66 protein-coding genes (2 of these 66 only partly in view) are annotated in these 56,833 nt (G+C 33.8%); 37 read left to right on the top strand and 29 right to left on the bottom strand.

Going from position 1 to position 56,833, the window contains the following annotated elements; genetic code table 11:
- The 16 genes from FLY87_RS02110 to uvrC all read left to right on the top strand — a co-directional run.
- Positions 1–82, top strand: partial view of a caspase family protein gene (locus tag FLY87_RS02110; protein ID WP_012545144.1) — the 3' end only. 893 nt of this gene lie to the left of the window's left edge; the window shows 82 of its 975 coding nt (coding positions 894–975); its start codon lies beyond the left edge, outside the window; the stop codon is at positions 80–82.
- Between the two features lie 117 nt (positions 83–199).
- Entirely contained in the window at positions 200–1,165 is a 966-nt protein-coding gene (locus FLY87_RS02100; RefSeq protein ID WP_181405957.1) for a hypothetical protein, read from the top strand.
- 18 nt (positions 1,166–1,183) lie between these two features.
- Positions 1,184–1,645 carry a hypothetical protein gene (locus tag FLY87_RS02095; RefSeq protein WP_012546827.1) on the top strand — a complete coding sequence of 154 codons (462 nt, stop codon included), beginning with the start codon at positions 1,184–1,186 and terminating at the stop codon, positions 1,643–1,645.
- 162 nt (positions 1,646–1,807) lie between these two features.
- Positions 1,808–4,084, top strand: coding sequence for a GNA1162 family protein (locus FLY87_RS02090; protein ID WP_141266189.1), 2,277 nt, complete (start codon positions 1,808–1,810; stop codon positions 4,082–4,084).
- A 13-nt stretch (positions 4,085–4,097) separates the two neighbouring features.
- Positions 4,098–4,424 carry a DUF4282 domain-containing protein gene (locus FLY87_RS02085; protein ID WP_012546872.1) on the top strand — a complete coding sequence of 109 codons (327 nt, stop codon included), beginning with the start codon at positions 4,098–4,100 and terminating at the stop codon, positions 4,422–4,424.
- Position 4,425: 1 nt separating this feature from the next.
- On the top strand, positions 4,426–4,704 hold the full coding sequence (locus FLY87_RS02080; RefSeq protein ID WP_012545522.1) for a hypothetical protein: 279 nt from the start codon (positions 4,426–4,428) through the stop codon (positions 4,702–4,704).
- Positions 4,705–4,712: 8 nt separating this feature from the next.
- Positions 4,713–5,555 carry a DUF4384 domain-containing protein gene (locus FLY87_RS02075; RefSeq protein WP_012546601.1) on the top strand — a complete coding sequence of 281 codons (843 nt, stop codon included), beginning with the start codon at positions 4,713–4,715 and terminating at the stop codon, positions 5,553–5,555.
- Between the two features lie 90 nt (positions 5,556–5,645).
- Positions 5,646–5,888, top strand: a complete 243-nt coding sequence (locus FLY87_RS02070) for a conotoxin (RefSeq protein WP_012545183.1) — start codon at positions 5,646–5,648, stop codon at positions 5,886–5,888.
- Positions 5,889–5,932: 44 nt separating this feature from the next.
- Positions 5,933–7,576, top strand: coding sequence for a transglutaminase family protein (locus FLY87_RS02065; RefSeq protein WP_141266188.1), 1,644 nt, complete (start codon positions 5,933–5,935; stop codon positions 7,574–7,576).
- A complete protein-coding gene (locus FLY87_RS02060; protein ID WP_012545061.1) occupies positions 7,576–8,247 on the top strand; it encodes an ABC transporter permease in 672 nt (223 codons plus the stop codon). Before FLY87_RS02065 ends, FLY87_RS02060 begins: the two co-directional genes overlap by 1 nt.
- Positions 8,244–8,873 (top strand): ATP-binding cassette domain-containing protein, encoded by a 630-nt coding sequence (locus FLY87_RS02055; protein ID WP_012546346.1) that lies wholly within the window; start codon positions 8,244–8,246, stop codon positions 8,871–8,873. Before FLY87_RS02060 ends, FLY87_RS02055 begins: the two co-directional genes overlap by 4 nt.
- Positions 8,860–9,750: an MlaD family protein gene (locus FLY87_RS02050; protein WP_012546869.1), complete on the top strand. Its 891-nt coding sequence runs from the start codon at positions 8,860–8,862 to the stop codon at positions 9,748–9,750. Before FLY87_RS02055 ends, FLY87_RS02050 begins: the two co-directional genes overlap by 14 nt.
- Positions 9,740–10,603: a lipopolysaccharide assembly protein LapB gene (locus FLY87_RS02045; protein ID WP_141266187.1), complete on the top strand. Its 864-nt coding sequence runs from the start codon at positions 9,740–9,742 to the stop codon at positions 10,601–10,603. Before FLY87_RS02050 ends, FLY87_RS02045 begins: the two co-directional genes overlap by 11 nt.
- Positions 10,604–10,618: 15 nt before the next feature.
- Complete coding sequence (locus tag FLY87_RS02040) at positions 10,619–11,662, top strand: FecR domain-containing protein (RefSeq protein ID WP_141266186.1); 1,044 nt, start codon at positions 10,619–10,621, stop codon at positions 11,660–11,662.
- Positions 11,652–13,733: a CHASE2 domain-containing protein gene (locus FLY87_RS02035; RefSeq protein ID WP_028842356.1), complete on the top strand. Its 2,082-nt coding sequence runs from the start codon at positions 11,652–11,654 to the stop codon at positions 13,731–13,733. Before FLY87_RS02040 ends, FLY87_RS02035 begins: the two co-directional genes overlap by 11 nt.
- A 17-nt stretch (positions 13,734–13,750) precedes the next feature.
- Complete coding sequence (gene uvrC / locus FLY87_RS02030; RefSeq protein WP_028842355.1) at positions 13,751–15,520, top strand: excinuclease ABC subunit UvrC; 1,770 nt, start codon at positions 13,751–13,753, stop codon at positions 15,518–15,520.
- On the opposite strand, the gene FLY87_RS02025 is transcribed toward uvrC, so the two are convergent.
- From FLY87_RS02025 to infB, 5 genes are all read right to left on the bottom strand, one after another.
- Positions 15,504–16,163 (bottom strand): ATP-binding protein, encoded by a 660-nt coding sequence (locus FLY87_RS02025; RefSeq protein ID WP_012546635.1) that lies wholly within the window; start codon positions 16,161–16,163, stop codon positions 15,504–15,506. The genes uvrC and FLY87_RS02025 overlap by 17 nt on opposite strands.
- 85 nt (positions 16,164–16,248) lie before the next feature.
- Positions 16,249–17,019: a ParA family protein gene (locus tag FLY87_RS02020; RefSeq protein ID WP_012546470.1), complete on the bottom strand. Its 771-nt coding sequence runs from the start codon at positions 17,017–17,019 to the stop codon at positions 16,249–16,251.
- Positions 17,020–18,045 (bottom strand): bifunctional oligoribonuclease/PAP phosphatase NrnA, encoded by a 1,026-nt coding sequence (locus FLY87_RS02015; protein WP_012546380.1) that lies wholly within the window; start codon positions 18,043–18,045, stop codon positions 17,020–17,022.
- Positions 18,042–18,398, bottom strand: coding sequence for a 30S ribosome-binding factor RbfA (gene rbfA, locus FLY87_RS02010; RefSeq protein WP_012545236.1), 357 nt, complete (start codon positions 18,396–18,398; stop codon positions 18,042–18,044). The genes FLY87_RS02015 and rbfA overlap by 4 nt, the downstream gene beginning before the upstream one ends.
- A 1-nt stretch (position 18,399) precedes the next feature.
- Complete coding sequence (gene infB, locus FLY87_RS02005) at positions 18,400–20,658, bottom strand: translation initiation factor IF-2 (protein ID WP_141266185.1); 2,259 nt, start codon at positions 20,656–20,658, stop codon at positions 18,400–18,402.
- A gap of 83 nt (positions 20,659–20,741) precedes the next feature.
- Here infB and rpmB point away from each other — a divergent pair, with 83 nt between their 5' ends.
- Genes rpmB through FLY87_RS01975 form a run of 6 tightly spaced genes read left to right on the top strand, consistent with a single transcriptional unit; the run spans position 20,742 to position 22,704 of the window.
- Entirely contained in the window at positions 20,742–20,930 is a 189-nt protein-coding gene (gene rpmB, locus FLY87_RS02000; protein ID WP_012546135.1) for a 50S ribosomal protein L28, read from the top strand.
- 2 nt (positions 20,931–20,932) lie between these two features.
- Entirely contained in the window at positions 20,933–21,379 is a 447-nt protein-coding gene (locus tag FLY87_RS01995) for a DUF721 domain-containing protein (protein ID WP_141266184.1), read from the top strand.
- Positions 21,380–21,400: 21 nt separating this feature from the next.
- Positions 21,401–21,748: a hypothetical protein gene (locus FLY87_RS01990; protein ID WP_141266183.1), complete on the top strand. Its 348-nt coding sequence runs from the start codon at positions 21,401–21,403 to the stop codon at positions 21,746–21,748.
- A complete protein-coding gene (locus FLY87_RS01985; RefSeq protein WP_141266182.1) occupies positions 21,741–21,995 on the top strand; it encodes a glutaredoxin family protein in 255 nt (84 codons plus the stop codon). The genes FLY87_RS01990 and FLY87_RS01985 overlap by 8 nt, the downstream gene beginning before the upstream one ends.
- A 2-nt stretch (positions 21,996–21,997) precedes the next feature.
- A complete protein-coding gene (locus tag FLY87_RS01980) occupies positions 21,998–22,333 on the top strand; it encodes a ferredoxin-thioredoxin reductase catalytic domain-containing protein (protein WP_141266181.1) in 336 nt (111 codons plus the stop codon).
- Positions 22,333–22,704, top strand: coding sequence for a DVU0772 family protein (locus FLY87_RS01975; RefSeq protein WP_141266180.1), 372 nt, complete (start codon positions 22,333–22,335; stop codon positions 22,702–22,704). Before FLY87_RS01980 ends, FLY87_RS01975 begins: the two co-directional genes overlap by 1 nt.
- On the opposite strand, the gene FLY87_RS01970 is transcribed toward FLY87_RS01975, so the two are convergent.
- Both FLY87_RS01970 and FLY87_RS01965 read right to left on the bottom strand, forming a co-directional pair.
- A complete protein-coding gene (locus tag FLY87_RS01970; RefSeq protein ID WP_028842351.1) occupies positions 22,699–23,352 on the bottom strand; it encodes an HAD-IA family hydrolase in 654 nt (217 codons plus the stop codon). The genes FLY87_RS01975 and FLY87_RS01970 overlap by 6 nt on opposite strands.
- Positions 23,339–23,917, bottom strand: coding sequence for a hypothetical protein (locus tag FLY87_RS01965; protein ID WP_012546784.1), 579 nt, complete (start codon positions 23,915–23,917; stop codon positions 23,339–23,341). Before FLY87_RS01965 ends, FLY87_RS01970 begins: the two co-directional genes overlap by 14 nt.
- Positions 23,918–23,999: 82 nt before the next feature.
- Here FLY87_RS01965 and bioD point away from each other — a divergent pair, with 82 nt between their 5' ends.
- Positions 24,000–24,722 (top strand): dethiobiotin synthase, encoded by a 723-nt coding sequence (gene bioD, locus FLY87_RS01960; RefSeq protein WP_028842350.1) that lies wholly within the window; start codon positions 24,000–24,002, stop codon positions 24,720–24,722.
- 2 nt (positions 24,723–24,724) lie between these two features.
- On the opposite strand, the gene panD is transcribed toward bioD, so the two are convergent.
- Genes panD through FLY87_RS01925 form a run of 7 tightly spaced genes read right to left on the bottom strand, consistent with a single transcriptional unit; the run spans position 24,725 to position 32,096 of the window.
- Complete coding sequence (gene panD, locus FLY87_RS01955; protein WP_028842349.1) at positions 24,725–25,108, bottom strand: aspartate 1-decarboxylase; 384 nt, start codon at positions 25,106–25,108, stop codon at positions 24,725–24,727.
- Between the two features lie 3 nt (positions 25,109–25,111).
- Positions 25,112–25,399 carry an Asp-tRNA(Asn)/Glu-tRNA(Gln) amidotransferase subunit GatC gene (gene gatC, locus FLY87_RS01950; RefSeq protein ID WP_012544984.1) on the bottom strand — a complete coding sequence of 96 codons (288 nt, stop codon included), beginning with the start codon at positions 25,397–25,399 and terminating at the stop codon, positions 25,112–25,114.
- Between the two features lie 2 nt (positions 25,400–25,401).
- Positions 25,402–27,504, bottom strand: a complete 2,103-nt coding sequence (locus FLY87_RS01945) for an ATP-dependent helicase (protein WP_141266179.1) — start codon at positions 27,502–27,504, stop codon at positions 25,402–25,404.
- A gap of 36 nt (positions 27,505–27,540) precedes the next feature.
- Positions 27,541–29,370 carry a glutamine--fructose-6-phosphate transaminase (isomerizing) gene (glmS, locus tag FLY87_RS01940; protein WP_141266178.1) on the bottom strand — a complete coding sequence of 610 codons (1,830 nt, stop codon included), beginning with the start codon at positions 29,368–29,370 and terminating at the stop codon, positions 27,541–27,543.
- Positions 29,370–30,728, bottom strand: coding sequence for a bifunctional UDP-N-acetylglucosamine diphosphorylase/glucosamine-1-phosphate N-acetyltransferase GlmU (gene glmU, locus FLY87_RS01935; protein ID WP_141266177.1), 1,359 nt, complete (start codon positions 30,726–30,728; stop codon positions 29,370–29,372). The genes glmS and glmU overlap by 1 nt, the downstream gene beginning before the upstream one ends.
- Positions 30,728–31,339, bottom strand: a complete 612-nt coding sequence (locus FLY87_RS01930; RefSeq protein ID WP_141266176.1) for a DUF502 domain-containing protein — start codon at positions 31,337–31,339, stop codon at positions 30,728–30,730. The genes glmU and FLY87_RS01930 overlap by 1 nt, the downstream gene beginning before the upstream one ends.
- Position 31,340: 1 nt before the next feature.
- Positions 31,341–32,096: a YebC/PmpR family DNA-binding transcriptional regulator gene (locus FLY87_RS01925; protein ID WP_012545318.1), complete on the bottom strand. Its 756-nt coding sequence runs from the start codon at positions 32,094–32,096 to the stop codon at positions 31,341–31,343.
- 591 nt (positions 32,097–32,687) lie between these two features.
- Here FLY87_RS01925 and FLY87_RS01920 point away from each other — a divergent pair.
- Together FLY87_RS01920 and FLY87_RS01915 are read left to right on the top strand one after the other, a co-directional pair.
- Complete coding sequence (locus tag FLY87_RS01920; RefSeq protein ID WP_012545946.1) at positions 32,688–33,329, top strand: FmdE family protein; 642 nt, start codon at positions 32,688–32,690, stop codon at positions 33,327–33,329.
- Positions 33,326–34,069, top strand: a complete 744-nt coding sequence (locus tag FLY87_RS01915) for a sulfite exporter TauE/SafE family protein (protein ID WP_012545035.1) — start codon at positions 33,326–33,328, stop codon at positions 34,067–34,069. The genes FLY87_RS01920 and FLY87_RS01915 overlap by 4 nt, the downstream gene beginning before the upstream one ends.
- A gap of 18 nt (positions 34,070–34,087) precedes the next feature.
- Here the strand turns inward: FLY87_RS01915 and FLY87_RS01910 are convergent, their stop codons facing one another.
- Positions 34,088–34,561: a Fur family transcriptional regulator gene (locus FLY87_RS01910; protein WP_012545679.1), complete on the bottom strand. Its 474-nt coding sequence runs from the start codon at positions 34,559–34,561 to the stop codon at positions 34,088–34,090.
- A gap of 660 nt (positions 34,562–35,221) precedes the next feature.
- On the opposite strand from FLY87_RS01910, the gene FLY87_RS01900 reads away from it, so the two are divergent.
- From FLY87_RS01900 to FLY87_RS01850, 11 genes are all read left to right on the top strand, one after another.
- Positions 35,222–35,530, top strand: coding sequence for a DUF5320 domain-containing protein (locus FLY87_RS01900; RefSeq protein WP_141266175.1), 309 nt, complete (start codon positions 35,222–35,224; stop codon positions 35,528–35,530).
- A 43-nt stretch (positions 35,531–35,573) separates the two neighbouring features.
- Positions 35,574–35,951, top strand: a complete 378-nt coding sequence (locus FLY87_RS01895; RefSeq protein ID WP_141266174.1) for a CGGC domain-containing protein — start codon at positions 35,574–35,576, stop codon at positions 35,949–35,951.
- A 10-nt stretch (positions 35,952–35,961) separates the two neighbouring features.
- Positions 35,962–36,330 carry a NifB/NifX family molybdenum-iron cluster-binding protein gene (locus FLY87_RS01890; RefSeq protein WP_141266173.1) on the top strand — a complete coding sequence of 123 codons (369 nt, stop codon included), beginning with the start codon at positions 35,962–35,964 and terminating at the stop codon, positions 36,328–36,330.
- A gap of 23 nt (positions 36,331–36,353) precedes the next feature.
- Positions 36,354–36,656: a NifB/NifX family molybdenum-iron cluster-binding protein gene (locus FLY87_RS01885; RefSeq protein WP_141266172.1), complete on the top strand. Its 303-nt coding sequence runs from the start codon at positions 36,354–36,356 to the stop codon at positions 36,654–36,656.
- Between the two features lie 293 nt (positions 36,657–36,949).
- Positions 36,950–37,792, top strand: a complete 843-nt coding sequence (locus tag FLY87_RS01880; RefSeq protein WP_141266171.1) for an Mrp/NBP35 family ATP-binding protein — start codon at positions 36,950–36,952, stop codon at positions 37,790–37,792.
- A gap of 1 nt (position 37,793) precedes the next feature.
- Entirely contained in the window at positions 37,794–38,525 is a 732-nt protein-coding gene (locus FLY87_RS01875; protein ID WP_141266170.1) for an MBL fold metallo-hydrolase, read from the top strand.
- Positions 38,515–39,165 (top strand): class I SAM-dependent methyltransferase, encoded by a 651-nt coding sequence (locus tag FLY87_RS01870; RefSeq protein ID WP_141266203.1) that lies wholly within the window; start codon positions 38,515–38,517, stop codon positions 39,163–39,165. The genes FLY87_RS01875 and FLY87_RS01870 overlap by 11 nt, the downstream gene beginning before the upstream one ends.
- The gene (locus tag FLY87_RS01865) at positions 39,162–39,992 is read left to right on the top strand and encodes an ATP-binding protein (protein ID WP_028842339.1); all 831 of its coding nucleotides are present in this window, start codon (positions 39,162–39,164) and stop codon (positions 39,990–39,992) included. The genes FLY87_RS01870 and FLY87_RS01865 overlap by 4 nt, the downstream gene beginning before the upstream one ends.
- Positions 39,989–40,840, top strand: coding sequence for an ATP-binding protein (locus tag FLY87_RS01860; RefSeq protein WP_028842338.1), 852 nt, complete (start codon positions 39,989–39,991; stop codon positions 40,838–40,840). The genes FLY87_RS01865 and FLY87_RS01860 overlap by 4 nt, the downstream gene beginning before the upstream one ends.
- A gap of 167 nt (positions 40,841–41,007) precedes the next feature.
- Positions 41,008–41,322: a type II toxin-antitoxin system RelE/ParE family toxin gene (locus FLY87_RS01855; RefSeq protein WP_012545451.1), complete on the top strand. Its 315-nt coding sequence runs from the start codon at positions 41,008–41,010 to the stop codon at positions 41,320–41,322.
- The gene (locus tag FLY87_RS01850; protein ID WP_012546378.1) at positions 41,319–41,711 is read left to right on the top strand and encodes a helix-turn-helix domain-containing protein; all 393 of its coding nucleotides are present in this window, start codon (positions 41,319–41,321) and stop codon (positions 41,709–41,711) included. The genes FLY87_RS01855 and FLY87_RS01850 overlap by 4 nt, the downstream gene beginning before the upstream one ends.
- Here the strand turns inward: FLY87_RS01850 and FLY87_RS01845 are convergent.
- From FLY87_RS01845 to FLY87_RS01780, 14 genes are all read right to left on the bottom strand, one after another.
- A complete protein-coding gene (locus FLY87_RS01845) occupies positions 41,694–43,022 on the bottom strand; it encodes a Ni/Fe hydrogenase subunit alpha (RefSeq protein ID WP_028842337.1) in 1,329 nt (442 codons plus the stop codon). The two genes, FLY87_RS01850 and FLY87_RS01845, sit on opposite strands and share 18 nt — an antisense overlap.
- Before the next feature lie 2 nt (positions 43,023–43,024).
- A complete protein-coding gene (locus FLY87_RS01840) occupies positions 43,025–43,765 on the bottom strand; it encodes a cytochrome b (protein WP_028842336.1) in 741 nt (246 codons plus the stop codon).
- Positions 43,765–44,601: an FAD/NAD(P)-binding protein gene (locus FLY87_RS01835; RefSeq protein WP_012546652.1), complete on the bottom strand. Its 837-nt coding sequence runs from the start codon at positions 44,599–44,601 to the stop codon at positions 43,765–43,767. Before FLY87_RS01835 ends, FLY87_RS01840 begins: the two co-directional genes overlap by 1 nt.
- Positions 44,583–45,650 (bottom strand): 4Fe-4S dicluster domain-containing protein, encoded by a 1,068-nt coding sequence (locus tag FLY87_RS01830; protein WP_028842334.1) that lies wholly within the window; start codon positions 45,648–45,650, stop codon positions 44,583–44,585. The genes FLY87_RS01835 and FLY87_RS01830 overlap by 19 nt, the downstream gene beginning before the upstream one ends.
- A gap of 133 nt (positions 45,651–45,783) precedes the next feature.
- On the bottom strand, positions 45,784–47,367 hold the full coding sequence (locus FLY87_RS01825) for an FMN-binding glutamate synthase family protein (protein ID WP_141266169.1): 1,584 nt from the start codon (positions 47,365–47,367) through the stop codon (positions 45,784–45,786).
- Positions 47,368–47,488: 121 nt separating this feature from the next.
- Positions 47,489–48,748, bottom strand: coding sequence for a helix-turn-helix domain-containing protein (locus FLY87_RS01820; RefSeq protein ID WP_012545483.1), 1,260 nt, complete (start codon positions 48,746–48,748; stop codon positions 47,489–47,491).
- A gap of 364 nt (positions 48,749–49,112) precedes the next feature.
- A complete protein-coding gene (gene nusB / locus FLY87_RS01815; protein ID WP_012546543.1) occupies positions 49,113–49,568 on the bottom strand; it encodes a transcription antitermination factor NusB in 456 nt (151 codons plus the stop codon).
- A gap of 30 nt (positions 49,569–49,598) precedes the next feature.
- Positions 49,599–50,063, bottom strand: coding sequence for a 6,7-dimethyl-8-ribityllumazine synthase (ribE, locus tag FLY87_RS01810; protein WP_012545200.1), 465 nt, complete (start codon positions 50,061–50,063; stop codon positions 49,599–49,601).
- Positions 50,064–50,076: 13 nt separating this feature from the next.
- Positions 50,077–51,204, bottom strand: a complete 1,128-nt coding sequence (gene rodA, locus FLY87_RS01805) for a rod shape-determining protein RodA (RefSeq protein ID WP_012546334.1) — start codon at positions 51,202–51,204, stop codon at positions 50,077–50,079.
- A complete protein-coding gene (gene mrdA / locus FLY87_RS01800; protein WP_012545126.1) occupies positions 51,191–52,942 on the bottom strand; it encodes a penicillin-binding protein 2 in 1,752 nt (583 codons plus the stop codon). Before mrdA ends, rodA begins: the two co-directional genes overlap by 14 nt.
- On the bottom strand, positions 52,939–53,427 hold the full coding sequence (locus FLY87_RS01795; protein WP_028842331.1) for a hypothetical protein: 489 nt from the start codon (positions 53,425–53,427) through the stop codon (positions 52,939–52,941). The genes mrdA and FLY87_RS01795 overlap by 4 nt, the downstream gene beginning before the upstream one ends.
- On the bottom strand, positions 53,424–54,188 hold the full coding sequence (gene mreC, locus FLY87_RS01790; RefSeq protein ID WP_012546337.1) for a rod shape-determining protein MreC: 765 nt from the start codon (positions 54,186–54,188) through the stop codon (positions 53,424–53,426). The genes FLY87_RS01795 and mreC overlap by 4 nt, the downstream gene beginning before the upstream one ends.
- The gene (locus tag FLY87_RS01785) at positions 54,188–55,219 is read right to left on the bottom strand and encodes a rod shape-determining protein (protein WP_012545439.1); all 1,032 of its coding nucleotides are present in this window, start codon (positions 55,217–55,219) and stop codon (positions 54,188–54,190) included. Before FLY87_RS01785 ends, mreC begins: the two co-directional genes overlap by 1 nt.
- Before the next feature lie 48 nt (positions 55,220–55,267).
- Positions 55,268–55,675 carry an RDD family protein gene (locus FLY87_RS01780; RefSeq protein ID WP_012545996.1) on the bottom strand — a complete coding sequence of 136 codons (408 nt, stop codon included), beginning with the start codon at positions 55,673–55,675 and terminating at the stop codon, positions 55,268–55,270.
- A 139-nt stretch (positions 55,676–55,814) separates the two neighbouring features.
- Here FLY87_RS01780 and FLY87_RS01775 point away from each other — a divergent pair, with 139 nt between their 5' ends.
- On the top strand, positions 55,815–56,833 hold the 5' portion of the coding sequence (locus FLY87_RS01775) for a hypothetical protein (protein WP_012545003.1). It continues 730 nt past the right edge of the window; only the first 1,019 of its 1,749 coding nucleotides appear in the window; it begins with the start codon at positions 55,815–55,817; the stop codon falls past the right edge of the window.

Raw genomic sequence — 56,833 nt, 5'->3', positions numbered from 1 at the left:
AGCTAAACGTTTAAATATAAATCAAAGTCCGAATATTACTCCAGATATTGAAAAGTTAAAAGGCAAATTTTACTTAAGATGATTGATTAAAGAGTTAAAACATAGATGATTTTAAGGATAGGGAATTTTAATTTTCTTACAATTATCAGTGATTCACTATATTGTAAGAAGCCTCAAAAATTTATAAAAGGAGAAAGAAATGGAAATCTTCCTAAGTTTGAAGAGAATCTGCATCAAAAGTTATTTCTTTATGTTATTTTTACTGTTACTTTATCCTCAAAACAGTATGGCAGTTAAACCTCTTAGTGGTGGAGAACTTGAAAGTGCTTGTAGAGCATATGCAGCAAAAGCAGCTCAAAATACTCAGCAATGGATTGCCAACAATTGCAGACAAAAGTTAAATATGACTTCCCAGTTACTTGAGTATGATTATAACAGGCATTATAACCGCTGTAAAGAAACTCTTGGAACTTCTATTAATAATGATCTTCAACATCAGGAAAATTTGCTAAAAAAATGTATGGGAGTTTCACCACCTCCTCAAAAGCCTCCACAAGATTCAACTGGAACTCCAACTGATAAGAAACCTGAGATAACAAAAAAGGAATTAATAAATAACACTCAACTAAAGGCTCTTTCAGGATGGACTATACATGAATGGTATAAACCTTCTAATGGTAAAGGTGAGGTTATATCAGAACCAGATGGTATAAGATTTAGAAGCACATCAGGAAATCACAGGATAGGAATCATGCAGAAATTAAATGTCAGTGTCTCCACATGTAAATCTCTTATTCTCACCGCTACTGTAAAGGCAGACTATCAGACGCTTACAGGAACAGGATGGCAAGGAAGAGAAGCACCTGTTGCAGTTTTTATGGCGTACACAGATGCCAATGGAGTTGTGCACAATTTTTTAAGTGAAAATCCGAATGATACAGCAAGAAGAATGTTCTGGCATGGGTTTTATTATGCTGATCCTGTATCTCCAAGCATCACTGCATACGGAACAAAAGTTCCAAAAGGACAGTGGTATACCTATACATTTGATTTGATGACTCTTTATCCGAAACCTGTTTATATAGACTTTGTAGGAGCTGAAGGTGCTGGGTGGGCAACAAGAGATGGGAAAATCAGGTTTCTTAGCATTCAGTGTATGCAATAATAAAAAAAGGAGAAAAAAATGAAACACAAAGGCTTAATTTTAATCTTGATTGGATTTTTTATCTTAACAGGAAGTTTTTCATTAATGGCACAGGATTCCTCAGATGTTGGTTTGCCAGCTTTCAAGCCAATATCAAGCAAAACCATGACTCTAAAATACGGATTCAAAGGAGCATCAGTATATGATAATGCATTAAAAAAATGGCAATTTTACAAAATGACCACCATAACCCGTCACAAAGTTGAAGGATATGTTAACCAGATTAATGACAATTTTGCCCTTGCAGCTGGGCTTCATGAGGTTGCTGTATACGATTTTTCAAAACATCAATGGTTTGTTTATAAAAAGGGTGGAGCAGATGACAGCACAGGTATGTTGAACAAAAACTTTGAAATGACCAAAGATTACGTAAAAGTTAAAGTGCTCAACGGTCCATTTATAAAGTATACAACCGTAACAGGATGGGTTGAGACAAAATAATTCCATTCACAAAAGTTTTGCGAGAAGGTGACGATACATTACCATTCATGTAAATTTCAATCGGGCTGAACAAATCAGCCCGATTTTTTAAAAAATGTGAAAATTACCTTGAAATCATTTAAGTAAAACATTATAATTTGAAAAAAGCCTAAGGAGTAAATTATGAAGAAGTCTTTCTTCCTTTTGGCAATTCTCCTGTTTATTGCTTCCTGTGCCACCTTGCCCGAAATTAAAAAAGAAACCCCTGAGTCAAAAATCTCTGATGAAGAGCTTCCAAAGACTGTTGCAATTCTTCCCTTTGAAAACAAAACAGAAGAGATGGGGATTGCAAATCAGGTAAGAAAAGCTTTTTACAATCACTTTAGCTCAAAACCTTACAGAGACATTGAACTCGCTGTGGTTGATGAAAAAATAATTCAGCTTGAAAAAAGCTCAGGTAAAAGCATTCTTGAAATTCCACCAAAAGATATATGCGAAGCCTTAGGATGTGATGGATTGATTTATGGAAAAGTTATAGATTATAAAAAAATCTATGCAGTTGCTTACTCTCAGCTTGGAATTGAAGCTGAAGTGTGGATGATAAACACAAAAACAGGGAAAGAAGTCTTCAGGCTAAAGGATTCAGTAAGATATCATGAAGGTGGAGTGCCTCTTTCTCCTTTGAGTGCAGTCATGACAGCAATATCTACTGTAATGAACATACGAGACATTCAGCAGGTAAGAATGCTCAATGAACTCTGTTACAAATTCAATGAAAAAATCCCATCTCCTGAAGGACTTATTGAACAAAGACCCGTAATTAAAGAGGTTCTCACAAATGCGAAAGATTCACCTTTTGGTAAAGGCAAGGTAATACAGGTCGGAGCAGAAGGTGACAGAGGAATGGTTGCCACCTTTGATATTGGTAATTTTAAGAAAGGCGTCCCAATGAAAGAAACACAGCCCGGAATCTATATTGGTGAGTATATAGTCATGCCCGGAGATAATGTAAAAGAAGCACCGATAATTGTATCTTTAAGAAAACTTGGAGGTTATGACACTCAATGGATTGATGTAAGCGGATTTGTAACGATTGATACTACTCCGCCGCCTCAGGTAACAGGATTAAGAACAAAGGGTTTTCATGACAGGATTGAGATAAGCTGGCAGGCTCTGAAAAATGTTTCTGATCTTAAAGGATACAGAGTTTTAAGAAGTGAACAGCCTTTAAGTGGATTTAAAGAGATTACAACAACAGAGTTTAATTTCGTTGAAGATAAAACCGTAGAGTATGGAAAGGTTTATTACTACAGAGTTGTTGCCTATGATACTGCTGGTAATGAGTCAGAGATACAGGATGCAAAAAAAGCATTTCTTACTGCAAAAGAGCCTCAGATAATTTCAGGAAGTATTGAAAAAGATACAGTTCTTTCAGGCAACTATATTGTAAAAAATAGCCTGTGGATTCCTAAGGGATTAACTCTTACAATTGAGCCTGAGACAAGATTAATGTTTGATGAAAATGCTCAACTTAAAGTGGAAGGGAAAATTGTCATAAATGCAAAGGATTTTCCTGTTGAATTTGTCCCCGTTGGTAATAAAAAGTGGAAGGGAATCGTGTTAGAAGGCGGATATATAGAAATGAACGGATTTAGAATTAAAAATGCTGAAACAGGGATAAGTTTGAATTCTTCAGGAGGCGTTATTGAAAATGGAATAATTTCTGATAATGACAAAGGAATTTCAGTATTAGGAATACCGTCACCTTCCATTAAAAATTTAACAATTTCAGGAAATAAAACAGGGATTGAACTTGTCAAAACAAATTCAATAATTTATCTTAACAGTCTGTTCCAGAATGAAACAGGCATTAAAATTATTGGATTTTCAGGTGAGATAAGAGATAATAACATCTACGATAATAGTCTTAATATTTATTCAGAAACATTTTTAAAGATTGCTCCAAATTACTTTGGTTCAATAAATAGCGATGAAATGAGGCTTAGGAACATTCAAATAAGCAGTGTTTATGATGCCAAACTACCTGAAGGAAAACTTGTAAATCCGATTACAAATCCCTATGCAAAACTTTCTCAGGAAGAAAGGCAGAGAAAAGCAACAGAGTTTGTAATTGAGGCAGGAGAATACTTTAGGCAGAGAAACTATGGTAAGGCAGTAACACTTTTTGAGGAAGCTCTGAAAGCTCAACCTACTCCAGAGATTTATTATTATCTTGCCATCTGCTATCAGGAAATGAAGGAAGAAGAAAAAACATTGAAATATCTTAGAGAGGGGGTGGAAAAATTTCCAAAAGATTCAACTTTGCAGAAGTCATTGGGTTTGATTTACTATCAAGCTGGCAGGGAAGAGGAAGCAAAAAAAGTTTTTGAAGAAGTTTTAAGGCTAAACCCTGAGGACAGGCAGGTTAGGTTTTTAATGGAAAGATTGATAAATAAATAAAAAAGGAGGATTTATGGAGACAGAAAAAGGCTTTTTTGCACAGCTTTTTGATTTATCATTTAAAAGTTTTATCACTGTAAAAATAATCAAACTTCTCTATATTCTTGCAATCATCGGTTCAGGACTTATTGGTTTAATGCTTTTAATAGGTGGTGTAAGCACTATGAAATATTCACCTGGTGCAGGGTTTCTGCAGATAGTTTTAGCGCCATTGATTGCTCTTCTGGGTATAATATGGTCAAGAGTTTTTCTTGAATTAACAGTTGTTTTATTTAAGATAGAGGAGAATACTGCTAAAATTAGTGAAATTAAAGAAAAAGAAACAAAAATAGGAGATTAAGATGAAAAGGTTAGTATTATCAATTTTTTTAATCGGGCTTGTATTTGCTTTTGCTTCTTCAAGCTTATCATTAACTAAACCCACTGAGTCATCAGGTTCATGCAATATTAGTTCAGAAAATATTCTACTTGCAGCTTCAGCAAACTGCGCACCTTGGAATCTTCAGCCAAATGGATGTTATGAGAGAGTTTGCTGTTGTGACAAAAATGGACAGCACTGGTGTGAAAGATGCTGCCCTGACAAAAGTGGTAAATGTGTAGCATACAAAGTTAAGTGTTAAAGATGTTCATGAAAAAAATTTTTTATATTGCATTATTAATTTTAATTTTAGCTTCTACTGTCTATGCATCCCAGTCTGCAATCACAGAATCAGAAGGTTATGCTTGCATGGGTGAAGACAGGACAAAAAGGCAGACTGAAGAGACAGCACTTCAGGATGCTAAAAGAAAGGCAATTGAGCAGGTATCAACTTATATTCAGGCAGAAACTCAGGTTAAAGATTTTGAACTTCAAAAAGACATAGTAAATGCCTATGCAAATGCAAAGGTAAGAATTATTGAGCAGAAAGGTATATGGGACAGTGAACCCCCAAAGGTTGGTGATTGTTATAAAGTAAAGATTAAGGCAGAGGTAATTCCTGATGAGACTGCTATGAAAAAGATATCAGGGGCAGTTTCTCTTGATGACCCTTCAGCACCCCTTAAGGTTCAAATATGGACAGAAAAAAGGGAGTATAAGGCGGGAGAGAAGATAAAGGTTTTTCTAAGAGGAAATAAGCCCTTTTATGCAAGGATTGTTTACAGGCAGGCAGATGGAAGTCTTGTCCAGATTCTTCCCAATCCTTACAGAAAAGATAACTACTTTCAGGGAGGAGTCATCTATGAAATACCTTCAGGTCCTGACAGATTTGAGCTTGAAGTAACACCACCATTTGGTGAAGAGAATGTTATTGTTTATGCAAGCACAGGTGAGCTTGGCAGTGTTGAGCTTGAGGAAGCAGGAGGGGTTTACAAGATAAAGACGAGGCTTGAAGAAGTAGAGAATAAAACAAGAGGTGTTCAGATTGTTCAGAAAGGACAGAGTAAGGCATCAGAGTTTTATGAGACAATGCTTAAAGTGGAAACAAAATAATGTGAAAATTACCTTGAAAACTTTTCTCACTATATATACAATTTAGTGGAGCTCCTTGAGGAGCTTATATAACTCTAAGGAGGTTTTAAAATGAGAAAAAAACTATATCTCATTATTGTCCTGCTTTTTGCATTTTTGGTTGTTGGTTTTGCAGTGGCTCAGAATAAGGATAATTCTACCGCTTTTCAAAAAGTTGACTACTGCCTTGCAATGAATGTTGATGGAAAAATGGAGAACATGATTTCTGCAAAACCCTGCACACCCTCTGGATGGTGGTGCACATCCAGCGGCCAGTGCTGTAGCGGAAGATGCACAAATAATGTATGTGATTAACTAAAAAAGGGCAGGCTCAGTCCTGCCCTTAAAATTGAAATTCAATGAAAAAACTAAAGATTTTGATATATTTAATAATAATTTTTTGCTCTCTTTTAACCGCCTATACTGCTTTTCCCAAAACTCTTATTCTGGAAGGCAGTCTTTACAGTAAGATAAAAGTGACCCAGCAAATGGATTTTGCTGTGCCTCAGTCCCTTGAAACTTTAAGTTTTAGATTCGCTCTTCCGAAGGATTTTTCAAATAAGTTCGTCTCACAGAAAATCTATAATCTTGATATAAAAATTGAACCAAAACCAGAGCAATTTCAAAAAGTAACTGATATTTATGGAAATCATTGGGCAGTTGCAAGCTGGAAAAATCTCACAAAATCGGTAAAAGTGACTGTTACCTTTGAAGCCTCTGTTGGTTCAGAATTAAGAGCAGAAACTTCTACTTCAGAGTTCCCATTAAAAAACATTCCTGAATCTGAAAAATTTTTTCTTAAATCAACAGAACTTGTTCAATCAGAGCATCCTGATATTATAAAGCTTGCCAGAGAACTTACAAAAAATTCTCAGACAGAGTATGAAGCGGTTACGAGAATTCTTAACTGGGTTGTTGACAATGTAAAATACACATACAATCCACCACAGTTTGATGCTTTGTGGACACTTAAAACAGGGAAAGGCAACTGTCAGAACTTTGCTCACATTGCAATCGCACTTCTTAGAGCTTCTGGAATTCCTGCAAGAGTTGTGGGGGGGATAACCCTTAAAGAACAATGGAAGATTCCTCTTGGTAAAAGTTTCCTTGTGCAGAGCATGGGACAAGGAGGACATGCCTGGATAGAGATTTATTTTCCCGATCTTGGATGGTTGAGCTATGATCCTCAGCAGTCAAAGCAGTTTACCTCAACAAGACATATAAAGCAAACCCATGCTCTTGAGTCAGATGAAGTTAATGACACATGGAGGGCTTATCCATATCTGCCTCCATTCAGTGAAACAATTAATGCAAAGTTTATTTCTGACAGTATTCATATATCACCAAAAGCATCTGAAGCCGCACCGAAATCATATCTTTTAAGTAATAAATTAGTTATTAAAAAGGAGATGGTTGAAAAACCTCCTATGCCTGAAAAACCTCTTCCACCACCTGCTCCTTCTTTGCCAAAAGAGAAAGTTTTTGAGTTTGGTAATATGGATTTCCCTAATCTTGTTGAACTTTATCAGGTCTCTGGTGATAGAGCGACAAAAATTCTGGATAAAGAAACCGCAGAGTATGTTACTTCAAGATATATCTATGCTCAAGCATTCAGAATTGATGAATTCTTGGAGATTGAGAAAATATCTCTTGCAATGAGAAAATTTGGTGGGGATGGCACTATTTATATTGATTTGATTTATGATGAAGAAGGGAAACCAGGATTTAAAGGATTCAGATCAAATCCTGTATTTCTTGAAAATATTCAGAGAAAACCAGGTTATTACTGGGTTGACTTTACATTTCCTGATAAAATAAAGATAAACAAAGGAAGATACTGGATTGTTCTCAGATATTCAGGAGATGTAATAATGAACTGGTTTTATATCCCGGGTAATCCTTATGGAGATGTTGACGATACTCGCTCAACTCTTAAAGGTTATAAATGGGAAGATATACTTAATTATGATTTTGTATTCAAAATAAAAGCAAAAAGAAACTAATGTCACCTGTTACAGAAGTTTTTTTAAGACAAATTTACTTTACAGGAATTCAGGCAGTTCCTGCAGTAACAATTTCAGGATTACTTATAGGTTTAATAATAGTTCTTCAGACGGCTTCAATAGCTGGAACAGGCTCAAGTAATATGATTGGTAAAATACTTTTATGGCTGGTTTTAAAAGAAATCGGGCCATTTTTTACAGGACTCATAATTCTTACAAGGAGTGGTTCAGCAATTGCAACAGAACTTGCAACAATGAAACTGGGCAGAGAGATTGAGTATCTTGAGGCGATGGGAATAAAACCTGAAGTTTATTTAATAAAACCACGGCTTTATGGAGTTGTTTGTTCTGCTGTTATTCTGTCTATATATTTTCAGCTTACAGCCATGTTTGGAGGTGTTTTTTTGGCAACCTTAATGAGCGGAATACCTTTTTCAGATTATGCGAACGCAATTGTTTTTCATCTTTCTATTAAAGAAATTGTAATATCTTTTTTAAAATCACTGATTTTTGGCTTTTTAATCTCTTTAATCTGTATATGGCAGGGTCTTTCTGTTATGAAAAGTCCTACGGAGATACCTCAGAGAGCAACAAAAGCTGTCACAGGAAGTCTTTTTTCATTGTTTCTAATTGATGTTATAATTGATGTTATTGCGAAAATTATTGAATGATAAAAGTTATCGGCTTAACTGGTGAATTTATTAATAAACAGATGAACTTTGAAGTTGAAAAAGGTTCAAAAACTGTTTTTATCTTTGAAAAAGATGAACAGGGAAGTGAATTTTTAAAAATAGTTACAGGCATAAAAAGCCCTAATAGAGGAGAAGTAATTTTAATGGGACGAAGACTTAATGAGCTTACAAGAGACGAGCTTTTTGAACTAAGAAAAAAAATCAGTATAGTTTTTAAAACAGGAGGTCTTATAAGTAATTTAAAGACATGGGAAAATCTTATGCTTCCTGCTCTTTATCATAAAATTGCTGATGAGGAAAGTATTACTAAAAGGGGAGTTGAAATTCTAAAAGAACTTGCATTTAAAAGAGAACCAATGTGCAGTATATCCCAACTTACAAAGTTTGAAAAAAGGCTTATCGGGATTGCAAGAGCTTTTTTAATGATGCCTGAGATTATTATTTTTGAGTATCCATTTGATGGGCTTGAAGAATCAGAAAAAAAATGGCTTACTGAAAAGATAGAAAAGTTAAGAGATAAAGCTACTATTCTATATATTCTTGGTTCAGAAAAAGAAGGCTTATTAATTGAGAAAGCAAATATAATTAAAAATGCAGAAAATTAAAGAAACAGATCCGAGATTTGTTTTCCTTAAAGGAAAAATTTTTCTATTTATTGCAATAGCTCTTATTGGAATCATCATTCTTCTTTTTTTTATTGGGAAACAGAGAGGAATGTTTATAAAAACAGAAGATTTTTATTTCATAACAACAAAAGCTACAGGACTTTACAATGGAATGCCTGTTAAGGTTTCAGGTTTTAAGATAGGGAGGCTTAAAAATATGAACTTACAGGATGACGGCACTGTGAAAATTATTCTTTCCATAGAGCAGTCTCATGCAAAATGGTTTAGAGAAGGTTCTGTAGCAGTGCTTACAAAGGAAGGTTTTATAGGTGAGTCTTATATTGAGATATTACCTGGCAAAGGACAACCTCTTAAATCTGGAGAAGCAATAAAGTTTTTTAGACAAGCAGGAATTGAGGAAATAGCAGCAGAGCTGAAAGGAGAGATTTCAGAAATTCTCAAAGGAATAAAAGAGACAATAAATTACGTCAATGAACCACAAGGCAGTGTTAAGAAAAGTCTTGAAAATATTGAAAAAATCTCCAAAAATTTAATAAATACAACTGAAGAACTTAATGCACTTCTTAAAGAGCTTAACAGCAAAACTCCGCAGATAACTCAAAAAACAGAAAAAACTATTGAAGAACTCACAGAACTTATCAAATCTTTACAAAAACTCTCAAAAGAGCTAAATGAAACAGCAACTACAATTAAATCAGCGACAAAAAAGGACATACCAGTTATTATTGAGCAAACAAAAAAAAGTATGCAGGATGCTGATGAGATACTTCAGAGTATAAAAGGACTTTGGCCCATAAGAGAAGGGATTAAAAAACAAGAAATCAAGCCTTTAGAGTCCGATAGTTATGAACCATAAAAAAAGATTACACAAACCAAGACCTGTATCAATTTTGATTAGTCTTATTGCAATCGTCTGTTTAACTCTGATGCATGGATGTTACAAACCTCCTCTGGAACAGCCATATAGAATAAATGAACTTAACAATTTGATTTTACAGGCAAATAAAGCCTTTGAAAAAGGACAATCTGAAAGAGCAGAAAGTTTATATCATGAAGCTCTTAAAAAATCTCGTATAATTCAGGATGATAATGCGACTGTGATAGTTTTAATAAGTCTCTCAAGGCTTTATACCTCAACTGGGCAGATAGAAGAAGCCAAAAAACTTATTGATTCAGCAACTGAGCTTTCTAATAGAGCATTTTTACCTGAAGATACTCTTGAAGAGCTAAATTTTGAGAAAGCAAGAATAGGTTTTCTGCTGAATGAAAATGTTGAACAACTATTGAGAAAACTAAGCTTTTCTAATTTCACCAATATTAGAATAAAATCATTAAATCTTATTGCAAGACTTAAAATCAAACAGCATGAATATGAGGAGGCAGAAAAATTACTCAATCAAGCTCTGATAATAAATCAGAAAACAAATAGAATTGAAGAAGCTAATTCATTAAGACTTCTTGGGCATGTTTATTTAGATAAAAATAACGCATTGGCAGGGCAATATTTCCTGAAAGCACTTGAAATTGATAAAGAACTGGCAATACCAGAAAAAATAGCTCTTGATATGGAGACTCTTGGCATATTCTATAAAAATATGGGTGAAAAACAAAAAGCAAAAGAGTATTTTATAAGAGCACTTGAAATATGGAAAGGGCTTGGCAAAAAAGAGTTTGAAATAAAAGCTGTAAAAGAGATTGAAAGCCTTTAAACATCGGAGGTATTTATGAAAATAGTAGTTCTTATTGGTCTATTCATATTATATTTATCATCACTTGCCTATGGAGCAATTGGAGAGATTGAAAAAATTGATGGAACGGTTCTTTACAGAGAGCAAGCAGGTATCCCCTATAAAAAAGCTAAGGCAGGACTTACAATAAACACTGGCTACTGGATAAAAACAGAGCCAAAAAGCTGGACAATTATTAAACTAATTGATGGAAGCAAATTTACTCTTTCTGATAACACAGAACTTGAAATTTCAGAATATTTGCTTGATAAAGGGAAGAAAAATGGAGTTTTTTATGTAGCGCAGGGGAAAATCAGAGCAACTGTGGTAAAAATTACAGGACAGACTACTAACTATAAAGTTAAAACTCCTACAGCAGTAGCAGGTATAAAAGGAACTGAATTTTTAATGCTTGCTAAGGGACAGGCAAATGTATTTTTTGGTAATGAAAATACAGTTTACATAACTGGACATGATACGCCAGAAAAAATCCTTATTCCTGATACCATGATTCAGAATACAAGAGGATTAACACCTGCAGAACCTGTTAAAGTAGAGCATGGTAGTCTTCTTGAGGACGCAAAAAAAGGACTCTCCATGCTTACAGCAGCAGTTCCACCTAAGGAATGGGAAATATCAGGTGCTCTGCCAAATATAATAGCAAGGTGGGATATAAATTACGGGCATTATCTTGCTGACAGCGGCAAATATGAAGAAGCTCTTTATATATTTCAGATAGCTCTTGACCTTAGTGATAAACCAGAGATAAGAGCTGATGCAAGGCTTGAAAGAGGCACTGTATATTCAAGATTTCTTAGAAATCCTGAGGCTGCATTAGCTGAGTATTTGCTTATTCTTGAAGAATATCCTGAGATTCCGCAGAAAGAAACATCGCTTTATCTTACAGGAATGACACTTTATGAACTTGGATTAAAAAAACAGGCAAAACAAAGACTTTATCAATACAAAAAAACTTATCCCGAAGGAAAGTATATAACGAATGTTGAAACAATTATCAGACTTTTAGAGAATGAAAAGTAAGTTATTTATATTTTTCTGTATAGGATTTTGTTCTATACTGGTTGTTATTATTAGTTATTTTTGTAAAATAGACTTTTTAAACTCCATAGATTTGAAACTTAAGGATGTAAAATTTAGATTACGAGGAGATATTGAGCCTGATAAAAGAATAGTAATTGTTGCAATAGATTCAAAAAGTATAGACAGACTTGGAAGATGGCCCTGGGATAGAAAAATTATAGCTAAGCTTATTGAAAATCTTAAAGAAGTCAGAGTCATTGCTCTTGATATTGTTTTTTCAGAACCTTCAAATGCTTATTCTGATAAGCTTCTTTCATATGCTGTAAATAAAAACAATGTAGTTGCAGGTTACTATTTTAGAGATGAGGAAACTAAAATTCATCCTCAATCCTACTTAAATCTCATGCACTCAAAAATAAAAATAGTTAAGATATTAGAAGATGTAAAAATTTTACCAGTAAAAGAATTCCCTTATGCTGAACTTAATATCCCATTAATAAAAGCTCAAGCAGGATTTTTCAATATATTTCCTGATGATGATGGAGTTTACAGAAAAATAAATCTGCTTGTTCTTTATAATGGAGAACTCTATCCACATTTATCACTTAAAACATTAGAAAAATTCAAAAATAGTCCTTTGATTGTCGGAATTACTAATTATGGAATAAAAGGTTTGTGGGTAGGTAATGAACTTATACCTGTTGATGAATCAGGGAGACTGACAATCAATTACTATGGTAAAGGTGGTTCATTTCAAACTGTATCAGCTGTTGATATCATAAATGGTAATCTAAAATTGTCATCGGATAATATTGTTTTTATAGGTGCAACCGAGATGGGAATATCTGATATTCGCAATACACCATTTGATCCAGTGATGCCGGGAGTTGAAATATCAGCTACGGTATTATCTAATATTCTCAAACAACAATATTTGATTCACAATGCATGGGTAACACTGCTTGATATTGCATTTATAGCTATCCCTGTTTTATTGCTTTGTTTGTTTCTTACAAAGGCTTCCAAAACTTTAATTTCCTTGTTTATTTTTTCTGGAATTACTTTCTTAACCTATCTAAGTAATTTCTTTATTTTTAAAGCCTATTTTCTTGATCTTTCAATTATTTATCCCTTCATATCCCTTTCTATATGCTATTTAGCATCAGAGGCATACAGGAATTTAATTATTGAGAAAAAAAGCAAATTTATAAAAAAAGCCTTTTCAAGCTACATTGCACCAGAACTTGTAGAAATCATAATTAAAAATCCTGATAAATTAAGGCTTGGAGGCGAAAAAAGAATAATTACAGTAATTTTTTCTGATATAAGAAATTTCACAACCATTTCTGAATCCCTTAATCCTGAGCAGCTTGTTACATTACTTAATAATTATCTTGACCCTATGACAAAAATAGTGCTTAAACATAAAGGAATGCTTGACAAGTACATTGGAGATGCCATAATGGCAGTTTATAATGCACCTGTTGATTTAAAAGAACATGCCAGAGAAGCTGTATTAACAGCCCTTGAAATGCTTAAGGAGCTTAAATCATTGAATGAAAAGTTTGCAATGATGAAATTTCCTCAAATAGGCATTGGTATAGGAATAAATACAGGTGAGGCAATTACAGGAAACATGGGGACAGAAAAAAGATTTGACTATACTGCAATTGGAGACACAGTAAATTTAGCATCAAGACTTGAAGGATTGAATAAGTTTTATGGGACAAAAATAATAATAAGCGAAAGCACCTTTAATGGTATTGTTAATAAAGAACAAATCTTTATAAGAGAGCTTGATTTAATAAGAGTTAAAGGGAAAAAAGAACCTGTAAAAATCTATGAAGTTATGGAAGAAGATTCTCCTTTAATTTCTGTTGTAAAAGATTTTGAGAAAGCATTACATCTGTATAGAAACTGCATGTTCAAAGAAGCCTTAAAAATATTTACCTATATTCATGAAGAATTCAGTGATCAAGTCTCTTCAATTTATGAAGAAAGATGTAAAGATTATATTTTAAATCCTCCGCCTTCAGATTGGGACAGAGTCTATACTGCCCGAGAGAAGTAATCTGATACAATATTATTATGATTGATTTAAATACTGTTCCTTCTTTACCGGGAGTATATCTATTTAAAGACAGTAAAGGAAAGGTTTTGTATGTTGGGAAAGCTAAAAATCTAAGAAACAGGCTTAAAAGTTACTTTCAATCAGATGACCTTGACCCAAGAAAATCAAAAATGGTTAAACTTATTAAAGATTTTTCATATATTGTTACATCAAATGAGTTTGAAGCTCTTGTTCTTGAAGCAAATCTGATAAAGCAACACAAACCTTCATTTAATGTTTTGCTTAGAGATGACAAGAGCTATCCATATCTTAGAATAACAGTTGTAGAGGAATGGCCTAAAATAGATGTTGTTAGAAAACCTAAAAAAGACGGCAATTTATATTTTGGTCCTTATGTTCCTGCTCAGTCTATGTGGGAGGCTTTATCTTTTATCAGAAGAAATTTTCCAATAAGAACATGTAAATACAGACTAAATAAGCCTATACGTCCTTGTGTTCAATATCAAATGAAAAGATGTCCTGCTCCATGTGCTGGATTTATTAGCAGAGAGGATTATATGAAGGGAGTTAATGAGGTTGTATTATTTTTAAAAGGACAAAAAACTGAATTATTGAATATTCTTTATGAAAAAATGCAAAAGCTTTCTCATGAGCTTAAATTTGAAGCAGCAGCAAAGATTAGAGATCAGATTAGAAGACTTGAAAAAATATTCACACAGCAAAGAGTAGTTTCTCAAACGCTTGATGATATGGATGTAATAGGAGTATATATTGAAGATTCTAAAATATCTGTAAATACTTTATTTGTAAGGAATGGATTACTTGTTGGTTCAAATGATTGGACAGTCAAAAAGGCTTTTTATGAAAGTGAAGGAGAGCTTATTCATGCAGTAATTGAAGCTCTTTATTCAAAAGAAGCCCTGATTCCTCCTCCAATCATTATTTTAGAAAACTTGCCAGAAAGTTTAACAGAAATAAAAGAGTGGTTAAAGGAGAAAAGAGGAGATTTTGTTGAACTCAAAACTCCTTCCTTAGAAGAAGAAAAAGCCCTTCTTGACATGGCATTAAATAATGCAAAAATTCATTTACAATCAAAGATTTCACCTTTGGAAACATCACTTAAAGAATTAAAACAAAGACTAAATCTTTCCGAAATTCCTTCTAAAATCGGAGCTTTTGATGTATCAACCCTTTTTGGTTCTTATTCAGTTGGAAGTTTTGTCTATTGGCAGGATGGCTTCTTTGATAAAAACTTATACAGACACTTGAGAATAAAGGAAATTCAAGGTATTGATGACTACTCAGCAATGAAAGAAATTGTCCACCGAGTAGTTAAGAAATTTAATGCAGAGTTACCAGAACCTGATTTAATATTAATTGATGGAGGCTTGGGACATTTAAATGCTGCAATCAAAGTTATTAATGAATTAAAAGAAAAACTCAATGTTTTCGCAATTGCAAAAGACCCTGATAGACTTATTTTCCCTGATGGAAGAGAGCTTGTTCTTGAAGATAAAAAACCTTCTTCACTTCTGTTAAAAAAAATACGAAACGAAGCCCATAGATTTGCTATATCATATCATAAAAAACTCAGAAAAAAAGCTACCTTTGAATCATTACTTGAAAAAATTCAAGGAATTGGTAAAAAAAGAAGACTTACACTGCTAAAACACTTTGGAAGCATATCAAAGATAAAGGCTGCTACAGTTGAAGAAATAGCATCTCTTCAGGGATTTAATCTTCGGCTTGCAGGAAAAGTGATAGAGGAACTCAATAAGATTTCATAGTGCCATCAATATCAATAATATTTTCTTCAAATGAAATACTTTTACCTGACTTATTTAAAGCCTCTTTAATAATCCACGTAAGTCCAGCACAACAGGGAACTGTCATTCTTAAAACAGTAATTGCTTTAATATTGTTTAGATTAAAAATCTCTGTAAGTTTTTCAATATAAAATTTTGCATCATCAAGTTTTGGGCAGGCAATTATTAATTTTTTATCTTTTAAAATCTCTTTGTGAAAGTTAGGGTATGAAAAAGCAGTGCAATCAGCAGCAATTAGCAAATGAGCATCCTTCAAAAATGATGCATTTACAGAGATGAGCTTAAGTTGAATAGGCCAGTTATTAAGCTTGTGATTCTTCGCGAAAGAAAGGCATTCACAAGACGGAACTTCCTTGATTTTTATTAATTCAAGATGCTTTTTATTAGCCTCTTCATCAAAGGGTTGTGCTTCTTTTTCAACTATTGTAATTGCTCCTTTTGGACAACTTCCAAGACATGCACCGAGTCCATCGCAATAAATTTCATTAATAAGTTGTGCCTTACCATTAACAATTTGAATTGCTCCTTCTGCACAGGCATTTACACATGCTCCACAGCCATCACATCTGTCTTGATCAATTTGAACTATTGACCTTTTTGTCATCTTTCCTCCTTTAGTATTGATTAGCTTAGTTTTATTTTATCTTGCAAAAACAGAGGAAAACTATGATGGCAATCATATTTTATATCTATGAAGGACTGTGGCGAGAAATTATTTCTTGAGCAAGTTCACTATATGCAATTGTTCCGTAAGCATCTGGTGCATAAAAAATAGCAGGGATTCCATTCATTGAAGCTTCAGATAAAGCTATATTTCTTGGGATATAAGTCTCAAAAATTTTTGAGCGAAAAACTCTTTTTATATCTTCTGCGATAGTCCTGCTTAAGTTAATATGTTTACTAAACATTGTAAGAAGAATTCCCTCAAGTTCCAGAGCTTCATTAAAACTTCCTTTTATTCTCCATAAGAGCTTGATAAATATTCTTAAAGCCTCTAATGCAAACTGTTCACATTGAACAGGAATTATTACAGACTCTGAAGCTACAAGGGCGCAAAGTGTAAGAAAAGAAAATGAAGGAGGACAATCAATAAAAATATAATCAAATTCATCTTTAAAGCTTTCAAGTAAAAATTTTAACCTTTTTTCCCTTTGTTCAGTTTCAAATATTTCAAGTTCTGCCATAAATAAATCTATTCTTGAAGGAATTACATAAAGATTTTCTATTGGCTGGCTCAAAACTTCCTGTAGTGTTGCCTTGCCCGCATAAAGTTCATATAATCCTTTGATTTTTTCTCCATTTTTTCTAATCCCCAAGCCGAATGTAAGGCTTGCTTGAGGGTCTGAATCTATTACAAGAATTTTTCTGCCCTTTACTGCCAAACAGGCTGAGAGATTTATAGCTGTTGTTGTTTTACCTACACCACCTTTTTGACTTGCTATTGCTATAATTTTTCCCATTTATTTCAACATGTTATAAACCTTCATTTTTTCAATAAGTTTATTTCGTGCCTCTTCAAAGGATGCTGAAATTCTATATCCAGCGGCATTCTTATGCCCTCCTCCACCAAATTCTTCTGCAATTTTGCTTACATCCAAATCACCCTTTGAACGAAGACTGACTTTTAGAAAACCTTCTTGAATTTCTCTAAAAAGAGCTGTGATATTAACTTCTTTTAAAATTCTCAAAAACTCTACAAATCTTTCAGTGTCAGACTCCTGGGTGAGAGTTTCATCAAAATCCTTTTTACTTATAAACGATATTGCAATAGGAGGAAATAACTCAATATTGTTCAACATTTTTATAAAAAGTCTGAATCTGTTTTGACTCCATGACTCAAAACTATGTTGATAAATATAGGAAGGTTTTGCTCCGTAGCTTACCAGTTCTGATGCAATTGATAAAACTTCCTTTGTTGTATTTTCAAATTGGAAGTTACCTGTATCAACGATTATTGCTGTATAAAGATTTGTTGCAATCTGTGGTGTGATTTCGCCATTGAATGCTTTAATGAGATAAAAAACCATTATACCTGTTGCTGCCTTTTGTGGGTCAATCCATTTCAAAGAGTTATGGTCTGGAAGGTTAGATTCAACATGATGGTCAATAATCAGCTTTGTACCCGAAAAAGTTTTAATTTTTTCAATAATTTCCTTCTTATAGCTAATTCTTGACAAATTATTACAATCCACCAAAATTAAAATATCAAAAGGCAAACTATTCTCTTTAGCACAATTGCATGAAAAAACTAAATCTTCAACTTTTAGAAGCTCAATATTTTTAATAGAGTCACTTCCTGGAAGAAATTGATACTGCACAGGGATTGGATACTCTGCATAAATTTCTGCTTTTTTATTGAATTGTTCAAGCAGAAACTTTAAAGCGATAGAGGAACCAAAAGCATCTCCATCAGGCGTTGTATGTGTAAGTATTAAAAAAGAATTATTTTTTTTAATAGCATCAATTAAATATTCAGGTGGTCTCAAACCTCCTCCGAAGTCTTCTTTATCTCTTTTAAAAGTTGGTCAATTCTGAATCCACGGTCTATAGATTCATCAAATAAAAACTCAAATGTAGGTATTATTTTAATTCTGAGTCTTTTTGCAATTTCACTTCGCACAAAACCCTTTGCGTCATTTAAAATTTGAAGCGTAAGCTGTCTGTCTTCTGTTTTAAGCACTGAAATAAAAACTTTTGCTATTCGCAAATCATCTGAAAGTTCAACATCAGTTACTGTAATAAAACCGAGTCTTGGGTCTTTTATTTTATGCAAGATTATCTCAGCTACTTCTTCCTTTAAAAGAACTTTGAGCCTTTGTGCCCTTTTATAGGGTTGCATTTTACAGACCTTTCACAGGAACTTTTTCAAGAACATAGTTTTCAAGTATATCGCCTTCTTTTATGTCATTGAAGTTCTCTATGGTTACTCCACATTCATAACCAGCCTGAACTTCTCTTACATCTTCTTTAAATCTTTTCAAAGAGCTGATCTTACCTTCATAAACTACAATGTTATCTCTTATTACCCTTATGCCGTCGCTTGCTCTTGAGATTGTTCCATTTAAAACATAACAGCCTGCAACTGTACCGATTTTGGATATTTTAAATACTGCTCTTACTTCTGCTCTACCTATAACTCTTTCTTTAATTTCTGGTTCAAGCATTCCCTGTAGGGCTTTCTTTACATCATCAATTACTTCATAAATAACGCTATAAAGCTTTATATCAACTCCAAGTTGTTCTGCCAGGTCCTGAGCCTTTGTTTCTGGACGGACATTAAATCCTATTATTATTGCATTAGCAGTAGCTGCAAGATTTACATCAGACTCTGTTATACCTCCAACACCTGTATGTATAACCTTAACTTTAATTTCAGGATGTGTAATATCCTCTACTGCTTTCTTAAGTGCTTCAACAGAACCTTGAACATCACCTTTTATAACTAAATTAAGTTCTTTGACTTCTCCCTCTTTAATTTTTTCATATAAATCCTGAAGTGTCAGCCTTTGCGCCTTTTGCATCTCTGCAAGTCTTTTCTTTTGTGCTCTTGTGTTTGCTATCTGACGGGCTATCCTTTCATCTTCAACAACTGTGAAACTATCTCCTGCTTGAGGAACTTCTTCAAATCCTACAACTTCAACAGGAGTAGACGGAGGAGCTTCATTAATTCTTTTCCCTGTATCATCAATAATTGCTCTTACTTTGCCATATGTTACTCCTGCAACAAAAGCATCTCCAACCTTTAAAGTTCCATTCTGAACAATTACTGTTGCTACAGGTCCACGTCCTTTATCAAGACGAGATTCAATTATTGTTCCTCTTGCAGGCTTATTAGGATTTGCCTTAAGCTCCATTATTTCTGCTTGAAGAGCTATCATTTCAAGTAAATTTTCTATTCCTATTCTTTTTTTGGCTGAAATATCAACAAATATGTTCTGCCCGCCCCATTCTTCTGGAATAACTCCATAGTCACTGAGTTGAGTCCTTACTCTTTGAGGATTTGCTTCTGGTTTGTCTATCTTGTTTACAGCAACAACTATTGGAACATTAGCTGCTTTCGCATGGTTTATTGCTTCAATGGTTTGTGGCATAACTCCATCATCTGCAGCAACAACCAGAACAACAATATCAGTTACTTTCGCACCTCTCGCCCTTAATGCTGTAAATGCTTCGTGTCCCGGTGTATCAAGAAAAGTAATATCTTTACCTTGAAGTGTCACCTTATATGCACCAATATGTTGTGTAATACCTCCTGCTTCCTGTTCTGTCACTTTTGTTTTTCTTATTGCATCAAGTAGTGATGTTTTGCCATGATCAACATGTCCCATAACAGTTACAATTGGAGGTCTTGGTTGAAGTAATTCTGGAGAATCTTCCACTTCTTCAATAATATCAAGTTCCTGTGCCTGAGAAAATTCTACTTTTATTCCAAAGCTTTCTGCGACAAGCTGAGCTGCATCTATATCAACAGGTTGATTAATTGTTGGCATATAACCAAGTTCCATAAATTTTTTTATTACATCTGGTACTTTCTGCCCAATAAGTTCGGCAAATTCTTTTACTGTTGTTCCTTCTTCTATCTTAATAGATTTCTTTCTTGGAGCTGTAGATGGTGTTACAGCAGGTTCTTCTTTCTTATTTTTATCCTTAACTTTTTTCTGTTCCTTTATATCAAGCCATTTTTTAGGTTCAAACTTCTTGGGAGGGATTTTTGTAGGAACAGGTTTGGGTTTTATTTTCTCAATTTTTTCAAAAGATATTTCTCTTCTAAATCTGCCAGGCAGCTGAAGCTCTTCTTCCTCCTTTATCTCTTCTTCAATAATTTTAGGTGTTACTGGTTTTTTTTCTTCTAATTCTTTTGTGTCTTCAGTCTTTTTTAATTCAACAGGCTTTTCTTCCTTCTCTTTTATTTTTTCTAACTTGGCTTCTTTCTTAAAGTGTTGGATTATCTTGTCAATTTCATCTGGCTCTACCTTAATGTTTGTAGTTCCCTTTTTAAATTGAATATTCCTTATTTTTTCAATAAATTTTACAATCTCTAAAGGTTTTACTCCAAGCTCTCTTGCTAACTCTATACTTCTAACTGCTTTAGTTGACATAAATTGATTCTTCCCTCCTTGTCTCCAAATCAATAAAATGTTATCATAAATAATTAAGTATATGCAAACTGAAGGAGGTTAAAATGGCAAGCTGCTATGTATGTGGTAAGAAAAAAGTGATAGGTAATAATGTAAGTCATGCAAACAACAAAACAAAAAGATATTTTTTCCCAAATCTTCAGAGAATGAAGATTATTACTGAAAGAGGTCCCCAAAGAGTTCATGTTTGCACCAGATGTCTTCGTTCAGGCTTTGTCAAAAAAGCAGTTTAAATATGCAAAGAGTTGGGAAAATTTTACCTTCTTTATTTGGTAATTATGGTATAGAAGATGCTGTAGTGCTAAAATTTTTAAGAAAAAGCTGGAATGATATTTTCACTCCTCCTGTATCAGAACATTCTTTTCCTAAGGAGTTGAAAAATGGAATTCTTTTTGTGACTGTTAATTCACATCTATGGCTGACTCAGTTAAAACTGCTAAAGGATGAATTTTTAAAACAACTTTGTTCCTATGGAGTAAAAGATATAGAGTTTCGTTTTGGACGAATTTACAAAAACCAGAAGGAAAAGATAGAAAAAGAAAATGTTCTGAGTTTATCCTCAGAGCAACAAGAGTGGTTGAAAGACATAATGAAAAATATAAAAGACAGCGAAATGAGAACAATAACTGAAAGTTTAATAAAAAAATATCTTCTGTTCACCATGCATATTGGAAGAAGGTAAATAAAGATTAAGGAGCTTATTATGACAGATTTTAATTTTGTTTTTAAGGACTACTCAGAAGAAGAAAGTAAAATTTATGAAAAAGCCATGAAAGAAATTATTCAGAATATTAAAGACGGGATGTCCTTTAGAGATGCGGTTGATAGTGTTGATGTAAAGGATAATGAATTAAAATCTTTGATAGAAGATGATGCCTTAAAGATTCTTATCGCCGAACTCTGCTATGTATCTAAAATACCATTTGAAGAATTGGCAAATATGTTAAAACTTCCACTGGATACAATAAGAACAGCAAATCTTGAAATGCTTGAGGATGTAGAGTTAACCCTTAATAATACTTTCAACAAAAAAAGGAGTGGGAATGCTTAAAAGAGTTAGGCTATACTCATTAAGCACTTGCCCCGTATGTAAAAAAGTTAAAGAGTTTTTGAAAAATAATTCTATTGAGACTGAAATAATTGAAGTTGATACTCTTGACAGCGGAGAGCAATGGCTTGCTATGAAAGAGCTAAAAAAAATTAATCCTGATGAGACATTCCCAACATTGGTAGTTGAAACAGCTGTAGTAGGCTTAAATGAAGAGGAGCTTAAAAAAGTTCTTGAAGTAAAAGATTGATCATGACTCCTGAAAAACTTTATGAAGTTTTAGATAGATATGCTAAGTCAAAAGGTTTGGAATTGAACAAAGATAAAAATTTTGTTTTTGAACTTTTAAAGGGATTACTAAAAAATGAAGAACGTTATGGCTATAGGTCATGTCCGTGCAGATTGGCTTCAGGAGATAAACAAAAAGATGCTGATATAATCTGTCCTTGTGTTTACAGTATAGATGATATAAAAGAGTATGGGAGATGTTATTGTGGACTTTATGTAACAGAGGAATACAATCAGGGAAAAATAGAAGAAAGAATTGTTCCTGAAAGAAGAAAAAAATTAAAGATGGAGGTGATTTAATGATTTTTAGTGAATTAATAACACTTAAAGAGCTTAAAGAAGACCCATTTTTCAGAGAACATATGTTATGGGATATGCAACCACAGGAACTTATGTCGCCGAGATGTTTAAAAGAAGGAGATAAGCTTGTTTATAAAGGTTCAATTAAAGGCTATATTCCATATATTGACACCACTGGTAAAAAACCTTTGCTTTTTATAATGAGACATACTGAGATGGATTATGGAGAAACTATAGCAAAAATAGATGAAATTCCAGAGGAAATGCTTATTGAAGCAGTAAATGAAAACAAGGACAAAATATGCTTTGGAATGTGCCCTATTAATGAAAAAATCAAACAGTGGCTTAAGAAAGAGTTGGGAATTTTATAAATCAATAATCTCTTGAAAATTCATTATTGTTAAAAATTCCTCAGATTTCTTAGGGATAGACCGAGAGCTTGAAACCGCTCTTAAAATAGGTAGTTTTATACCTGAAAGTTTAGCTGTATGAAGAATTTCCTCTGTATCATCTACAAAAATTGAATATTCGGGCTCAAAGAAAATCTTTTCTTTGAGCCTTTTCCAAAACTCAAGTTTTTCTTTAGGATATCCCATATCAAATGATGTAAAAACATCGTGAAAATATTTATCAAAACCTGTTTTCTTGAGTTTGAGTTCCATTACTTTATTATGGGCATTTGTTACAAGATAAACTTTTTTGCCATTGGAACTTACATTTCTCAAAAAGTCTTCCGCATCTGGATGAGGATTTATAAGATATGCTACTTCTTGCTTTAGTTGAAATATATTTAATCCTGTTTTTCTTGACCAGAAATCTATGTCTGTCCAATTAAGAGTGCCTTCTTCTGCTTTATACATTGAAAACAGTATTTTCCGAGCCTCTTCAATGCTTATCTGTTCTTTTTCAGCATACTTTTGAGGAACATAATTTCCCCAGAAATAATCATCATAATACTTATCCAGTATTGTTCCATCCATGTCTAAAAAGACTGTCTTTATTTCATTAAAAGGTATCATCTTCTTCTGCTCTGTACCAGGACATATCAATATAAAACTTAGTTTTTTCATAAATTGTACGTAACATATTACTCAACTCAAAGAATATTTCTTCATAAAACTGTAAGTCTTTTAATTCCTCTCCTCCAACCATGTAGGAGTAAACAATTTCATACTCTTCACCTTCAATCAAGTCCTTTCTAAAAAATTCCTTTCTTATTAAAATAATATCTAAATCAGGATATTCATTAACTATTTCTTCAAAAAGCTCTCTTAACTGATTATAGCCCTCAAGAAAAGGGAGATTAATAACCACCTCAACCTCTACCATATTTTCAAAATTTTCAGATTCATCTTCAACTTCATCTTCATCAAAAAGAATAGAAAAGCTTGTTTGATGAGCATTATAAGAAAATGAAACTGTAGCACTTATTGGATAGGGAGGTTTAATTTCAGGCAAAGTCATTGAAAGTCTGCTCTCTTTATTTAATGAATACTGTTCAATCAATGTGGACATCTCATAAACATCCAGATAATTCTTTGCTGCATCCATTATTCTCATCTGTAATTCTTCAAATCTTATCACTATTCCTCCTTATCAGGTTGCCTTTAGTTTATATAACATTATACCATATAACGATATGATTCTTTAAAAAGGAGGATTTGTTATGAAGGCTGGATACTTTATCACAGGAACAGATACAGGAGTTGGAAAAACTATTGTTACATCTGCGATACTTAGAAGCTTTATAAAAAAGGGATTAAAGGTTGGTGCTATGAAAGTGATTGAAACTGGATGCCTTAACAAAGATGGAATATTGCTTCCAAGCGATGGAATGCTTTTAAGGGATATGGCTGAAATGAATGACTCTCTTGATTTAATAACGCCTATAAAGCTTGAAAACCCTCTAAGTCCACTTGTTGCATCAAGAATTGAAGATATTGAAATTGATATTGAGAGAATCTTCAGGGCATTTGAAACTCTCCAGAAAAAATATGACTATCTTTTAGTTGAAGGCGTTGGAGGTTTAATGGTTCCTCTTAATAAAGAAGAAAAAAAGAAATCAATGTTTTATTTTGTTAGAGATTTGATTAAAGATATGGGATTACCTGTAATATTAGTAACAAGACCAACACTTGGCACAATTAATCATACTCTTCTTACACTGGAAGCATTAAAAAATAAGAAAATTTCTGTAAAGGGCTATATTATTAACTTTTCTGAGCCTGCAAAAAATGATATTGCTGAAAAAACAAATCCTCAGGTTTTAAAAGAATTAGTTGATGTCCCATGTCTGGGAATACTGCCATATCTAACTGAATTAAATAAAGACAAAATAGGAGAAACAGCTATCAAAAATTTTGATATTGAAGCATTAATCTCCCTGTAAAATTATACAGACTCAGGATAAATAGAAGCAGAATAAATCTTTACAGGATTGTTATTTTCGTCAAGGATTATAATTTTTGGTTTATGCAATGGAATTTCGTTTTCTAAAAGATAACCATAAGAAAAAATAACAATTCTGTCTCCAACTTTAGCTTTTTTAGCAGCAGGACCATTTAATCCAATAGTTCTTGAACCTTTGGGAGCAGGTATGACATAGGTATCAAATCTTTCTCCATTATTCATATTGCTTATCCAGACTCTTTCATAAGGCAATATACCTGCCAGCTCAAGTAGTTCAATATCAACACTTATTGAGCCTTCATAGAATAAATTAGCCTCTGTTACTTTTGCCAAGTGTAGTTTGGCTCTTAAAAAACTTCTTAACATTTTTTACTCAATAATTTTGGGTACTCTAAAAAATTTATCTGTTTGGTCAGGTGCATTTTTTAATGCCTCATCTCTTGAGATAGAGCCTTTAACATTATCATCTCTAAAGACATTCTTTAATTCAATTACATGGGATGTAGGTTCAACTAATGTTGTGTCTATCTCATTTAGTTTCTCTATGTAGTCAAGTATTCTACTTAGTTGCTCTTGATAAACGCCTATCTCTTCTTCATTAAGTTCAAGTCTGCTCAACATTGCAATATGTTTTACTTCTTCTTTTGAAATTTTCATAGTTAGACCCTTTCTAAGTTTACAATTTTTGGTGCTAATTTTTTAATTCCTATACCAGGAAAGTTAACAATAACCTTTAAATCATCTCCTTCTCCATAACAGTCTCTCACAACACCAACGCCCCAAGTAGGATGTTTAACCTTACATCCTATTACAAATGGAGGTTTAATTTTAGGAGTTTCTGGTTCTTTTTTATGAGGAGCAAAGGTTGAGTAATCTTTTCTAATACATATACAGTATTCAGGTGGAATATCTTTAATAAAGCTTGAAGTCTCCTGTTTTTGAACTTTTGAGTAAAGCTTTCTCTGCTTTACACTTGTAATAAACAGAAGATTTTTGGCTCTTGTCATTCCTACATAAAACAGTCTTCTTTCTTCCTGTAACTCAAAAGGATCTTCAAGTGCTTTAAAGTATGGTAAAATTCCTTCTTCACAGCCTGCTATAAAAACAACAGGAAACTCAAGTCCTTTTGCTGCATGAAGAGTAAGAAGAGAAACATAGTTTTTTTTGTTTTCCCATGTATCTACATTTGAAAAAAGAGCAACTTTGTCAAGAAATTCTCTAACAGGCATTTTTTCAGCAGAAGACAGAAACTCTAACACATTCTGGATTCTGTCTTCTTCAATTTCTTCAAGATATCCTGTGAAATTCAATATATCTTTGATCATAGAGGCAGCATCTTTATAGTCTTTTTCTGAAAGCTCATCTACCAATGTTACAAAAGATACAAGCTTTTCCTTTAAAGTAGCTGAAACAGTATCTTCCTTTATTATTCTTTTTATTGCCTCAAAGGTTGATATCATATACTTTTTGGCTTCGGATTCAATTTTTGATATTGCTGATGCTCCAATACCTCTTGGAGGAGTATTTATGATTCTCATAAGACTTACATTGTCTTCTTTATTTAAAATAAAACGCATATAAGCAAGCACATCCTTTATTTCTTTACGATGATAAAAGCTAACTCCACTTATAACCTGATAAGGAATTCCTTCCATACGCAAAGCTTCTTCTAAAGCTCTTGCCTGAAGAACCAGTCTGTAAAGAATAGCAAAATCTTTATATTCATAATCTCCTTTAAGATATAGTTCTTTGATATTCTTTGCTATGTATTTTGCTTCTTCTTCTTCTTCGTTATTTAACTGACAGTAAAAAATTTTTTCTCCCCAATCTCTTTCTGTCCAGAGAATTTTTGGTTTTCTCATTGTATTCCTTGAAATCATTGCAGAGGAAGCGAGAATAATATGTTTTGTAGAACGATAGTTCTGTTCAAGTTTAACTATTTTTGTATCAGGAAAGTCTTTTTCAAAATTTAGTATATTATGGATATTCGCACCTCTGAATTTATAAATACTCTGATCATCATCACCAACAGCACAGATATTTTTATGATATCTGCAAAGTAACTGTAAAAGCATATACTGAGATTTATTTGTATCCTGAAATTCATCTACAAGAATATACTTAAATTGCTCAGAATATCGCCTCAGTAAATCTTCATTCTCATTAAATAGCTTTATTACGCAGAGGATTAGATCATCAAAATCAAGAGCATTATATCTTTTGAGTTCATTCTGATATCGCATATATATTCTGCCGAGTCTTTCTTCAAACTCGTAACCTTCAATATTTGAAATATAGTCTTCAGGAGTAATCAAATTTGATTTCAAGTTGCTTATTTTTGTGACAACGCATTTACATAAAGCTTCATGCATGTTTAAGTCTTTTAAAATTCTTTTTATAAGTCCTGCCTGATCATCGTCATCATAGATGATAAAATCTCTTTTATAACCGATGTTGTCAATATGGGCTCTTAAAATCCTGACACAAAGAGAGTGAAATGTCCCAATCCATGTATTTTTCCAGTTTCCATTACACATTTTGAAAATTCTTTCTTTCATCTCATCAGCTGCCTTATTCGTAAAAGTTACAGTGAAGATTGAAGATGGAAGAAGTCCCTTTGATTTGGTAAGGTAGGCATACTTATAAGTAATGACCCTTGTTTTTCCACTTCCTGCACCTGCGAGTACAAGAAGTGGACCTTCACAATAAACTACTGCTTCCTGTTGGGCGGGATTCAAATCCCCTAAGGGGAAATCTTTCATGGCTATACCCCTCTAATTTTTATTTTTAAAAATAAACTATTCAACAGTAACACTTTTTGCAAGATTTCTTGGTTGATCCACATCGCACCCCCTTAAAAGAGCCACATGATAAGCAAGTAACTGAAGGGGAATACTGAACAGTACTGTATTAAGATAGCTGTTAATTCCCTCCACATAAATAAATCTGTCTGATAATTTTTTAAGCTTTTCTTCTTTACTGCTTGAAATAGTTATGATAAAACCGTCTCTTGCCTTTATTTCTTCTATATTTGAAATCGTTTTCTCAAGATATAAATCATCAGAAGCAATAAAAACCACGGGAAATCCTTCTTCTACAAGAGCAATGGGTCCGTGTTTCATCTCACCTGCTGCATAACCTTCAGCATGTATGTATGAGATTTCCTTTAGCTTAAGAGCACCTTCTAAAGCCACAGGATAGTTTACTCCTCTTCCGAGATAGAGAAAGTTTGGTTTTCTATAAACTTCTTTTGCCAGTAACTGAATTTTTTTATCTAACAGTAATGTTTCTTCAGCCATTCTTGGTAAAAGCAGGAGTTCTTCTAATAAATTTTTAATAAAGATTTTTGGGAAAACTCCTTTTGCAATTGAAAGTCCGATACTTAAGATATAAAGTGCAACAATCTGAGAGGTAAAAGCCTTTGTAGAGGCAACTCCTATTTCTGGACCAGAATGAGTATAAAATACAGCATCGGCTTCCCTTGATGCTGTACTTCCAAGCACATTACAGATGCTTAATGTTTTTACACCAAACTTTTTTGCATATCTTAAAGCTGCAAGCGTATCTGCTGTCTCTCCTGATTGGGTTATAGCAACAAATAAAGAGTTTTTTTCAAAAGGCATGTTTCTATATCTAAATTCAGAAGCTATATCTACTTCAACAGGTATCTGAGCTATATTTTCTATTATATATTCTCCGATTAAACAGGCATGGTATGATGTTCCACAGGCAACAAGATAAATTTTTTCTATTCTTCTCATTTCATCTCTTGTTAATCCAAATTCCTCAAAAACTATCTTGCCCTGATCGGACAAAACTCTTCCTCTAATTGTGTCAGACAAGGCTCTTGGCTGTTCATATATCTCTTTTAACATAAAATGCTTAAATCCACCTTTTTCAGCCATAGAAGCTGTCCATGTTATTGTAACAGGTGTTTTTTTCTTTTCTTTGCCTTCTAAATTGTAAACTCTAAAACCTTCTTTATTTAAAACAATCATCTCTCCATCTTCAAGGAATAAGGCTTTGTTACAGTGATTGAGAAAAGCAGGAACATCTGAAGCTATAAATTTTTCGCTATCAGAGATTCCTACAACAAGAGGGCTTTCCATTCTTACTCCAATAAGTTTATCTGGTTCTTTATCATCCATTATAACTATTGCATAAGAACCTCTGAGTCTACTAACAGCTTTTCTAATAGAATCTTCAAGTGATAAATTATTCTCCCTGTATTTTCTTATTAAATGAGCAATAACTTCTGTATCAGTTTGTGAGACAAATTTATAACCCTCTGTCTGTAATTCTTTTTTTATTTCTGCATAATTTTCTATTATTCCATTGTGAACCAATGCAATTGAACCAGAACAATGGGGATGGGCATTTTCATCTGAAGGTTTTCCATGTGTTGCCCATCTTGTATGTCCAATAGCCATTTTTGATTGTTTTAAGCTATCATCAACCAGAGATTCAAGATTTTTAATTTTACCCTTACACTTTACTGTTTTTATTTTTCCATTTAAAAGGCAAGCTATCCCGGCTGAATCATATCCTCTGTATTCAAGTTTTTTTAATCCATCCAGGACTATCTGAATAGCATTTTTATCTCCTATATATCCAATTATTCCGCACATTACTGTTTCCTCTTTTTCTTAGCCCAACCTAAAATGTTTTTTTGCGGAGTTCTGCTTATGGCAAGAGAGTCTTCAGGCACTTCTTTTGTAATTGTTGAGCCAGCGCCGATATATGCACCCTTACATATTTTTACTGGTGCTACAAGCTGCGTATCACTGCCTATAAAAACATTGTCTTCTATAATTGTTTTATGCTTTTTCTGCCCGTCATAATTGCATGTAATAGTCCCCGCTCCTATGTTCACATTATTGCCAATTTCAGAGTCACCAATATAGCTCAGATGAGCAGCTTTTGTGCCATCACTAATTGTAGAATTCTTTACTTCAACAAAATTACCAATTCTACATCCTTTGCCTATAATAGTATTAGGCCTTAGGTGCGCAAATGGACCTATTTTTGAAGCTGATTTAATATGTGAGTTTTCTATAACTGTGCAATCATTAATCTGAACATTATCCTCAATTATGCTATCTTTTATTCTAACACCCTGACAAATGAGACAATTCTGACCTATTTTTGTATCTCCTTCAAGAAAAACATTGGGATAAATTATTGTATCCTGTCCTATTGTTACAGATGGAGAAATCCATACCAAAGTAGGATCATAGAATGTAATACCTTTTTCCATCCATTCTCTAACAATTCTGTCTCTTAAATATCTCATCGCAAGAGAAAGTTCTGCTCTTGTATTTATTCCTATTAGTTCATTTTCCTCTGCAAGTGGATAGGCTTCTATGTTAAATCCTTTATTAATAGCTATTTCCACAATATCAGTGAGATAAAATTCACCTTTATTTGGATTTTGCTTAATTTCTTTAATAAGCTTTGCAACCTCTCTTTTTAAAATATAAACACCGCTATTTGCTTCTGATGATAGCATTAATTCATCTTTAAAATCTGTAATTTCAACAATTTTTTTAATTTTTCGTTCTCCATCTCTCAAAATTCTTCCATAAGAATGTTCTCTTTGTGGATAAAAAGAGAGTAATGCCATATCAAGTCTGTTTTTATTGAAAAGTTCAATAAAACTATCAAGTGTTTCTTTCCTTAAAAGAGGAGTATCTCCATTGAGAATAAGAATTTTATCGCTGCTCAAATAAGGCAAAGCTGAAAGTAAGGCATGAGCTGTTCCCTTAGGTTCATTCTGAAAAACAATTTTTATGTCATATTTTTCTAAATGTTCAGCCACCTCTTTCAATGAAGGATTTATAACTACAAATGAATTAAAAGGATTTAAACTCTTAGCACAATCTATTACGTAATCTATAATTGGCTTTTCAAAGATTCTGTGGAGAACTTTTGGCTTAGAGGACTTCATTCTTGTGCCAAGTCCTGCTGCCAAAATTACCACATCCACTATTTATCACCTCTTATTATTTGGGGTGCAGCTATTCCACCTGAAAGAATTATTTTTATACCTTCCTGAACTGGAATATTAGTATGAATAACGCTTTCAGGTTCAAAGAGCACAACCTCTCCAAGATAAAGATTATTAGTGGGTATATAAACTGAAATAAGTTTTTTCTCCATATCATTTTCCTTTAAAATGCACTCTTTTGTCTGAAATCCAAAAACAAAGCTGTCCTTTCTCGGATACTCTACAATTACAAATTTCTGAAAAGATGTTTTATTCTCAGGAGAAAAAGCATCAATCAACTGCTTTAAGGATGAATATAGACTTTTAAAAATCGGAATTTTAAGAAAGAGCAATTTTTCAATCTGATCCAAAAGTTTTTTCCCAAATACATTTGTTGATATAACACCAACAACAAATACCAATATTAAAGCTGTCAGAAAACCTAATCCAGCAATATGTCTGCCAAAAATATAATCATAAATTGGTCCCAAAAGCCCATCAATAATTTTAAAAAGTTGAATCAGTATGAAGATGCTTATTGCTACAGGAATTGTTACTATTAGACCCGCGATAAATTTTCTCTTAAAAGTAAGTCTAATAGATGGTTCCATACTATACTTCTGCCTTACTCATTGCCTCTTCTGGAATATCAAAATTTGCATAAACATTTTGAACATCATCATGGTCTTCTAATGCATCCATGAGTTTCAGCATTTTTTCTGCATCTTCTCCTTCTATGGAAATATAGTTTTTAGGTAACATAGTTACCTGAGCAAAAGAAACAGGAATCCCTGCTTTCTCTATAATAGTTTTTACCTGATTTAATTGTTCAGGAGATACAATAATTTCATAGTTTTCTTCTTTTGGATCATTTTTTACATCTTCAACTCCTGCTTCTAAAGCAACAGAAATAAGAGTGTCTTCATCTATGGTTTTTTTATCAACAAGGATATATCCTTTTTTCTCAAAAATCCATGAAACACATCCAGACTCTCCAAGACTGCCACCATGTTTTGAAAGAAGATGCCTTATTTCAGAAACAGTTCTGTTTTTATTATCTGTCATTGCTTCAATTAAAATCGCCACTCCACCTGGTCCATAGCCTTCATAAATAACCTCTTCATATGTTGTGCCTGCAAGTTCTCCTGTTCCCTTCATTATTGCTCTTTTTATGTTATCCATTGGCATATTGACTTCTCTTGCTTTTTCAATAGCAACTCTCAATCGGGGATTTTTTTCGGGGTCTCCTCCTCCAAGACGTGCTGCTACAGATATTTCTTTTACAAGTTTTGTAAAAATTTTGCCTTTTTTTGCATCAACCTGAGCTTTTTTATGTTTGATTTGTGCCCATTTGGAATGACCAGCCACATAACCTCCTATAGGATGGAATATTTTTAATAATAATAAGATTTTTTCTGTTATGTCAAATTTTACTGGTTTGTGATAGTGGTTTAAACAAAAATAAAAAAGGAAAGGGCATCTGTAAATGAAGTTATACAGAAAAGTTGATATCATAACTTGAAACCCATTGTTTATGAAAATATAATTTAAGCTCATACAATAGAATTTGCCCAATAAAAAAGTTTATGGTTCTTTTTGATAATATGACCTCAATGAATTTTAAAATAAGATTTTACTTTGGTTTATAGATGAAGTTTTTATTGAAAATTTTTCTCATAAAAAAATTTTTTTATTTGTTCTTGACAAATTTAAGACTTAATGTTATAAAATGGAAGAAACAAAGTAAAAAAGTAGAGGCTGTTCAATTACTGAAGGTCATTCCGAGCACCCTCAATGGGTGCGAGGAATCTCTGAAGATATTGAAAAATCTGGAGATTCCTCGCCTGCGGCTCGGAATGACAGATGGAGGTAATTGAAAAATTTTAGGGCTTGTAATTTATTGAATTTCAATAGGTTACAAGTTTTGAACAGTCTCAAAAGTAAAATAGGAGGCATCAAATGATTGACAGAGAAACTTTAGACAAATTGTTTGGGTTTCATGGTCACAAATGCTGGGCTTCTGCATTAGGGTTCAGGGCTGGACAGATTGCTTTAGAAAACCTGGGAGTAAAGAGAGCAAATGTGAAGGAACTTTTTGTAATTCTTGAGACAGGATATAATCATGGTGCAGGATGTTTTGGAGATGGAGTTCAATTTGCAACAGGCTGCACTGCTGGTAAAGGAAATCTTATTAAAAAACCAAGAGGAAAACTTGCGTTTACATTGATAGACCCTAAGCAGGGTAAACAGATAAGGCTATGTTTTAACCCAAAAATAAGGGAAAAGATTGCAAATTCAACTTTTATGAAAAAAAGAGCAGCAGGGGTTCCTCCAACTGAGATTTCTGAGGAAGAAGTTATGGAAGTAATAAATCTGCTGCTTGAGTCTCCTATGGAAGAGGTGCTTTTAGTTGGAAAAGTGGAAGATTCATATTTTGAAACACCTACTGAAGTTATGGGAATGGGAGTTTGTGATATTTGTGGAGAGATGGTGGCAAGACCTTACCTAAGATTGATTGGAAAAGCACAAGCTTGTGAGGTTGTAGAACTTAAAAAAGTTTGCATTGACTGTTCAGGCTATGAGGAAGGTTTTGAAAAATGACTTATCTTTTAGCTTCTCTTATTACTTTTTTCTTTACAACTGTTCTTACAATAGCAGGGGTTGGAGCTGCTTTTATTCTTATTCCTGTGTTTGTTGCCTTAGGAATTCCTCTTCTTACAGCCATGTCAACAGCTTTATTGCTAAATAGCTTTGCTATGGCTGTTGCATCCTTTTATAATGCACGGGCAGGGCTGATTGTTTATAGAACAGCCTTGCCAATTTTAATAATTGCTTCCTTGCTTTCACCACTTGGTGCGATTACAGCAGAGCATCTTTCAAGAACATTTCTTTTATGGCTTTTTATTGGATTTCTTCTCTTTGCAGGTTCAATGATGTTATGGTATAAACCAAAAAAAAGAGAGATTTCAGACTCTAAAAAATTAATCAGTTATGGTGCGGGAGTTGGTGGATTTGCAGGCTTTATTGGTGGGCTTTTGGGGGTAGGTGGAGGTAATCTAATTGTTCCAGCACTTGTATGGCTTGGATTTGACCCTAAAAAAGCCTCTGCCACAACATCTTTTATTGTTATTTTTTCTTCTTTTGCAGGTTTCTTAGGACATATTTCTCTTGGCAATATTGACCACAATCTCTTAATAGTTTGTGCTATTGCTTCAGTTGCAGGAGCTGTATTGGGAAATTATCTTATGAGAAAAAAGCTTTCTGCGCCGCAGGTAAAAAAGGTTATTGGTATAGTGCTTTATATTATTGCTGCTAAAATGATATGGGATTTAATAAAGTAATGGAACTTTTTGTTTTTTTCAGTCCTTTTTCTCCATTAAACCCTTACATCTCTCACAAAGACCAAAAAACTGAATATCTGACCGTTCAATTGAAAATTTGAATTTTTCTGAAAGAGATTTTTTAAAATCTTTAAGAGGGTCTGCATCTTTATCAGCTTCTGTTTCATAATCAATTATTTTTCCACAGATTCTACAAATGAGGTGATAATGTTCAATACCTTCTTTGCCGGCAACGAATTCGTAGCGAGACCTTCCATCTTTAAAGTCAAATTTCCTTACTATTCCGAGCTCTGTTAAAAGTTCAAGTGTTCTATAAACCGTAGCAAGTCCTATTCCTGGAAGAAGCTTTTTTACTTCAAGAAAGATTTCTTCTGCGCTAAGATGTCCGCCTTTTGATGAAAGTATATCAATAACAGCTTGTCTTGTTTGTGTCCATTTTAATCCACATTCTTTAAATCTTCCTCTGCATCCCCATCCTTGTCCAAAAGGCATATTAAACTCCTTTAAAATTATGAGTAACGATTATTTAACAAATATTATAACCTACTCAATAAATTTTGACAAATTATAAAAATTTTAATATTTGTACAGTAATAAAGCCTAAAATTATTGACAGCTTGCATTTCAATTTTATAAAATTTTTTCAATGCAAGAAGATATTATTATTGTTGTAGGACTTGCAATGCTTTCCTTTGTTTCAGGTATGCTTGGGCTTGGTGTTGCTTTTTCAGAAATCCCTTTTAAATGAGGTCTTGTTTTCCAACAGAGAAGGTCTTGTTTTAGCCTATGAAAGACTAAGAAAAAGTCGCAATCCCTTTTAAATGAGGTCTTGTTTTTCAATAGTAGCCTTTGTAACTTGCTGATTTTTAAGGTTTTTTAGTGCCTTTTTCCGTAACCTCTCTCAGAGAGGGCTAAAATGCAAGTGAATACTTTCAAATTTTTACCACTTTTTAAAGTCTAAAACTTGTTAAAGATCGTTGATACTGTAGCGAAAGCTAATTTAGCTTCTAACCTCTCACGATATTGTAATTTTATACCACAATATATCCCTCTTCGTCAAAAGATATTTTATAACAATAATGAAAAATTTAGTTGACAATTGATAATGATTTTCATTAATATAAATTCAGAATAAATTTAGGGGGTGATAAAATGCCAGGATTTGACAGAACAGGACCTTTTGGGCAGGGTCCAATGACAGGTAGAGGAATGGGCTATTGTGGCGGTGCATCAAGATATATGAATTCTGCATCAGGTAGAAGGTTTGGATTTGGCAGAGGCTTTAGATGCTTAGGTGGATTTAGAAGAAGATTTAAGTGGTTCTGGAGAATGCCTTTTTTCGGGGGAGCCTCTTCCAGAGAGGAGGTGGAGTGGCTCAGAGAAGAGGCAGAAATTCTTAAAAAAGAACTTGAGGCTGTACAGAGGCGTCTAAGTGAGATTGAAAAGGAAAAAACTGAGTAAGCCGGAGGCTTTGCCTCCGGTTAATTTTAGGGAGGGATGTGTTATGAAAAAGATAGCAATTTTAGCCTGTAAGATGATTAGAGAGCAAAATTTGTGTCCTGCAGATGCAAAATGTTTAGTTGCTCTGTTGCGTAAGGAAGGAGAGTTTGAGCGATATAGAAATGATGATGTTTCAATTGTTGGTATTATGGATTGTGGAGGCTGTGAAGGTAATAAAACAAGGGCTATTTGTAGTCTCCTTCTTTTTAAAACCCAGCTGGCAGCACTAAAAGAGAACATTGATGTACTTCATATTGGCACATGTATGATAAAGTTCTGTCCAAGGAAAGATGATATTATTGCAGCAGTAAAGGAAAAAGCAGGAATAGAAATAGTAGAAGGAACGCATAAATACGCACCACCAACAATTTTTGGGAATTAGGAGGGTAAAGATGAGATTAGCAATAGCAACTGAAAATGGACATGTAGCTCAACATTTTGGAAGATGCCCTGGTTTTACAGTAGTGGAGATTAATGATGGAAAGGTTGTCCGTAAGGATTTTATTGAAAATCCTGGATATAAAGCACATCAACCTGGTGCTGTTCCTATGTTTTTAAGGAATCAGAATGTTGATTGTGTTATAGCTGGTGGAATGGGTCCAAATGCTGTGATGAACCTTCAGGCTTCAGGCATAAAAGTTATTGTAGGGATAACTGGAAGCATTGATGAAACAATTGAGAAATTTTTAAACGGCTCTCTCAAAGGTGGAGAAAGCCTTTGCGAGCATGGAGAACACGGGCATGAAGGTTGCAAACACTAAATTGAAAGGAGAAGAAAATTAAGATGAAGATATGTATTACATCCTCAGGTGAGAATTTGAATTCAGATATTGACCCAAGATTTGGGCGTTGCAATTTTTTTATTTTTTACGATACAGATACAAAACAATATGAGGCGGTAGAAAACTTCTGGAAAGAGGCAAGCGGAGGTGCAGGGATTCAGGCATCTCAATTTGTTATTCAGAAAGGCGTAAAAAAAGTTTTTACAGGCAGAGTTGGAGCAAGTGCCGAAATGGTTTTGAGGAAAGCTGGCATTGAAATTGTTGAAGCAAGCGGTAAAGTTGATGATATAATTAAAAATTGTTGAATATATAAATTTTTTAAAGACTGTTTAATTATTAAAGGTCATTCCGAGCACCCTCAATGGGTGCGAGGAATCTGACCTGGAGGGTCATCCTGAAGCGAAGCCGAAGGGTCGCCTCCTTAAATCAGAAAGAGGAGATTCCTCGCAGACCCTTCGCCGACGGCTCCGGGCTCGCTTCGCTTGGCTCGGAATGACAGACGGAGGTAATTGAAAAATTTTAGAGCTTGTAATTTATTGAATTTCAATAGGTTACAAGTTTTTGAACAGTCTCAATTTTTTAAAAGGAGGAAGACGTAATGGCAGAAGAAAAATCCTGTTCCTGTGAAACAGAAAAAGAACAGAGAAGAAGAGAATTAACACTTAAAGCAAATGTATCAGCAATTAAGAAGAAGATTCTTGTCCTTTCAGGCAAGGGTGGAGTTGGCAAAAGCACAGTGTCAACAAATCTTGCTACAGGACTTGCAAAGAAAGGATACCACGTAGGACTTCTTGATATTGATATTCATGGTCCTAATATTCCGAATATGCTTGGTCTACAAGGTCATTCTCCTTTAGTAACTGATATGGGGCTTTTCCCTTTAAAAGTTTTTGACAATTTGCAGGTAATTTCTATAGGCTTTTTTCTTGAAGAAAAAGACACACCTGTTGTATGGCGTGGTCCCCTAAAACACAGAATGATTGAGCAGTTTTTAAGTGATGTTCGCTGGGGTGAGCTTGACTATCTTGTTGTTGACTCCCCTCCTGGAACAGGAGATGAGATAATATCAATTGTTCAGTTGCTTGACAATGTTGATGGCGCAGTTATTGTTGCAACTCCTCAAGAGGTAGCTCTGGCTGATGTTCGTAGGAGTATAAAATTCTGTAAGGAAGCCTCTATTCCCATAATTGGCATTGTTGAGAATATGAGTGGTTTTGTATGTCCTCATTGTGGCAATACCGTTGAAATATTCAAAACAGGTGGTGCAGAAAAACTGGCTGAAGAATATAAAGTTCCATTTCTTGGCAAAATTCCCGTTGATCCTCAGATAGTCAAAGCAGGAGATGAGGGAAAACCGATGATGATTTATTTCCCTGAAACTAAACCTGCTCAAGCATTTGCCCAGGTAGTTGAAAAAATAACTGAAAAGCTAAAGGTTTAATATGCTTATTGATATCAGAATACTTTTTGATAACTATGAAGGCGAGTCTGGTTTTCGTTCAGGGTTTGGATATAGCTGTTTTATAAAAAAGGGTTATGGAGGCATTTTATTTGATACAGGAGCTGACAATGAGATTTTAATTCATAATCTCAATAAGGCAGAAATAAAGCCACAGATGATTACAAGAGTGGTTTTATCTCATTGTCATAAAGATCATACACAAGGATTGACAGGCATAGTTAATCTTAAAAAAGATTTCAACATTTATGCAGGTAAATCTTGTGCAGAAACCCTTTTAAATAGGGAAGAACTAAAAAATGTCAATCTTACCTTTGTAAATTCAGAGTGTGTAGAAATAATGAATGGCGTTTATCTTACAGGTGAACTCGGTGAAAACATTAAAGAAATATCTCTCCTTATGGATACAGGTGGAGGACTGGTTGTAATAACAGGCTGTGCTCATGCAGGATTAAAAGAAATTTTTAAAAAAGCTAAAGAGATAATTAATGATAAAATTTTTGCGCTGGTAGGAGGGCTTCATCTAAAAGATAAAAAAGAAGAAGAAATCCATGAGTTAATAGAGTTTCTAAAAAGTGAAGGAGTAAGGTATATAGCACCATCCCACTGTACAGGAGACCTTGCAAGAAGGCTCTTTAAAAAGGCTTTCCATTCAGGTTTTATTGAAGCAGGAGCAGGCAGTCGCATCTACATCGGAGGAAGTTGTGAGTATTGATGAGCCTTTTGAGAGTTATGCTACCCAGTATGATGCTTGGTATGACTCTGAAAGAGGGAAGATACTCTATGAAAATGAAAAGAAATGCCTTAAAAAACTCATTAATGACTGCAATGGTAAAGTTCTTGAAGTGGGAGTTGGCACTGGTAGATTTGCTGTGCTTGCTGAAGAGGCATTTGGAGTTGATGTGGCAGAAGCACCTCTTAGGATAGCAAAATTAAGGGGTATAAGAGTCATTAAGGCAAAGGCTGAAGAGCTGCCATTCAGAGACAAGGTATTTTCCTGCGTAATGCTTATTGTAACATTATGTTTTGTTAAAGACCCTCTGCTTGCTTTGAAAGAGGCAAAAAGAGTATTAAAAGAAGAGGGTAAAGTTATTATCGGAGATGTATTTTTAGATTCAGAATGGGGAAAGCTTTATGCGCAAAAAAAGAAAGAAGGACATCTCTTTTACAAGCTTGCAAACTTTTATAGTTTTGAAGATTTCAAAAAAATTGTTAGTTTAGCAGGATTAAAAATAAAAAGAGTTTTTGGAACTCTTAAAAAATCTCCCTTTGACGAGCCATCTCCTGAAGAGTCTGAGGCAATAGCTGATGACATAAGCTCTTACGGTTTTGTCTGTGTGGAGCTTACAAAATGATAATATCAGTAGCCAGCGGAAAAGGTGGAACAGGAAAAACAACGGTTGCTGTATCTTTGGCATTAAGTTTAGAAAATTCTCAGTTAATTGACTGCGATGTGGAAGAGCCAAATGTTCATATATTTTTAAATCCAGAGATACATAAAGAGATAGAAGTTACAACTGTTGTTCCTGAGGTTGACAAGGAAAAATGTAACTACTGTGGTTACTGTAGTGAGGTTTGTGCATACAATGCATTAAGTGTGATAAAACTTGAAGGAAGCGGAGATGTTCTCCTTTTCCCTCATCTCTGTCATGGATGTGAGGGTTGCATACTTCTGTGTCCCGAAAAGGCAATGAAGAAGGCTGAAAGGACTATTGGCAAAGTTAAAATAGGAGTAGCAGAGGAAGTTGAATTCATTGAGGGAAGGCTTAATTTATCAGAGGTTTTAGCTCCAAAGGTTATTGAAAAGGCAAAAAGTTTTACAAATCTGCGAAAAATTACAGTAATTGATGCTCCACCAGGTACTTCATGTCCAGCAGTAGCAGCTATAAGAGGTTCTGACTATTGCATGCTTGTTACAGAACCAACTCCCTTTGGGTTTCATGACCTTAAGATTGCCCATGAGGTAACAAAGGCTTTGGGAGTTAGGGCAGGAGTGATAATTAATAAAAGTGACGAAGATAGTTTAATTGAGGATTTTTGCAGCAAAAACAATATCCCCATTCTTCTAAAAATACCTTTTCAAAGGCAGATAGCTGAGGCTTACTCAAAGGGAATTCCACTAATTAAAGCTATGCCTGAGTATAAAGAAGCCTTTCGGGAAATGTTGAGGAAGATAAGATGAAACAAATTTTGATAATCAGCGGAAAAGGTGGAACAGGAAAGACATTTTTTACAGGATGCCTTGCCGTAGCAGTTAAAAACAAGGTGTTGGTTGACTGTGATGTTGATGCAGCAAACCTTCATCTTTTGCTGCATCCAGAAATAAAAGAAGCCTATGAATTCATAGGTGGAAAGCTCGCTCAAATAGACAAAACAAAATGCATAGAGTGTGGTCTATGCAGGGAAAACTGTAAATTCAATGCAATAGGCGAGGATTTTAAGGTTGATGAGCTTTCCTGTGAAGGTTGCACCATATGTAGTTATATATGTCCTCAAGAGGCTATTATTCTTAGAGATAGAGTTTCTGGGCGGTATTTTATCTCAGAGACAAAATATGGAACACTAATTCACGCAAGGCTTGGGATTGCTCAGGAAAACTCGGGAAAACTTGTTACAAAGCTTAGAGAAATTGCTAAGGATACTGCTGAGATAACGGGTTGCCAATACATAATAATTGATGGACCACCTGGAGTAGGCTGTCCAGTTATGGCTTCAATGACAGGAGTTGACCTTGTTGTTGCAGTTACCGAGCCAACCCTTTCAGGAATGCATGACTTAGGCAGGGTTATTGAACTTGCAAAACATTTTAAAATACCTTTAAAAGTCATAATAAACAAGTTTGACCTCAATCCTCAGATGAGTGAAAACATAGAGGAAGAATTAAATAAATTTGAAATTGAGTTAGCAGGCAGAATACCTTTTTCAGAGGAGATTCTTTATTCCGTAAAAAAAGGGTTTCCATTTCTTGAGTTTTCGCAGGGGAAATTATCTAAGGAAATAGAAAGTTTGATACAAAATATTTTTTCCTAAGTTTTTCTTAAATTTTTGCCCTACACCGAAGAATGCTTTAAAGGGTCTATTTATTTAAAAATTGCCAATTCATTGAAATCAAATTCCCATTTTGCTATTATATTTCAATCCTTTTCAGTAAGTATTGAAATTTTTTGTTGACAATATCTCAAAATTGAGATAAAATTATGAAAAAGAAAATAGAAATAGTTCTACATGAAAAAGTAGAAGAGTTTATATTAAATTTGCAGGAAAGAGACAGAAATAAAATTTTACAGATTTTATGTGTATTAGGAGAACGCAATTTAGAGGTTTCTTCAGAATGGTTAAAGAAAGTAACGGAGAATCTTTGGGAATTGAGGATAAGAAATTGTAGATTATTTTATTCAATTGAGGGTAACACGATGAAAATCTGGCATGGATTTATTAAGAAAACTATGAAAATTCCAAAGAGAGAAATTGAACTGGCTCTGGAAAGAATGAAAAAGGAGGAAATAAGGTGAGAAATTTAAAGGATATTCTAAAAGAGCAATTTAAGGATAAAAAATTCAAAGAGGATTTTTACAGAGGACTTGAAAAGACGAGGATTGCCACTGAAATTGCCTATTATAGAGAAAAAAGGGGGATCACTCAGGTTCAACTTGCCAAAATGCTTGGAACTTCTCAGTCTACAATAGCAAGGCTTGAAGACCCTTTTTATGATAATTACTCCCTTAATACCCTAAGAAAAATAGCAAAAGTCTTAGATTTAGAGCTTGTTGTATCTCTGAGAGAGAAAAACGAGAGGGTGCAAGAAGAGTTTTCTCAAAGAGCTGACAGGAATACTCAACAGAAAATTAATCGCAAAAGTAATAAGAAGAGAGGGGGTAAATCCTTAATCTCTATCCCCTAATTTAACTTCCACCATGTGCACTGAACAGGAAATGCAGGGGTCATAGGCACGAACAAGCATTTCAAGGGAAAGCCTTATTTCTTCAGGAGACTGATTAATTATTTCAGGGACAAGTTTTAGCATGTCAAGCTCTATGTTGTGGGTGTTCTGATTGGTTGGAATAACACAGTTTGCATTTCTGAATATACCTCTTTCATCACACTCATAATGATGAATCAGCAATCCTCTTGGAACTTCTACTGCACCAACGCCTTCTCCAGCCCTTTGAGGTAAAAAACCATGTTCATTGATATCTGGCACAACTACTTCGTCATGGTTGATGCCTTTTTGCCAGAGTGTTTCAATAATTCTTATAGCATCTTCAACACAGTGAACACACTCAACTATCTGGGCAACAGTGTTTAGATAGGGATTTATGCATTTTGGTTTAAGTCCTAAAGTTGCTGCAGCCTCTTTTGCTTTTGGATGAAGTTTCTCATAATTTAGATTAAATCTTGCAAGAGCACCTACTGCATAGGATTCTCTATGCCACTTTGTCCTTTTTGCTGAGGCATAGGGAACTATGAATTCATTTGTCACATTCTTATACTCATACTTGCTTACCCTGTATCCGTCTGTTGAGCCAATATCACCATAAAGAAGTGGATACTCGTCCTCATCATTGACTAATGCTACATATTCTGTATCTCTTTCAAATTCAGGGAATTTTAGCTGGCTGAATAACTCAACAGTTGCTTCCATATCTTTTTGAAGCTCCACAAGTCTCTTATGCATCTCTTCAAGGTCTGTCTCAGAAGGAAGTTTTGTAAATCCACCAACTACTGCTGAGATTGGATGAACATGTCTACCAACAAGTATATCACAAAGTTCATTACAGAGCCTCTTCATTCGAAGGGCACGTCTTACAACATCGGGATGAGACTTTATAAGAGGCACAAAACTTGGAACTCCCACAAGGTCTGGTGCAACAAGAAGATATATGTGAAGAATGTGACTGTCAAGTTCTTCATAATGAAGAAGTAACTTTCTTAGAAGTGTTGTTTGCTCAGTAGGTTTTATTCCCAATGCATCCTCCGCTGCTTGAATTGATGCTAAGGTATGACCGCAGGCACAAATTCCACATATTCTGCTTGTTATATGAGGTGCCTCATAGATGGAACGACCTCTCAGGAAAGCCTCAAAAAATCTGGGAGATTCAACAATTTCAAGTCTACAGATTTCCAGCTTTCCATCTTTAACCTCAACTACAATATTTCCATGTCCTTCAACTCTTGTAAGATAATTAACATTTATGTTTATATTCTTACTCACTGTTAATCTAACTCCTTACACTTGTTATACATTTCAATTTTCTTTATTAAGAAGTCTTCGGGTATGTTGTATTTCTTCAATACTTCTTTAAATCCTTCTGTGTTTGGATTTATTGTAAGGCCTCTACATCCATAGCAGATATTTCCATTATTAATGCACCAGGAATTGCATCCTGCCTTTGTTACAGGTCCCATACAGGTAAGTCCTCTGTCATACATACATACGTTTTCATTTAGTTTGCATTCAACACAGACGGGATACTCAGGCACATAATAAGGAATTCCCTGAAGAATGCATTTGAGCACTGAAATAAACTCTGGCTGATATATAGGGCAACCATTGATAAAGTAATCAACGGGTACAACCTGATGAACAGCTTTTGTTTGCAGTGTTGGGAAGAATTTATAGGACTCTCCGTAGACATATTTACCGACTTCTTCAAGGGGGAAGGAGTTTTTCATGCCGTTAACACCGCCAATTGTGGCGCAGGAGCCAAGAGCAACAAGGATTTTGCTGCGCTCTCTAATTTTTTTCACTCTCTCTACAGCATGTTCATCGGTAATACTTCCTTCCACAAAAGCAACATCAAACTTCCCATCCCACTTCTCTGACATTACTTCTCTGAACTCAACAACCTGAACAATATCAAGAACATCAAGCAGAGGTTCACCAATATTGGCGACCTGAAGCTGGCATCCTTCACAGCAGGCAAAATCAAAAAAAGCAACCTTTGGTTTACTCATTATAGTGCCTCTGCCATATCCATTATTTCTTTAAAGGTAAATACAGGACCATCCTTGCAGCAATAAAGATTCTGTATTTGACATCTACCGCATTTTCCCATACCGCATTTCATATGTCTTTCAAAGGACAGAAGAATTTGGTCTACCGGTAAACCCTTTGCTAAAAGCTCTTTTATGACAAATTTATACATTACAGGAGGTCCTACTACTGCTGCATAGGTTCTTAAGGGGTCAATATCAACGCCAGGAATAAGAGAGGTAATTAATCCTACATTTCCTTTCCAGTCTGGGTCTGCTCTGTCAACTGTGCAGGCAAAGTGTATATCAAGTCTTTTACCCCATTCTTCAATTTCATCTTCAAAAAGAAGTTCTCCGGGAGTTTTGCATCCAAAAAGTATATGGATTTCTCCGAAATCTCTGCGATTGTCAATGGCATAAAGTATTAATGAGCGCAAGGGTGCAAGACCTAATCCTCCAGCAATTATTAATAAATCATGCCCCTCTATAATTTTGATTGGGAATCCATTGCCATAAGGTCCTCTAACCCCAATAATGTCTCCTACATTTAATTTATGTAGTGAGTTTGTAACTTTACCTACAGCTCTTACACATATTTCAAAATAATGTCTATTTAAAGGAGAAGAACAAATAGAAACAGGAATTTCTCCTATTCCCATCAAAGAAACCATTATAAACTGTCCTGGCTCAAAATCAAGCCATGTGTGGTCTTCAAAGACTAATTTGAAAAGCTTTTCTTTATCTGTTAGAGGTTTTATATCTAAAATCTTTGCTTTTTTTAGATTATAAGGGGAATCTTTTATAACCACTTGCGCCATATTTTTGCCTCTGATTCTCTGATTAGTGAAGTTAAAACTTCTTTAAGATTAATTTTTGCCATGCATGTGCGGGAACATCTACCACAGCCTGTGCAGAAAACCATACCATAGCGGTCAATATGATACCTGAATTTTCTATAAAAACGATGTCTCTGTCTTGCTGAACGTTCTCTGCGAAAATCTATTCCACCTGCAACCTTTGCAAATGGATCAAGTTGGCAGGAAAACCAGATTCTGTATCTTTCGCCTGCTTTTAAACTTAAATCAACATCTTCTTTAATATCAAAGCAGTAACAGGTAGGACAAACAGCTGTGCAGTTGCCGCAACTTAGACACTTCTGTTCAAGTTCTTTCCATACTGATGCATTAAATGAACGATCAAATAAGTCTGGAAGATATCTTCTTTCTGTTGGAATTTCATTATTAAATTTTTTTAACTTTGTATTTCTCATATTTTTTAGTTCTTCAATCTGTTTTTCAGTAGCTTGTTTAAAAAATCCTGTTTTTTCAATAACATCCATTCCTTTAGAGGAATGAATATGCACTATAAAATAATCATTGAGTTCTGTGAACATCAAATCATATCCTGTGGTAGGTATGTGAGCACCTACAAATGAACAACTTGCATATTCATCGCAGTAATCATTACACTCAATTCCTATAATTGTTATATGTTTTTTTCTGATAAGATAGCCTGTGTCTTTGGGTTTATCTGAAAGAACCATATTAAGGCATTTTATTCCAGCTATATCACAGGTATGAACACCAAAAAGGATTAGGTTTTCATAATCTACAACAGGTTCAATTTGTAAATCTTTATTTATATCAAACTTCAATATCGTTTCTTTCTGTGGCATAAAATATTTTTTAGGTGGAATTATTGTTGGTATATATTTAAGACTTACACTGTTAGCAGATTTTATTTCTTGAAATACGTAATTTTTAAAACCTTTGTGAACAGGAGCAACTACTTTAGATATTGAGATAAGACTATTTATGAAATCGTTGATTTCTGCTTTTTCAATTACTTTATATTGTTCAATTTTCATAAATTAATGTCTCAAAATAAAAGATATGGCATTATACTTTTTTTAAAAATATTTTGTCAATATACGGCAAAAAACTGCCGTATAAAATTTTAATTTTGAAATGAAGGAGAGGCAGAACCTCTCCTTAAGAAGATTAGCTTAAAAGAATTTTCTGGGCTTCTTCCATATCAGCTTCCATTACATAAGGAATGCCTGTTACTTCAGAGGCTTCTTTTGTAAGTGCAACAATATCATTTCTATCAAGATATTCAATGGAGAATTTTCTTGCACCAGCCATAAGCTGTTTGAGTCCAAGAGTGAGTCTGTCAACGAATGTATACATTGCAATAGCACCCCATGGAAGCTTCTTGAAGGCTTTACCATACTTATTTTTAAGTACTTCCGTGGTAATAAATATTTCTTCTACAGAGTTTCCATATTTTGCTATATCAGCCGGAAGTTTGCCGTCTTCATACCATTTATGGATGTTCTTGCCAACAAAGGCTGGAATCATTAAAGCTCTTCCCATACAGACAGCTTTAAAGTAAGGTGCGCCGAGTGCCAATGCTTTAAAAATGTGGTCTTCAAGAGAGAATCCACCTGCAATTGCAAGGTCTGGCACATATTTTTTCTTTGCTGCAAGCTGTTTTGCAAAATTGTAGGCAATTGCCTGAAGATAAATGGTTGGAATGCCCCACTCATTCATCATTCTCCATGGACTCATGCCTGTTCCACCGCCAGCACCATCAATTGTAACAAGGTCAATTCCTGCATCAGAGGCGAATCTAAGAGCTCTTGCAAGGTCTGTGATTCTGTATGCACCTGTTTTTAAAGAAACAAACTTTGCACCAGCTTTTCTGTAATGTTTTACTGATTTTTCAAAACTTTCGTAGTCTACCATGCCAAGTCTTGAATGTCTTTCAAACTCTTTAAATTCACCAGCTTTGTAAGCTTTCTGCACAACCGGGTCTTCAGGATCTGGCAAGACTATATAGCCTCTTCTTTTAAGTTCAAGAGCTCTTTCAAGGCTTTTAAGTTTAACTTCTCCGCCTATATCTTTTGCTCCCTGCCCCCATTTAAGCTCAATGCATGTTACGCCAAGTTTGTCAATAGCATACTCAGCAGAGGCAAGACGAGTATCTTCAACATTTTGCTGGAGAATTATTTCACCATAACCATCATACCATTCTTTGAAGCATTTTACTCTTCTTTCAAGTTCAGGAGATTTTGTTATTTTACCGTTTTTGTCAAATTCAGCTTTAGGATCCATTCCAACAACATTCTCACCGATAACAACCATAATTCCTGAAATTGCAGCTCCTATTGCTAATCCTTCCCAATTGTCTTTTGCAATATCTGTTGAACCAAGAGCGCCTGTAAATATCGGTATTCGCATCTTAATTTTATAGTTTTTGCCAATTTCTCTTTCAATGTTAACAGCTGGAAATGTTGCTTTGTCAGGGTTAGGTTCAACGCCAACCGCACCAACACATGTTCCCTGAATATTGAGATGAGAATAATCAACAGGATACTTTTTGGTTGCTCCTGCTGTAACTTTTCCAAAAGGTCCGGGATAAACTACTTCTCTTCCTCTAAAAGAGGATTTTCCTACCTCACAAAAGCCAGGACATCCGTCAAGACATACTGCACAGATTCCTGAATAGGGTGCAGGGTCAGATACCCTGTTACGAGTTCCTGTTGCAGAACTTGCATTTGGTTGACCAGGATTTACGCTCATAATAAACCTCCTAAAGTAATAGTAAATTTTGATGAGATTAGTTTAGTATTACTAACTCATTTGGGCAAAAAAATATCCACGATAATTTTTGCCCATTTTAAAAAATTTTGAAAACGAATAATTATCTACTTATAACTAAAAGTTCTGCCTTATCACCTCCTTTATTCTGCCATTGTTCTGGCATGGATTTTTTAATATAAAAAAAGTCTCCTTCTTGGAGACTGTGAATAGAATTATTTATTCTCACAGAGACTTCTCCCTTTATTAAAAATACAATCTCAGGTTCTTTTTTTGTTAAAAAGTGTCCTTTGATAGAAGAATTTGGAGGTATCATAATAAGATAGGCTTGAAAATTTTCATCAGATAAAACTCTATAAATATCTGCAGAGGATATCTTCTGTGGAAGTTTTGCCAATATATCTTTTTTCTTAATGAGAAACTTCTCCTCAGTTTTAGTTTCATTTAATATCTCACTTGCTTTTACTCCAAGGGCATCACAAATCTGCATGAAAGATACAATAGATGGAGCAATTTGGTTATTTTCCATCTGGGAGATGAATCCTGGCGTGAGATTAACTTTTTCTGCGAGTTCCTTCTGACTTATGTTCCTTGAAATTCTTATTTCTCTTAACTTGTTACCAATATCTAAGACAAGTGTTTGTTCAGTTGCTTTAATATGTATTTCGTCGTTGTCAGTTACTTCATACATATGAGGTTTGAAGGCTTCACGATTTTTTCTTCTTGATAGTTTCAATGCTTTAAGGAAAAGACTGTCCTTACGTCTATATAGTTCCAGAACTACTTGAGTTATATGCCTGATATTTGCTTTAAATTTCTGACTGTGGGCATCTCTTTCTACGATCCAATAAGCTACGCTATCAAGATCAAAAAGTCTTGGACACATATATGTAAAAAAGCTATAGGTTAGACTTTCATCTTTAATAAGATTCTGCATTCCTGTAAGACTATCAAAAATATAAGCTGTAGGAGAGGATATCTTGCTTTCAACCATAGTTATTGCATTTGTAAGCTCATCAAGATTGGATGGATTTGAAAGTTTAACAATATGAATTTTCTTGCTTAGTTCTTCATAATTTCTTAAAAAAGTAGCATCATTTTTCCCTTTTCCTGAGGTAAAACTGTCTATTATATGGAATTTTTCATTTATACAGTTGCCAAATTCTTTTAAAAGAGTGGGAACTGATTTGTTAAAACTAATATATACAATATCGTTTGATTCCGCACAAGCAGCTTCAATAAACTTCTTAATAAAGATTTCATAGGAAGTTCCTGCATCAACTTCCCATACAACATTATCACCAGAATAGATATAATCAATAAGATTATCTAATCCACTTATGCCAGAAGATAGTTTTTCCACGGTAAACGGTTGCCTCTTAGAATTAAATTTTAGTAATACTAAATTTTTTTGTCAAGTTTTCGTTTTATTGAGGCTGTTTAATAAGTAAAGTCCATCCATAGGAGTTTCAATGACCCAGAGGAATCTGACCCGAAGGGGCATCTTTTTCCTTTGTCATTCCGATCACCCTCAATGGGTGAGAGGAATCTCTGGACTTAAAGGGTGACTATAGAAAGGAGAAGATTCCTCACTTCGTTCGGAATGAGAAAGTAAAACAAATTAAGCAAAGCATGAAATATTCACAACTGTTTGAAATACAAAAGATGAGTTTTATGACTGTAGTAAGGCAAACTATATTTAAAATATAAGCTTTTAAGAACTTCTGCTATTTTTCAGCAGACTTATTATGGCAAATTTCTTCTTTTGCAATTCTGTCAAGAATCCCATTAATAAAGGCAGCACTTTCTTTTGTGGAGTATTTTTTCGCTATTTCTACTGCTTCATTTATTGTTACCTGATAAGGAATATCTTGACGATATAGTATTTCATAAATTGAAAATCTTAGAATATTTTTGTCAATTGTTATCATCCTTTCTATATTCCATTTATCAGCATACTTTTGAATAATTTTATCAATAATATCAATATGCTCAATTGTCCCTTCTATCAACTGATTTGCAAATGATTTTATATCAGAGTTTTGTTCTTCATAATTTCTTTCCCAGAATTTTTCAATTTCTTCTTGTAAAAAATTATAATTACATATTTTTTGGGTATTTTCATTCATTTCACAAGCATATAAAAATTGTAAAACATATTCTCTTGCTTTTCTTCTTTTCATTGGTTATTTATTACCGTTATATTTTTACGACTATTTTAATTGTCCCATAACCTTTGCCATTTCAATGGCTACCAATGCTGCGTCCCAGCCTTTATTACCTGATTTTGAACCTGCTCTTTCTATTGCTTGTTCAATTGTGTCAGCTGTAATTATTCCAAAAGAAACAGGAATACTGGTTTCTAAGCTGACAAGGGCTATTCCTTTTGATACTTCAGCTGCTATGTAGTCAAAATGAGGAGTTGCGCCTCTAATTAAGGTGCCAAGACAGATAATTGCATGGAATCTACCAGATTGAGCTAATTTTTTCGCAATCAAAGGAATTTCAAATGAACCCGGAACTCTTACAATTTCAATATCCTTTTCTATAGCTCCGTGTCTTATCAAAGCATCAATAGCACCTTCAAGAAGACGTGAAGTAATAAATTCATTAAATCTACTTACAATAATTCCGAACTTTAAACCTTGAGCTTCAAGTTTTCCTTCAATAATTTTCATGTTTTTCCTCCTCCTATGGATAAAATAATTCAAATCTTCTCATTCTAACATTTATTACAAGAGCAATTCCTATAAAGTTAGCAAGAAGAGTTGTGCCACCATAACTCATAAATGGTAAAGGAATTCCTACTACAGGCATAATTCCAAGAGTCATTCCAATATTTATAAAAAAGTATAAAATAAAAATTGAAGTAAAACCTAATGCAAGGAGTTTGCCGAAGTTATTTTTAGCAATTATAGATGTCTGAAAGCATCTTATAAAAAAGGTAAAATAAAGTGATAAAAGTATAAGACAACCTATAAATCCCCATTCTTCTGCAAAAATTGGAAAAATAAAATCCGTATGTCTCTCTGGAAGAAATTTTAAAGGTCCCTGTGTGCCTTCAAGGAATCCTTTGCCAAACAGTCCGCCAGAGCCTACAGTAATTACAGATTGCATAATATTATAACCAATTCCTTTTGGGTCTATATTAGGGTCAATAAAAGCAATTAATCTATTTTTCTGGTATTCCTTTAACCCCTCCCATAGAATTTCCCATAAGAAAAATACTGAAATAATCAATATAGCGAGAATTAGTATCATCAATCTTGTGCGTAATCCTTTGTAAATTATCATTATAAATGTAATTGTAAGGATTAAGATTGCAGTTCCGAGATCAGGCTGTTTAACAATAAGTAAAAAAGGTATTATGCCAAAAATGAGTAATGTTTTTAGGGTATCTTTTATTGATAAAGGAGATTGTTTATCTTCAAGAAATGCTGAAATACTAATTATAAAAATTATTTTAAATATCTCTGATGGCTGGAATGAAAAAAATCCAAGATTTATCCATCTTTTTGCTCCCATTGCTGTTTTACCTGTAAAAAGAACAATAATAAGAAGCAAAATTCCAGTAATGTAAAATATTAACCAGAAATCCTTAAGTTTTATATAATCAAATGTTATAAAAACACATAACGCTATTATAGCTATTATCAGCCATATTAACTGTTTTACATAAAAAGGAGGTTGTTCCCCCTCATCAAGAGGTGGTCTTGTAGCACTATAAATTGTGAGTATGCCAATAATGCATATAAAAAGAACTACTCCTAAGGTAACCCAATCAAAAGAGCTAATCAGCCTTCTGTCAATTTTTAACATTTAATTGCCTTTTTTTAAGAATGTATCCTTCAAGAATATTCTTTGCCACCGGTGCAGCAACTGCTCCTCCGCTTCCTCCATGTTCAACAATAACAGAGAAAGCTATCTCAGGTTTTTCTACAGGAGCAAAACCAATAAACCAAGCATGATGTTCAATATTTTTATATGATACCTTTTCTTTCAATTTTTTGCTAACTACTTGAACTGTTCCTGTTTTCCCACCAAATTTTATCATATAAGAGCGAGCACTTGATGCTGTTCCGTTTGGCTCATTTACAACTCCTGACAATGCATCTTTGATTATTTCAAGGTTTTTAGGATTCAGATTCAGATTCTCTTTATAAGGTTCTGTACCTCTAATTATATAGGGAGTAATTTTTGTTCCTCCATTTACCATTGTAGCCATAACATTAGCCATCTGTAATGGAGTAACTTTAAGAAATCCCTGTCCTATGGCTGTATTAAATGTATCGCCTAGGAACCATGAAGTTTTTTTTATCTTTTTTTTCCATTCTTCATCAGGAACAAGTCCTGACTTTTCTTCAGAACTAAAACCTGTAGAATTACCTAACCCTAATAAAGTAGCATATTTATATATTTTCCCTATGCCAAGAATTCTGCCAAGTTCATAAAAATAAACATCACAAGATTCTATAAGTGCTCTTATTAAATTTACTGGACCATGTCCTTCTTTTTTCCAGCATCCGAAAGTCCAAGTCCCAAAGCTTATGCCTCCAGTGCAGTTAGCAAGAATTCTATCAGGTGTTACGACTCCTTCTTCAAGCCCTGCAATTGCGGTAATTATTTTGAATGTTGACCCTGGTGCATACAATCCCTGAATTGCTCTATTAAGCAAAGGATTCTGTGAATTATTTATCAACTCATTCCAATAAGTTCCTGAAACCCCTTCAACAAATATGTTCGGATCAAAAGATGGAGAACTTAATAATGATAATATTTCTCCTGTATCAGGTTTCAATGCAACAAAAGCTCCAGCATGACCTTCAAAAGCTTTATAAGCTGCTTCCTGTAAAAGTGCATCAATTGTTAAGTAAATGTCTTCACCTTTTACAGGAGGTGCTTCCTTTATAAGCCTTAGTTCTCTGCCAAGAGCATCAACTTCTATAATTTTTTCTCCAGGTATGCCTATCAGTTTGTCATCAAATATTTTTTCTAATCCAGTTTGTCCAACTAAGAAATAAGAAGGTAAGTTTTGATATTGAGGATTATTTTTTATTTGTTGTTCTGTAATCTTGCCGAGATATCCTAATAAGTGAGCTGTTGCTGGACCAAAGGGGTAATATCTCTTTATTTCTGTCTCTATTATTAATCCAGGTATTTCTGAACGCCTTGCTTCAAGCATGGCGATTTCTTTAAATGTCAGGTCTTCTTTTATTCGGATTGGCATGTAAATGCTTTCAGACTTCTTTTTAAATTTTTTTTGTAAATCTTCTGTGGATATATTTAGAATTTTGGCTAAAAGATTTACATCCACCTTATCTATATATTCAGGAGAAATTAAAGCAGCGAAGGAAGGAATATTTTCAACTAATGGTATACCATTTCTGTCATAAATAATTCCACGTGGAGCAGGAATTTTTATTATTCTAATTCTATTTTGTTCAGCAAGTTTTTTATATTTTTCTGTATTAAGTATCTGAAGTTGCCAGAGTCTTAACAAAATAATGATAAATATTAGAAAAATTATGCCTATGAATATCCGATTTTTAATTTTCATGGTTTTCTCCAGCTTAAAATCAAACCAAAGGGGATATTTAGGAGTCCTTTTATGAAAGATACTTTTAAAAGCATAAAATATCCGATGTTAATATTGAAAAAATATATCATGATAAAACTGTAGATGATTTCATCTATTATAGTAAAAATGCAAATAATAAGAGCTTTGAATAGTTCTGTCCAGTGAAAAAAAAGTTGTTTAATCAATAAGATTAATAAATAACCTGTAAGAGTTTTGGATATAATTGCTGGACCGATTACTCCTTGAAATAAATCTTCTATTAATCCAATTGTAATAAAGAATAAGATAGGTAAAAATTCTGAAGGGGCTATTTTTTTTTGTTCTATGTCAGGGAAAAAATAGTGTATAACAAAAAGATAGATTAATAAAAATGAAAAATTAAAGTTTATACCATCAATTATAAAAATTTGTTCAACAAAAAAAGTAAAAAATATGAATATGCTCCATTTAAGTATAGATTTCATATCAAGCTTTTAATTATTGCAACGTCTTCAATTTTTGAGTCTGATTGATATGGGATAACTTCTATATTTTGAAAAAATCCTTTTTTCCTTTCAACTTTTCTTATTACACCAACTTTAATGCCTTCTGGAAAGATGCCATCTGTGCCTGAAGTGATTAATATATCTCCAACTACTATGTCTTCTTCTAACGGGATATATTTGAGAACACAAAGATTTGTTCCAGTTCCACTTACTACACCTTCTACTCTGGTTCTTTCAACTCTTACGGACACAGAAAAATTAGGATCAGTTAATGAAAGCACTTCAGAGAAATTTGATGATGTAAATATGATTTTTCCTGCTAATCCATTTAAAGTTATTACAGGCATACCTGCTTTTATTCCCTGATCATATCCTTTATCTATCCAGAAAGTTTTAAGGAATTTATTTGAACCTGTTCTTGTTACCTTTGCTATAGTTATTACTTCCTTTTTCTTTTCTTTTAGATTTAGCAGTCCCTTTAATCTTTTATTTTCTTCAATAAGTTCATAATAAGATTTTTGTTGAAGAATCATCTGATATAATTGTTCTTTTAATTTTTTATTTTCTTCTTTTAAATCTAATACTTCAGAGAAAAAATTTTTTAAATATTGAAAAGGGGATATTAAGTTTGAAAAATCAATTTTAGCAAAACTTATAAGTCCTTTAGCTTGGTAGCTTATAAGAAAAAAAGATGCTAAACATATGACAGCTATAATCAAAATAGTTGTTTTTTTTGTCATCAGTTAACATTAAGGGAAACTCTTCTGAGTAAATCAAGCTTATCAAGCATTGCACCACATCCTTTAACAACTGCTCTAAGAGGGTCATCAGGAATTATTACAGGAACTCCGGTATGTTCTCTTATGAGAATATCAAGACCTCTTAACAAAGCTCCTCCACCAGCCAATACTATTCCTTTATCTGCTATATCAGAAGCAAGCTCAGGGGGGGTATTTTCCAAAGTAACTTTTATTGTGTCAAGAATAATTGAGACAGGTTCCTGCAAAGCTTCTCTGATTTCTTCTTCAGTAATGTTTATAGCTTTTGGTATTCCAGTTATTAAATCTCTACCTTTAATTTCCATTGTTTTGTCAGAGTTTATAGGATAAGCACTGCCGATATTTATTTTTATTAGTTCAGCAGTCCTTTCTCCTATCATAAGATTATATTTTCTTTTGATATAAGCTATTATTGCTTCGTCCATTTTGTCTCCGCCAACTTTTACGGCTTTTGAACATACAATGCCGTCAAGAGAAATTACAGCCACATCCGTGGTTCCACCACCTATATCAACTATCATATTTCCAGAAGGCTCTCCTACAGGAAGTCCTACTCCTATCGCTGCAGCCATAGGTTCTTCTATAAGATATACTTCCCTGGCACCTGACGCAATTGCAGCATCTTTAACAGCTCTCTGTTCAACCTGAGTTATTCCAGAAGGTACTCCAATTATAATCCTTGGGGAAATAAAACATTTTCTATTATGGGCTTTTGTAATGAAATATTTAAGCATTTCTCCAGTGGCGTCAAAATCAGCTATAACACCATCTTTAAGGGGCTTTATTGTTATAATGTTGGCTGGAGTTTTTCCCATCATTTCTTTTGCTTCGCTACCAACAGCAATAACTTTTTTATTATCTCTTCTTACAACCACAACTGATGGTTCATCACATACAATTCCCTTGCCTTTTACATAAACCAATGTATTTGCTGTTCCAAGGTCAATTGCTAAATCATTAGAAAATTTTCCAATTAATTTCTCAAGAAGCACATCATCCTCCTGAACATGAATTTTAGATTATTTTAAAATATTTTAGAGTTATTCTTCTATTACTGAAGTCTTTGCCAGATAATCACCCAATCTTTTATTTTCAGAGTCACCTATAATGATAATAAATTCAAAAGCGAAAATTATGATACAAATTAACCAACCAATGATAGGTATAAGTAAGAAAAATAACGAAAAAGCTATTACTAAATTTCTGACGATAGAATCTCTGAAATCAGCATTACGCTGTCTTTCAATATTAATAACCCGTAAGCGTAGAAATTTTTTCCCAACACTACAGCCTTTAAATAAACCATCACTTATCAATAAATAGAAAATTCCTAAAAATATTCCTGCTTCACGAAAGGTTTTCCAAAGGACGATAACAATAATTAAATCAATTAATTTGGCAATCCCTCTAAAAAAAATAATACTATTTTTGGGCTGATTATTAACCATTTTTATTATTCTATTATTATTTTAAATATTCTATAATATATTAGCACTTGCCTCTTTTTTGTATAAACAATTATGATAGGATACAATAAAATTTATTGATAAAGCAAAAGCATGAATAGAAATTACAGAGGAGGGTAAAATGGGCAATAAAATTTTAAGGGGAAGTTGCTGGCTGTGCTGTAGTATTTTTTTATTGTTTTTTTACTGTATAACATTGGCTCACGGAGAAATTGTTGCTAAACCAGGAACTTTTGATCATTTCCAGATTGATGCTCCAGATGTATTAATAGCTGGTAATGAATATAAAATACTTATTTATGCACTTGATGCCTTTGGTAATCCTGTTAGCATGCCTTCGGATAGCATTAAAGAATATAAGCTAACCATAAAAGGTTCGGCAGTAATATCTCCTTCTCAGGTTAAATCAAATGAAATAACTCAAACAGGTTTTGTAATTAAATTTAAAGATGAGAAAGCAGAAGAGGCAGTAATATCACTTTATGAGGTTAATAGTCCTTTCCCTATAATTGAGAAAAGAATAAAGATTTTGCCAGCAGAAATATCCATACTTAATATAAAAGTTCCACCTTCAGTAAGAGTCGGCAATGATTTTGAAGCATTGATTTCAGGTAATGATAGATTTGGTAATATTGTTTGCAAAGAATTTAATCCAAAAGAGTTGAATCTATTTCTTAAAGGCGATGTTTCTCCACAGATAAAAGACATTCAGTACTTTCCTGATAGTTGCTATGTTAGGGTTAAACTTTTTTCAGAGAAAATTGGAATTTTTCATATTGAAGCAGATTTATTAAATAAAAAAGTTACAGGTAAAAGTGATAAAGTAGAAATTTTAAATGGCACAGTAAGAGCTTTTATTATTAATGCACCTGAAGAAGCTGTGGTGGATGAGCCTTTTGATATAACAATATTAGCAATTGACCAGTTTAATAATTTTGTTAAAGATTTTGCGGCTCAAAGAGAAAAAATAATTATAGAAGCACAGGGTAAGGGATATATTTTCCCCTCTGAATTAACATCTTATGCTTTTTCAGATGGAAAAGCAAAATTGAGCCTTCGTTATGATAGACCTGAAGACATAAAAATAGTAGCTAAGGTTGCCAATGATAACTCAATTAGAGGAGAAAGCAATATTGTAAA

The organism is Thermodesulfovibrio sp. Kuro-1 (assembly GCF_006538445.1).
Taxonomy (GTDB): domain Bacteria; phylum Nitrospirota; class Thermodesulfovibrionia; order Thermodesulfovibrionales; family Thermodesulfovibrionaceae; genus Thermodesulfovibrio; species Thermodesulfovibrio yellowstonii.
The sequence above is the reverse complement of the archived record's forward strand: the minus strand, read 5'-3'. Positions and strand labels throughout refer to the sequence as shown.

Bases quoted from the DNA above. Each gene is read 5' to 3' on its own strand.
- FLY87_RS01875 (WP_141266170.1), top strand. From the start codon at position 37,794: ATGCTTATTGATATCAGAATACTTTTTGATAACTATGAAGGCGAGTCT.
- gatC (WP_012544984.1), bottom strand. From the start codon at position 25,399: ATGAAAATTTCAAAAGAAGAAGTAAAACATATTGCAATGTTGAGCAGA.
- FLY87_RS02065 (WP_141266188.1), top strand. From the start codon at position 5,933: ATGAAAAAACTAAAGATTTTGATATATTTAATAATAATTTTTTGCTCT.
- panD (WP_028842349.1), bottom strand. From the start codon at position 25,108: ATGTTAAGAAGTTTTTTAAGAGCCAAACTACACTTGGCAAAAGTAACA.
- FLY87_RS02060 (WP_012545061.1), top strand. From the start codon at position 7,576: ATGTCACCTGTTACAGAAGTTTTTTTAAGACAAATTTACTTTACAGGA.
- nusB (WP_012546543.1), bottom strand. From the start codon at position 49,568: ATGAAAAGAAGAAAAGCAAGAGAATATGTTTTACAATTTTTATATGCT.
- FLY87_RS01985 (WP_141266182.1), top strand. From the start codon at position 21,741: ATGCTTAAAAGAGTTAGGCTATACTCATTAAGCACTTGCCCCGTATGT.
- FLY87_RS01840 (WP_028842336.1), bottom strand. From the start codon at position 43,765: ATGAGTAAACCAAAGGTTGCTTTTTTTGATTTTGCCTGCTGTGAAGGA.
- rbfA (WP_012545236.1), bottom strand. From the start codon at position 18,398: ATGCAACCCTATAAAAGGGCACAAAGGCTCAAAGTTCTTTTAAAGGAA.
- infB (WP_141266185.1), bottom strand. From the start codon at position 20,658: ATGTCAACTAAAGCAGTTAGAAGTATAGAGTTAGCAAGAGAGCTTGGA.
- FLY87_RS01865 (WP_028842339.1), top strand. From the start codon at position 39,162: ATGATAATATCAGTAGCCAGCGGAAAAGGTGGAACAGGAAAAACAACG.
- FLY87_RS01920 (WP_012545946.1), top strand. From the start codon at position 32,688: ATGATTGACAGAGAAACTTTAGACAAATTGTTTGGGTTTCATGGTCAC.
- mreC (WP_012546337.1), bottom strand. From the start codon at position 54,188: ATGACAAAAAAAACAACTATTTTGATTATAGCTGTCATATGTTTAGCA.
- FLY87_RS02045 (WP_141266187.1), top strand. From the start codon at position 9,740: ATGAACCATAAAAAAAGATTACACAAACCAAGACCTGTATCAATTTTG.
- FLY87_RS02070 (WP_012545183.1), top strand. From the start codon at position 5,646: ATGAGAAAAAAACTATATCTCATTATTGTCCTGCTTTTTGCATTTTTG.
- FLY87_RS01890 (WP_141266173.1), top strand. From the start codon at position 35,962: ATGAGATTAGCAATAGCAACTGAAAATGGACATGTAGCTCAACATTTT.
- mrdA (WP_012545126.1), bottom strand. From the start codon at position 52,942: ATGAAAATTAAAAATCGGATATTCATAGGCATAATTTTTCTAATATTT.
- FLY87_RS01895 (WP_141266174.1), top strand. From the start codon at position 35,574: ATGAAAAAGATAGCAATTTTAGCCTGTAAGATGATTAGAGAGCAAAAT.
- FLY87_RS02050 (WP_012546869.1), top strand. From the start codon at position 8,860: ATGCAGAAAATTAAAGAAACAGATCCGAGATTTGTTTTCCTTAAAGGA.
- glmS (WP_141266178.1), bottom strand. From the start codon at position 29,370: ATGTGCGGAATAATTGGATATATAGGAGATAAAAATGCTATTCAGATA.
- bioD (WP_028842350.1), top strand. From the start codon at position 24,000: ATGAAGGCTGGATACTTTATCACAGGAACAGATACAGGAGTTGGAAAA.
- FLY87_RS02055 (WP_012546346.1), top strand. From the start codon at position 8,244: ATGATAAAAGTTATCGGCTTAACTGGTGAATTTATTAATAAACAGATG.
- FLY87_RS01885 (WP_141266172.1), top strand. From the start codon at position 36,354: ATGAAGATATGTATTACATCCTCAGGTGAGAATTTGAATTCAGATATT.
- FLY87_RS01975 (WP_141266180.1), top strand. From the start codon at position 22,333: ATGATTTTTAGTGAATTAATAACACTTAAAGAGCTTAAAGAAGACCCA.
- FLY87_RS02075 (WP_012546601.1), top strand. From the start codon at position 4,713: ATGAAAAAAATTTTTTATATTGCATTATTAATTTTAATTTTAGCTTCT.
- FLY87_RS01980 (WP_141266181.1), top strand. From the start codon at position 21,998: ATGACTCCTGAAAAACTTTATGAAGTTTTAGATAGATATGCTAAGTCA.
- FLY87_RS02090 (WP_141266189.1), top strand. From the start codon at position 1,808: ATGAAGAAGTCTTTCTTCCTTTTGGCAATTCTCCTGTTTATTGCTTCC.
- FLY87_RS01880 (WP_141266171.1), top strand. From the start codon at position 36,950: ATGGCAGAAGAAAAATCCTGTTCCTGTGAAACAGAAAAAGAACAGAGA.
- FLY87_RS01830 (WP_028842334.1), bottom strand. From the start codon at position 45,650: ATGAAAATTGAACAATATAAAGTAATTGAAAAAGCAGAAATCAACGAT.
- FLY87_RS01855 (WP_012545451.1), top strand. From the start codon at position 41,008: ATGAAAAAGAAAATAGAAATAGTTCTACATGAAAAAGTAGAAGAGTTT.
- FLY87_RS01945 (WP_141266179.1), bottom strand. From the start codon at position 27,504: ATGAAAGATTTCCCCTTAGGGGATTTGAATCCCGCCCAACAGGAAGCA.
- FLY87_RS02035 (WP_028842356.1), top strand. From the start codon at position 11,652: ATGAAAAGTAAGTTATTTATATTTTTCTGTATAGGATTTTGTTCTATA.
- rpmB (WP_012546135.1), top strand. From the start codon at position 20,742: ATGGCAAGCTGCTATGTATGTGGTAAGAAAAAAGTGATAGGTAATAAT.
- FLY87_RS01990 (WP_141266183.1), top strand. From the start codon at position 21,401: ATGACAGATTTTAATTTTGTTTTTAAGGACTACTCAGAAGAAGAAAGT.
- FLY87_RS01930 (WP_141266176.1), bottom strand. From the start codon at position 31,339: ATGGAACCATCTATTAGACTTACTTTTAAGAGAAAATTTATCGCGGGT.
- FLY87_RS01780 (WP_012545996.1), bottom strand. From the start codon at position 55,675: ATGGTTAATAATCAGCCCAAAAATAGTATTATTTTTTTTAGAGGGATT.
- FLY87_RS01915 (WP_012545035.1), top strand. From the start codon at position 33,326: ATGACTTATCTTTTAGCTTCTCTTATTACTTTTTTCTTTACAACTGTT.
- FLY87_RS02100 (WP_181405957.1), top strand. From the start codon at position 200: ATGGAAATCTTCCTAAGTTTGAAGAGAATCTGCATCAAAAGTTATTTC.
- FLY87_RS01970 (WP_028842351.1), bottom strand. From the start codon at position 23,352: ATGATACCTTTTAATGAAATAAAGACAGTCTTTTTAGACATGGATGGA.
- rodA (WP_012546334.1), bottom strand. From the start codon at position 51,204: ATGTTAAAAATTGACAGAAGGCTGATTAGCTCTTTTGATTGGGTTACC.
- FLY87_RS02025 (WP_012546635.1), bottom strand. From the start codon at position 16,163: ATGACAAAAAGGTCAATAGTTCAAATTGATCAAGACAGATGTGATGGC.
- FLY87_RS02020 (WP_012546470.1), bottom strand. From the start codon at position 17,019: ATGGGAAAAATTATAGCAATAGCAAGTCAAAAAGGTGGTGTAGGTAAA.
- FLY87_RS02095 (WP_012546827.1), top strand. From the start codon at position 1,184: ATGAAACACAAAGGCTTAATTTTAATCTTGATTGGATTTTTTATCTTA.
- FLY87_RS01860 (WP_028842338.1), top strand. From the start codon at position 39,989: ATGAAACAAATTTTGATAATCAGCGGAAAAGGTGGAACAGGAAAGACA.
- ribE (WP_012545200.1), bottom strand. From the start codon at position 50,063: ATGAAAATTATTGAAGGAAAACTTGAAGCTCAAGGTTTAAAGTTCGGA.
- FLY87_RS01835 (WP_012546652.1), bottom strand. From the start codon at position 44,601: ATGGCGCAAGTGGTTATAAAAGATTCCCCTTATAATCTAAAAAAAGCA.
- uvrC (WP_028842355.1), top strand. From the start codon at position 13,751: ATGATTGATTTAAATACTGTTCCTTCTTTACCGGGAGTATATCTATTT.
- FLY87_RS01995 (WP_141266184.1), top strand. From the start codon at position 20,933: ATGCAAAGAGTTGGGAAAATTTTACCTTCTTTATTTGGTAATTATGGT.
- FLY87_RS01825 (WP_141266169.1), bottom strand. From the start codon at position 47,367: ATGAGCGTAAATCCTGGTCAACCAAATGCAAGTTCTGCAACAGGAACT.
- FLY87_RS02085 (WP_012546872.1), top strand. From the start codon at position 4,098: ATGGAGACAGAAAAAGGCTTTTTTGCACAGCTTTTTGATTTATCATTT.
- FLY87_RS01795 (WP_028842331.1), bottom strand. From the start codon at position 53,427: ATGAAATCTATACTTAAATGGAGCATATTCATATTTTTTACTTTTTTT.
- FLY87_RS01910 (WP_012545679.1), bottom strand. From the start codon at position 34,561: ATGCCTTTTGGACAAGGATGGGGATGCAGAGGAAGATTTAAAGAATGT.
- FLY87_RS02080 (WP_012545522.1), top strand. From the start codon at position 4,426: ATGAAAAGGTTAGTATTATCAATTTTTTTAATCGGGCTTGTATTTGCT.
- FLY87_RS02040 (WP_141266186.1), top strand. From the start codon at position 10,619: ATGAAAATAGTAGTTCTTATTGGTCTATTCATATTATATTTATCATCA.
- FLY87_RS01900 (WP_141266175.1), top strand. From the start codon at position 35,222: ATGCCAGGATTTGACAGAACAGGACCTTTTGGGCAGGGTCCAATGACA.